Origin of the sequence: Corallococcus interemptor, from assembly GCF_003668875.1 — a bacterium.
GTDB classification, from domain to species: Bacteria; Myxococcota; Myxococcia; order Myxococcales; family Myxococcaceae; genus Corallococcus; species Corallococcus interemptor.
On record NZ_RAWM01000004.1, the window covers coordinates 1 to 57,671 of the forward strand.

Consider the following 57,671-nt stretch of genomic DNA (forward strand, 5'->3'; position numbering starts at 1 on the left):
CAAGCCCACGGTGACGGAAGAGGTTGTAGAGCTGCACCGGCCGGACCTGGAGGCGCTGCGCGCGGGAGGCGACCGCTCCTTCACGGAGGTGCTGGAGGCCCGCCGGAGCCTGCGCGGCCGGGGCGCCTCACCGCTCACCGTGCAGCAGCTGGGCGAACTGCTCTACCGCTCCGCGCGCGTGCGCGACGTGCGCACCACGCAGGACGGCGAAATCACCGACCGGCCCTACCCCGGCGCGGGCGCGGTGTACGCGCTGGAGCTCTACCCCATGGTGGGCGAGTGCCAGGGCCTGGCCCCGGGCGCCTACCACTACGACCCGCTGGGCCACCGGCTGGAGAAGCTGAGCGGCCCGACGCCGGAGTTCCACGCGCTGCTGGACGAAGCGCGCGCGCCGGTGGAGCCTTTCGAGCGGCCGGAGGTGCTGATGGTGGTGGCCGCGCGCGTGCCCCGGCTCGCGTGGAAGTACGAGACGCTGGCGTACTCGCTGGTGCTGCAGGACACGGGAGCGCTGGTGCAGACGCTCTACCTGGTGTCCACCGCGATGGGCCTGAGGCCCTACGCGCTGGGCCGGAGCGACCCGGACTTCTTCCAGCGCGTGGCGGGCGTGGACGGCTTCGGCGAGGCCAGCGTGGGCGCCTTCGCGGTGTCCGGGGGAGACGCGCCCCTCGCGTCTCCCTGATTACTCCGGCGGACTGCTCCGGAGCCCCGTCAGCAGCAGGGGCTGCCGCAGCAGTGCGAACGGCCGTGCGTGTCGGTGAGGCTGGAGAGCGCCACGGCGTGATCCGCCACGTCGGCCGGCTTCTTCGGCAGGTGCAGCTCCACCTCCGCGCTGTTCACCTTCCACGTCCCGTCCGACGCCGCGTTCGCCACGGTGGAGGGGACGACCTTCAGGTGGATGCTGGCGGGCAGGTCGAAGTCGAAGCGCTTCTTGAGGGCCTCGCGCGGGTTCTTCTGCAGGGCCGCCTCGAACTCCGGCTCCTTCCACGCGAGCGCGACGGCGCGCATCCACACGGCCTGCCAGTCATTCACCGAGGCCTGGCCCCCCGGGCTCCGCGTGGGCTTGCGCGCCACCGGGCGGGCCCGGGCGGGCGCGGCCTTCGACTCCGGCTTCTTCTTGCTCATGTCAGCCTTCTCCTCCCAGCGCATCCAACAGGGCGCGGGCCTCCGAGACGGGCGGGGTTCCCCAGCCTTCGGAGAAGGTACTGTAGACCGATTGCAGCCGTTGCCGGGCTTCTTCCTGTCGTCCCGATGCCTGGAGCACCCGCGCCAGCCACGTGACGGCCTGCAGCTCCCGCATCCGGGCCCCCTGCGCGTGCGCCACCTCCGCCGCCTGACGGAAGCACGACTCCGCGGAGGGTGCAGTGTTCCCGTCCCGCTGCAGCAGCACCTGCCCCTTGACGCGAAGCAGCTTGGACTCGTGGTACGCCTCGCCCAGGACCTGGGCGCGCTGCCGTCCGTGCTCCACGGTGGCGAGCGCCGCCTCCAGGTGGCCCAGCTCCAGCTCCAGCTCCGCGAGCATGGCGTAGTACGCGGGCTGGTCCATCTCCGTGCCGAACGCCTCGCGCATCACCACGCCGCGCCGCACGGCCTCCACGTCCTTCATCGCCCACCCGCGCAGGATGCCCACGTAGGCGGACTGCTCCAGCAGGCCGTAGCGGTGGGACAGCTCCGCGTGCTGGGAGATGAGCTGGAGCGCCTCCGTCCGGTCGCCGTGCTCCTGCGCCAGCAGCAGCAGGTAGATGAAGGACAGGCCAATGCTGGTGCCATGGTTCAGCTCGCGGCCCCACGCCACCGCGGCCTCGCCGTGCGCCTTCGCCTGGTCCGGGAAGCCCAGCAGCCACATCCCCCGGCACAGCACGGACTCGCCGCCCACGCGCGTGTCCTGTCCGTAGAGGATGCGGTGCATCCGGTGATCGACGGGGTCGAAGAGGGACAGGCACCGGTCCGCCTTCGCCTTCGCCTCGCCCAGGCGGCCTTCCAGCAGCTCGATGTTGGAGAGGATGGTGAGCGCCACCGCCTCCTGGCCCGCGTCCCCGTTTCGCTGCGCCAGCGCCACCAGCCGATCCATCAGCCCGCGCACCCGGCGCTGGTCTCCTCCCAGGTGGTAGAAGATGGAGAGGACCCACAGGGTCGGGGCCGCGTAGGGGCTCTCCCCCACGGTGAAGAGCAGCTCCAGTGAGCGCTCGGCCACGGTGCGCAGGTCCTGCGAGCGCCAGCCCTGCGTGGACATCAGCGCCGGGGCGAGCACGCCGTTGAGGCTCAGCTCCAGCTGCGCGCGCTCCACCGGGTCATCGATGGCGTCCAGCCATGACAGGCCCAGCCGGGCGAAGAGGATGGCCTCCAGGTACGCGGAGCGCACCAGCGCGGCGAACGCGGCCTTCTGCGCGTAGAGGATGGCCTTGCGCTTCAGGTTCGCGGCGGCCCAGTGGTGCGCGAGGAGGTCCGGCCGCGACTCCACCTGCTCCGGGAAGTGCGCCTCCAGCGCCTCCGCCGCCTTCGCGTGCATCTGCTGGCGGTAGCGCTTGAGCATGGAGTCGTAGGCCGCGTCCCGCACCAGCGCGTGCTTGAAGAGGTACACGGGCCCCTTCGGCCGGCGCTTGCGGTGCAGGAGCCCGGAGCCCACCAGCCGCTCCAGGTCCGTCTCCAGCGCCTCCGGCGTCAGGGGGCTCACGTGGCGCAGCAGCTCATGCGTCAGCTCACGGCCCAGCACGGAGGCGATCTGCGCGGTCTCCTTGGCGCGGCCCAGCCGGTCCAATCGCGCGACCAGCAGATCCCTCAGCGTGCCCGGCACCGTGGGGCCCGCGCGGCCCGCCTCCAGCGCGAAGCGGCCCTCGCGCTCCACCAGCGCGCCGGACTCGCGCAGCGTGCGCACCAGCTCCTCCACGAACAGCGGGATGCCGTCCGTGCGCGTGACGATCTCCTCCAGCGCTTCCGGAGACAGCGGCGCTCCCGCGGCGGCGGTGGCCAGCCGCTCCACCTCCGGGCGTCCCAGCGCGCCCAGCTGCACCTGCGTCACCGCCGACGCGGCCCAGGGCGGCTCGAACTCCGGGCGCGCGCTGAACAGCGTGAGCAGGCGCGACGAGGACACCTCCTCCACCAGCGCCTTGAGCAGCTCCAGCGAGGACGGGTCCGCCCAGTGCAGGTCCTCCAGCGCCAGCACCACGGGCTGGCGCTCCGCCATCGCCGCGAGCAGGGCCAGCAGCGCGTTGCGGGTGAGCTCCCGGTGCTTCATCGGCGACACGTCCAGCGGCGCCCAGCGCTCCGGCGGCAGCGGCAGGGACAACAGCGACGCGAACAGCGGCAGCGTCTCCGGCAGGTCGAAGCTGTAGCCGGACAGCAGCGCCTCCAGGCCCGTCAGCCGGCCTTCCGGAGGCAGGTCGCGGTTCGGATCCAGCATCCGCGTGAGCAGGTCCACCACGGGGGCATACGCCTGGCCGGAGCTGTCCTGCGTGCAGCGGGCCTCCAGCCACGTGTGCGGCTCCGCGCCCAGCCGGTCTCCCAGCTCGCGCATGAGGCGCGACTTGCCGATGCCCGGCTCACCGGAAATCAGCACCGCCTGTCCCTGCCCGGAGCGCACCTGCTCCCAGCGCGACAGCACCAGGTCCAGCTCGCGCGAGCGGCCCACCAGCGTGAGCGCGTCCTCGGCGCCGCTCCACGTCGCGTCCGCGCCCTGGAGCACGAACGTCTCCAGGCCCGGAGGCAACAGCTCGTTGGGGGACGCGGGCACGGCATCCAGCGGGAAGTGCTTGCGCACCAGCTGCTGCGTGTCGCCCGTGACGAGGATGGCGCCTGGAGGCGCGGAGGTGGACAGCCGGAAGGCGATCTTCGGCGTGGTGCCCACCACGAAGCCCAGGCCGGAGAGCGTCGGGTCCCGCTGCTCGCGAGACACCACCAGGCCCGTGTGCAGGCCCACGCGGATCTCCACCCGCGTGCCGCGCTCGGCCTCGATGGCCCGCCCGCGCCGCTTCACCTCCGCCACCATGTCCAGCGCCGCCTGCGCCGCGCGCCGGGCGTCGTCCTCCCGCGCCGCCGGATAGCCGAAGTAGAAGAGGACGATGTCGCCCAGCGCGCTGGCGATGTGGCCGTTGTAGCGCCGGGCGATCTCGATGCAGACCTCCTGCTGGGCGCCCAGCACGTGATCCAACTCCTCGATGTCCACCGGTCCCGGCGCCGTCTGCGTGGCGGACAGCGTGCAGCACACCACCGTGAGCTGGCGGCGCTCACCCTCCGCCCACCGGCGCGAGCGCGTGGACACGGCATTGGGCGTGCGGCTGGACAGCTCCACCGTCGCCGTCTCCGCGTTGGGGGCGGCGGGCTGGATGCGCACGGGCGAGGGCCGGCGCGGCAGGTTGGAGACGTCCACCGCCTCCAGCTGGCGCAGCAGCACCTCCGCGGACACGGTGCGCTGGGACGCGTCCTTCGCCGTCGCGCGCTGGAGCAGCTTGCCCAGCGGGTGCGCGGCGATGGCCGGGGGAATGGGCACCGGCTCCGTGGACAGCTGCTGGAAGATGACCTCCGCGACGGTGGCGCCCTCGAAGACGCGCCGGCCGGTGAGGCACTCCAGGAACACGAGCCCCCACGCGTACAAATCCGAGCGCGGCGTGGGCGCCTGCCCGCGCAGCTGCTCCGGCGCCGCGTACGACGGCGTGCCCAGCGATTCGTTGGTGGACGTGATGCGCGGCTGCGGCTCCGCGCGCGTCAGCTCATCCGTGACGGACCCGATGCCGAAGTCCAGCACCAGCGCGTTGCGCCGGGCGCCGGTGGGCACGACCATGATGTTCGCGGGCTTCAGGTCGCGGTGCACCACGTTCTGCGCGTGCGCGCACGCCAGCGCGTCCAGGAGCTGGAGCATCAGGTGGCGCGCCTCCACCGGATCCAGCACGCCCTCCTCCGCGAGCACCTGCGCCAGGTTCTTGCCCGGCACGAACTCGAAGATGGAGTAGACGGCGCCGCCCTGCGCGCGGCCTGAATCGATGAGCCGCACGATGTTCGGGTGGTGCATCTGCGCGCACAGCTTCATCTCGCGCTCGAAGCGCGCGCTGCGGCGCTCCACCGACTCCGGCGTCGCGCCCTCCGTCAGGCGCAGGAGCTTCACCGCCACGTTCTGGCCGGTGGTCACCTGGCGGGCCTTGTAGACGCGGCCGAAGCCGCCCTCGCCCAGCTCGGACAGGAGCTCGTACCGGCCCTGGAAGGCCTCCAGCAACGCAGGATCCATTGGGTTCTTCATCGCGTTCCCGAGCCTCGATCCATTGATGACCGTTCCCCCCGCCTGGGCAGGGTGATGACGAACTCCGTGAACTCACCCGGCGCCGTCTCCATGCGGAACGTGCCCTGGTGGCCCTGCACGATGATGTCATGGCTGAGCGACAGCCCCAGCCCCGTCCCCTGCCCCGGCGGCTTCGTCGTGAAGAACGGGTCGAAGATTCTGCCCGCGCTCTCCGCGGGGATGCCCGGCCCGTTGTCGCGCAGGCGTATCTCCACCTGCTCCTGACGCGCGAGGGTGCGAACCTTGAGCACCGGCACGTACGTGGCGCCCTGCGCCTGGCGCTTCTGACGCATGGCGTAGAGCGCGTTGTCCACGACGTTGATGATGACGCGGCCCACGTCCGCGCGGCTGAGCTCCAGCGGGCCCACGGCCGGGTCGTACTCGGCCTCCAGGCGGACGGACAGGGGCTCGCCCCGCATGCCGCCCTGCCCCAGCGCGACGCTCTCCGCGACCAGCGCGTTCAGGTCCACCGGCTCGCGAGGCCCGGCGGAGCGGCGCGCGTGCAGGAGCATGCCCTGGATGACCGAGTCCGCGCGGCGGCCGTGCTCGTTGATCTTCTGGACGTTGGTGCGCAGGCACGCGAGCGCTTCGTCCACGTCGCGCACGGATCCGGCCGTCAGCCGTTCGCGCTGCGGCGCCAGCACGTCCGCCAGGTCCTCGGTGAGGCCCACGGAGAGGCCCGCGAAGTTGCTGATGAAGTTGAGCGGGTTGCGCAGCTCGTGCGCCATGCCGCCCACCAGCGCCGCGAGCGAGGCCAGCTTCGCGTCCATGATGAGCTGCATGCGCTGCACCGTCTCCTGCTCGATGCGGCGGTAGAGCCGGGCGTTCTCCAGCGCGAGCGCCGCCTGCCCCGCGAACGCGACGAGGAAGTCCAGGTCGTCCTCGGAGAAGGACTTGGGCGTGGAGACGTTGTCCACGTACAGCACGCCCAGCACCTCATCACGGGGCTTGAGCGGCACGCACATGGAGGCGCGGATGGAGCTGAAGATGACGGACTCCGCGGCGCCCAGGCGCGGGTCGTTCACCGCGTCGGAGAAGAGCGCCGCCACGCTCCGGCGCAGCACGTAGTCCACGATGTTCTGGCTGTAGATGGGCCCGCGCATGGCGGTGCCCTCCGCCGTCTTCGTCACCCGGGGCTCCAGCTTCCCGGTGGCCTCGTCCACCAGCAGGATGACGCCCCGGTCCACGTGGAGGATCTGGAAGGCCAGGTCCAGCACCTTGCCGGGCAGCGCCTCCAGGTCGTCCGTGACGGAGAGCAGCTTCGCCACCTCCTGGAGGATGCGCATCCGCTCGCGGGAGCGCGTGGCCGTGCCGGCGGCCTCCACCGCGGACTTCTCCGGGCCGGACACCGCCTGCACCAGCGTCTTCAGCGGCACGCGGGTGAGCGCGCGCGTGAGCTGGGGGCGGGGTTCTCCGGACGGGCCCGAGGGCACGGCCGGTGGCGCTTCATGGGTGAGCAGGAAGACGAGCTCCCCCAGCGTCAGCGTGTCGCCGGGGCGCAGCTCCTTGCGGCGGATCTGCACGCCGTTGACGAAGGTGCCGTTCTTGCTCTGGAGGTCGGTGACGAAGAAGCGCCCGTCGGCGGATTCAATCCGGGCGTGCTGGCGCGACAGGCTGCGGTGGGGAATGCAGATGCCCTGGTCGTCCGCGCGCCCGATGGTGATGGGCGCGTCCCCCAGCGGGTAGGACAGCTCATCCGGCTGCCCTGGGTTGTAGACGAGCATCGGCACGGCTTGGAGACCCCCTCCCGGGTCCCAAGCCTAGCCGAAAAGCCTCTCAGGCGGCGCTGGCGGCGGGGGCCAGCAGCCCCCGGTCCCTCAGCGTGTCGAGGATGCGCTCCAACCCCGCCTCCACCGTCTCCGCGTCGGAGCGGACGGTGATTTCGGGGGACTCGGGCGGCTCGTACGGGTCCGACACGCCGGTGAAGTGCGGGATCTCCCCGGCCAGGGCCTTCTTGTAGAGCCCCTTCACGTCCCGGGCGATGAGCGCGTCCAGGCTGGCCTGGACGTAGCACTCCAGGAACGGGATGCCGGCCTGGGTGGCCAGGGCGCGCACCTCGTCCCGGGAGCTCTTGTACGGAGAGATGGCCGCGGTGATGACGCCCACCTCGTGCCTGGCCAGCACCCGCGCCACGTAGCCGATGCGCCGGACGTTCTCCTCGCGGTCCGCGCGGCTGAAGCCCAGGCCTCGGGAGAGGTACGTGCGCACCTCGTCCCCGTCGAGCAGCTCCACGCGCTGCACGGGCGCGAGCTGCCGCGCCACCGCGGTGGACAGCGTGCTCTTGCCCGCGCCGGACATGCCGGTGAACCAGAGGATGAAGCCCGGACGCTGTTGCATCGCCATTTACCTCTACCTGTCCACGGCGGGGCCGTTGATCATCCCCGCGCCCACGGTGGCGTTGGTGCCTTCGTCGATGAGGATGAAGCTGCCGGTGCTGCGGTTGCGCCGGTACTCGTCGAAGAACAGCGGCACCGTCGTGCGCAGCGTCACCCGGCCCACCTCGTTGAGCTTCAAGCCGGAGCTCTGCTCGTCGCGGTGCAGCGTGTTGACGTCCAGCCGGTAGTGCAGGTTCTTCACCATCGCGCGCGCCATGCGGGTGGTGTGCTTGATGGCCAGGCGCGAGCCGCTGTTGAGCTGCGTGGAGTCCGACAGCCAGCACACCATCGCGTCGATGTCCTGGCTCGCGGTGGGCGGGTTGCCCGGGCGGCACAGCATGTCGCCTCGGCTGATGTCCAGCTCCTCCTCCAGCGACACGTTCACCGACATGGGCGGGAACGCTTCCTTCAGCGGCTTGCCGGCCAGCTCCAGCGCCTTGATGCGCGTGGTGAAGCCGGACGGCATCACCATCACCTCGTCGCCCGGACGCATCACGCCGCCCAGGAGCTGCCCGGAGTACGCGCGGTAGTCGTGGAACTTCTTCGCGGAGGCGGGACGGATGACACCCTGCACGGGGAAGCGCAGGTGGATGAGGTCCCGGTCGGACGCGATGTGCACGTTCTCCAGGTGGTGCAGGAGCGTGGGGCCCTGGTACCAGGCCATCTTCTCCGAGCGCGTCACCACGTTGTCCCCGCCCAGCGCGGAGATGGGGATGAACGACAGGTCGGACACGTCCAGCTTCATGGAGAACTGGCGGAACTCCTCCCGGATGCGGTCGAAGACGCCCTGGTCGTAGTCCACCAGGTCCATCTTGTTCACGCACAGCACCAGGTGCGGCACGCGCAAGAGCGACGCGATGAACGCGTGGCGCCGCGTCTGCTCCAGCACGCCCTTGCGCGCGTCCACCAGGATGAGCGCCAGGTCCGCCGTGGACGCGCCCGTCACCATGTTGCGCGTGTACTGAAGGTGTCCGGGCGTGTCCGCGATGATGAACTTGCGCTTCGCCGTGGAGAAGTAGCGGTACGCCACGTCGATGGTGATGCCCTGCTCGCGCTCGGCCTTCAGGCCGTCCAGCAGCAGCGCCAGGTTGACGTACTCGTCACCCCGGGCCTGGCTCGTGCGCTCCACCGCGGCGAGCTGGTCCTCGAGGATGGACTTCGTGTCGTACAGCAGCCGCCCGATGAGGGTGCTCTTGCCGTCATCCACGGAGCCCGCGGTCGCGAATCTCAGCAGTTCCACTAGAAGTATCCCTCGCGCTTGCGGTCTTCCATCGCCGTCTCAGAGAACTTGTCGTCCGCGCGGCTGGCGCCACGCTCCGTCACGCGGGAGGCCGTCACCTCCGCGATGACCTGCTCCACCGTGGACGCGGTGGACGGCACGCACGCGGTGCACGTCATGTCGCCCACGGTGCGGAAGCGCACCGTCTCCGTCGTCACCGTCTCGCCGGGCATCATGGACATGAAGGGCGACCAGGCCATCAGCATGCCGTCCCGGCGGAACACCTCGCGCCGGTGCGTGTAGTAGATGGACGGCAGCGCCACGTTCTCCCGGCTGATGTACTGCCAGATGTCCAGCTCGGTCCAGTTGGACAGGGGGAACACGCGCAGGTGCTCACCCCGGCGGTGACGGCCGTTGTAGAGCGCCCACAACTCCGGCCGCTGGTTCTTCGGATCCCACTGGCCGAACTCGTCGCGGAAGGAATACACGCGCTCCTTCGCGCGGGCCTTCTCCTCGTCGCGCCGGGCGCCGCCGAAGACGGCGTTGAAGCCGTTCTTCTCGATGGCTTCCAAGAGCGGCTGCGTCTGCAGGCGGTTGCGGGACGCGCGAGGACCCTTCTCCTCCGTCACCTTGCCCGCGTCGATGGCCTCCTGCACGGACGCGACGATGAGCCGCGCGCCCAACTCCGCCACCCGTTCGTCGCGATACTGGATGACCTCCGGGAAGTTGTGCCCCGTGTCCACGTGCATCAGCGGAAACGGCAGCGGCGCGGGCCAGAAGGCCTTCACCGCCAGGTGCAACATCACCGCGGAGTCCTTGCCACCGGAGAAGAGCAGCACCGGCCGGTCCAGCTCCGCCGCCACTTCCCGGATGATGAAGATGGACTCGGCTTCCAGCGCCTCAAGATGTGAAAGCTCGTAGCTCACGGTCAAGCAAGCTACCACAACCCTCCCCGGCCCCAACCGTGCGCGTGGAAGTTTCCGCGTCTTCCGGGTGTGAGACACGGCGGATGTGACATGCCGGAGGGGACGCGTGAAACATGGCCGGACGACCTGCTGGGATGGATGTTTCACGCATCCACTCCCGGTGCGGATCCGCGGCTCTCACCCCGGGTGCGGGAGGGCGCTTTCGCGCGGGGGGGCCATGGTATAGACGGCCGCGCCATGGCAAGCGCCTCTCCTCCCGTCCTCGATCGCTGGTTCCCGTCCCGCAAGCCGCTTCCGGAGCCCCGGCTGCGCCTGTTCTGCCTGCCCTTCGCCGGCGGCAGCGCGGCCATCTACCAGTCCTGGAACCTGGCGCTGCCCACGGGCGTGGAGCTGTGCGCGGTGCAGCTGCCCGGGCGCGAGCGGCGCCTGATGGAGCCCGCGCTCAAGTCCATGCCGGAGCTGATGGACGTGCTGATGCCGGCGCTGACGCCGCTGATGGACCGGCCCTTCGCGCTGTTCGGCTACAGCATGGGGGCGCGCATCGGCCTGGAGGTGGCCCGGACGCTGAAGCGCCAGGGCGGCCCCAGGCCGGTGGGCTTCATCGCGGCGGCGGCGCCTCCGCCGTCGCACAACGACCGGGAGCCCATCCACACGCTGGATGACGCGGGCTTCATCGCGAAGCTGCGCGAGTACGACGGCACGCCGGAGGAGGTCCTCCAGCACAAGGAGCTGCTGGAGCTCATCCTCCCCACGCTGCGCGCGGACTTCGCGCTGGCCTGGTCGGAGAACGGCAAGGACGCGGGCCCGCTGGACATCCCGCTGTCCGTGTACGCGGGCAAGGGCGACAAGCACGTGGGCCTGGACGTGATGGAGCACTGGCGCGAGGAGTCCACCGCCGACGTGCGCCTGCGCCACTTCGAGGGAGGCCACTTCTTCATCCGCACGCACGGCCCGCCGGTGCTGGCCGCCGTGCGCGAGGACCTGACGCGCTGGATGACGGCGCAGCCTTAAGCCGTCTTGATGACCGGGGCCATGTCCCCGGCGAGCGGCACGGTGTGCTGCCAGCGCACCGTGAGCGCCCCACCCCGGGGCCTGCGGAAGGCCAGCGCCGCCTGGTGCCGGGTGGACGGCTTGTGCTGCATGAACTGCCACACGTCCGGCAGGTCGTTCATGCGCGGGTCGAAGGTGATGCCCGGCATCTGCCCGGGCACCAGGTCGAAGGCGAACTGATCCAACGGCAGGGACAGGCCCGCGCCGCGCGCCTTGATGTAGGCCTCCTTCAGGGTCCAGTACTCGAAGAACCGCTCGCGCTGGCGCTCCTTGGGCAGCGCGCGCAGGGCCTGCACCTCCGTCTTCGCGAAGTAGTGGTCGGCGATCTCCACCGTCTCACCCGGCCGCTCCGCGTCCTCGATGTCCGCGCCCAGGTCCACGTCCCGGCCCACCGCGACCAGGGCCATGCCGTCCGTGTGGCTCAGGTTGAAGCGCAGCCACTGCCCCACCGGACCCACGATGGCGGGCCGGCCGTACTCGTTGGGGACGAAGCGCCAGGCCTCCGGCGCGACGGGCGCGTAGCGCGACAGGGTCAGCCGCACCAGCGCGTGGGACACCAGGTACTGCCGCTGATGCCGCTCGAAGTGGAAGCGCCGCTGCCGCTCGCGCTCGCCGGTATCCAGGAGGGCCTTGTAGGCCTCCAGCAGGCGTGGGTCTTCGATGCGCTCGGGTTCGACGATCCACACGTGGACCTCGTCGGGGCGCAGGTCGAGGGGCGTGGAGGTGGGGGACGCCGTCATGTCGCGCAGGCAATCAGGAACCGCCGCGCCTGTCACGGGGGCTGGCCCGTCCTCCTGGCGGACGCATAGGCTGCCAGGAGGGAGACCACCCATGGACCTGTCCATTGCGACGACGAAGCTCCAGGCGCTCCGCCGGGACATGACGGGCCACACGGACCGGGAGGACGAGCGCCGCATCCTGGACCTGCTGGAGGGCGCCACCAGCGAGGAGCTGAACTTCCTCCTGTCCAACGTGGACCTGGTACGCCTCCTGTCGGACCTGGACGACCGGCTGGTGGGCCCGGCCCACCACACGGCGCTGCTGGACCTGTTGTGCACGCGCCGCGCGGCGGAGCTGTCCCTGCCGGTGCGCGCGTCGCTGGCCACCGCGCTCCAGAAGGGCGCCACGCGCTCGCAGGCGGAGCGACGGTTGCGCGACCTGTTCCTGGCATTGAAGGGCCGCGAGCTGACCGGCTTCAAGAACCTGCTGGAGGCGGGCGGCGAGTACCACGACCTGCACAAGCTGGTGTTCGACGACGTGGACGACGTGGCGCTGCGCGCGGAGCTGCTCGCCCACTTCCAGCGCGAGGCCCAGGCCTTCCCCAGCGGGGAGAACAAGGTCCTGAGCGACATCGACGACACGTTCTTCGTCAACTGGGTGGACAAGCGCTACCCGTCGAAGACGGTGTACCCGGGCGTGCTCGCGTTCTACCAGGAGCTGGACCGGGGGCCGGGCATCATCCCGGGCCGCGCGGGCGACCTCGTGTTCGTGAGCGCGCGGCCGCAGGATCCGCTGGGCCTCATCGAGAACGCGACGCTGGACTCGCTGAGCAAGCGCGGCGTGCCGCTGGCGGTGATGCTCTCCGGCAGCTTCTTCTACCTGCTGGGCAACACCCGCATCGCGCAGAAGAAGTTCGAGAACTTCGAACAGTACGCGCGCCTCTTCCCCGAGTACGGCTTCGTCTTCGTGGGCGACAGCGGCCAGGGCGACGTGGAGTTCGGCGCGAGGATGCGCGAGGCCCTGCCCCATGCCGTGCGCGCCGTGTTCATCCACGACGTGGTGGCGACGCCGCAGGAGCAGCGCGACGCCTGGCGCGCGAAGCACGTCTTCTTCTTCGACACGTACGTGGGCGCGGCGGTGGACGCGTTCCACGAGGGCGTCATCTCCCGGGACGGCGTGGACCGCATCGCCGCCGCGGCGACGGAGTCCCTGGCGGCCATCGCGTTCCCCTCCCCGGCCCAGCGTCAGACGCGCGAGGCGGAGCTCACGCGGGACCTGGCGCTGGCGTCCGCACTGCCCCGGGTGCCGGTCCGCTGAAGCCTCGCTGACAGCCCGCTGCCCACCGGTCCCGGACAGTTGGCGGGACGTACGAAGCACCCCCACCTTGCGTGCGCTTCACAGGGGTGGAGCGGCCGTCTTGGGGACGGAAGGAAGGGCTCCGGGAGGTTCCGGGGCCCTTCCGGGGCGTGAGGGGGCGTGCGGGGCCGATGGAACTGTTTCCCATCCATTTGCTGTTCATCGTCGTCTTGATGAACCGCTACATCCTCGGCCCCTTCCTGCGGCGGCTGAAGGGGCGGCGGTTCGAACGGGTGGATGACACCTACCGCCCCAGGGTCGCCATCGTCGTTCCGCTGTTCAACGAAGGCCAGGGCATCTACCACACGGTCAAGGCGCTGCTGGATCAGGACTATCCCAGCGAGCTGCTGGAGATCATCGTCGTGGATGACTGCTCGCGCGACGACAGCTTCGCGTGGGCCAGCAAGGCCGCGGAGGGCCACGCCAACGTCCGGGTGATGCGCAACCCGGAGAACATGGGCAAGCGCAAGGGCATCAACCGGGGCGTCCGCGCCGCGGAGGACGCGGAGATCATCGTCTCCGTGGACTCCGACGTGGTGGTGGAGAAGAGCGCCGTGCGCCAGCTCATCCGCCGCTTCGTGCACCCCAACGTCGCCGCGGTGGGCGGACGCACCTTCGTCAGCAACCGTCACCAGAACTGGCTGACGCGGATGATTGAGATCAAGTTCCACTTCGCCCAGAAGTGGCTGAAGGACCTGGAGCGCTCCTTCCGCCAGGTGATGTGCCTGTCCGGCTGTCTGACGGCGTATCGCCGGTCCGTGCTGCTGGAGCTGGAGCCCATCCTGGAGGCGCGCGCCATCGCCGGCATCCCCATCAAGTACGGCGAGGACCGCTTCCTCACGCGGCAGATCGTCAAGCACGACTACGAAACGGTCTACACGCTGGACGCGTACTGCTTCACCGCCGCGCCCTCCACGCTCGCGGGCTACTTCAGCCAGCAGCTGCGCTGGCGGCGCTCCAACCTGGTGGACCTCATCTGCGGCCTGTCGCACGCGTGGCGGCTGCACCCGGTCATCACCGTGCACTACGTGTCCCAGCTGGCGCTCCTGCTGTCGTACCCCGTGGTCATCGTCCACAACCTGCTCAACGGCGAGTTCTGGGACATCCTCGCGTTCCACTTCCTGGTGATTGGCCTGTTGGGCTTCATCTACCGGCTGGAGACGCGCTATCTGCCAGAGGACCGGCGCGTGCACCCGGTGAGCTTCCTGCCCATGGCGCTGCTCATGCCGGTGACGTACGCGCTCTTCACGCCGCTGGCCCTGCTGACGCTCGACTCCGGCAGCTGGGAGACGCGCGGCAGCCCCACGGTGGCCCCCGTCCCGGAGCCGGTCCCCGCCCCCGCGAAGCTCACGTCCAACTCCGCAGGCGAGGGAACCCCGTCATGAATCAACAGGTCGCCAACCGGCTCAACTCCGTCGCGGTGTCCGCGTACAAGTTCATGGGCTCGGTGCTCCTGGCGCTGATCCTCCTGGGGCTGATGTCGTTCCTCGCGGTGCAGGGCTTCTTCCTGTCGAACAGCAGCTGGGCCACGCCCACCATCCTGTCGCCCACCGACCCCAACGTGCTGTCGCTCAACGCGCAGGCGGCGCAGCAGGAATCGGAGCGGGACGGGCTGATGGCCCGGCGGCGCGAGGCGGCGGACAAGCTCCTGGAGGCCGAGCGGACCGTGGCCACGGAGCGCTCCTTCCAGCAGCGCTTCGTCGTGGCGCTCAAGGGGGAGAAGCGCGCGCGGGACAGGCTGGCGAAGCGGCTGTCCGCGCTGCGCCAGGAGTACCTGCGCACGGGCACGGAGATCGCCGAGTCCAACCGCGCGTACAGCGGCCTCGCGCGCACGCGCACGAACGCGCTCTACGGCGCGAAGCTGATGGAGCGCGAGGACGTGCTCACCACCAACCACCACCTGGCGCAGATGGCGCAGAGCAACCTGTCCCTGGCGCAGGAGACGGTGGACCTGGACATGCGCCTGGACACGCTGAGGCGCGAGAGCGAGGGCCTCACCGCCGCGGAGAACGGCCTGGGCCGCGACGACGTCTCCGAGGGCCTGACGACGGACACGCTGCTGCTGGAGCGGGAGTACACGCAGTCCGTGCTGGCGCTGGCCCGCGCGGAGGCGCAGCGCAAGAGCCTGGAGGCGGACGTGCGCGCGTTGGATGAGCGCATCCGCCGCTTCGATCACCTGCTCCAGGTGGTGCACGACTCGCCGTACCTCAAGGCGCTGGAGCAGAACCTCACCGTGGCCTTCGTGCCCTACGAGAACCTGCCCAACGCCCGGGCGGGCACGCCGCTCTACACCTGCGCGCTCAAGATTGTCTGGTGCCGCGAGGTGGGCGTGGTGGGCCCGGTGCTGGAGGGCGAGGTCACCCAGCAGCACCCCATCCGCCAGTACCACTTGCGAGGCGTGATGGTGGAGCTCCAGCTTCGCGACGCGCCGAGCGCGCGCGAGCCGCTGCTTCATCTGGGCCGGCCCCCGTTGATGCTGTGAGCCCCATCTTGGACAACGAAAGGAAGCGGCGGATGCGGACGAGCCTCGCGAGGGGAGCCCTGCTGGGGCTCGGGTTGTGGGCGGGCATGGCCCCGGCGCAGGAAGCGGGGACGGTGCGGGCCCGGGGCGACCTCGCGAAGGGCTACTGCGAGCGCGTGCGCGGCACCGCGAGCGCGCAGGCCGCGCTGGAGTGGGCGCCGGAGGTCTTCGGCAGCGTGGGCGCGGTGAACGCGGGCGACGCGGCGGGAGGCGCGGACGACTCGCCCCTGGGCTCGCCCAAGCTGCGCGTCACCGCGGGGCTGGGCTACGACTTCGTGGGCCTCTACCGGGGCCACACGCTGCGCACGCGCGCGGAGGCCGAGTGCCGGCGCTACCAGGCGCTCGCCGCGCTCCAGAGCGCCGTGGAGCAGGGCCCACGGCTGGGCGAGGCGGCGGCGCTGGAGGCTCGCGCGAAGGCGCTGGCCACGTCCCTGCCCCGCGCGGAACAGCTGGTGGCCCAGGTGCGCGACGACCTGCGCGACGGCGGCGCGACGCTGGAGGAGCTCAACGCCGTACAGGTGCGGTTGGATCACCTGCGCTCGCTGGCGCGCGACACGGCCCGGGCCCGTGAGCAGCTGGCGTTGGAGCCCGCGGTGCCGGAGGGGCAGAACCTGAGCGTGCTGCTCAGCGCCTTCGAGGCCGCGGATGATCAGGTCGAGGTCCTGACCGGCGGCCTGCGCACGGCGGACGCGTGGCGCCTGAGCGTGCGCGGCGGCTACGACGAGGTCTTCGACGTGGACCAGAGCACGCCCCTCTTCGGCCAGCTCACACTGGGCTACAACCTGGGCCAGCTGTGGCAGGGCCGGGCCAACGCCCAGGCCCGCGAGGGCCGCCGCCAGGAGACGCGCGACGCGGTGGACGGCGCGCCCCGGCGGGTGCGTCAGCTGCTGGGCGAGCTGCGCATCACCGAGCAGAGCGAGCGACAGCGACTGGGCGAGCTGTCCGCGCTGGTGTCGGACCTCCAGGGGCAGCTGCGCGAGGTGGAGCAACTGCAGACGCGGCAGGTGCGCCGCTTCCGCGACTACCTGCTGCTGGAGCTGGCGCGGCTCCAGGCCGAACAGGCCTATTTGAGCGCGCACCTGGAGACGCTCCGGTCGCTCCTGGGAGGCACGGGCCCATGAGCGATGCGAGACAGCAGCGGTGGGTGGCGCTCGGAACGTCGGGAGTGCTGATGCTGTGGGCGGGCGCCCTGTTCCTGAGCCACGGCGGCTGCAACAGATCGAGGAAGCCCATGTCCTCCCCCGTGTCCTCCAACACGCGCGCGGATCCAACCGAGCCGAGGGAACTCGCCCCCGTCACACGGCGGCAGCTGCACGTCACGGAAGGCCAGATCGAAGACCTCCAGGAGGACGGGACCCGGTTCGCCATCGAGGGCCCACGTCAGCGCGCGGTCGTCCCGGAGACGACGGGCGACGAGGCGGAGCTGCGCTTCACCTGGCTGGGCACCACCGGGGACGTGGTTCCACTGGCGTCGGGCCAGAAGCGCGAACAGGTGGGGCTCAAGCTGCGCGCCCGGGATGGCTGCAACGTCATCTACGCCATGTGGCGCATCGCCCCGCCCGCGGGCATCGTGGTCAACTTCAAGCGCAACCCGGACGACCACGAGAGCGCCGAGTGCGGCAACGCCGGCTACACCACCGTGAGGCCGCGCTTCATGGAGCCCCTGGAGCGGCTGTCCCCCGGTGAGACGCACGTGCTGCGCGCGCGCATCCACGCGAGCGTGCTGACGGTGTACGCGGACGGCCAGCGCGTCTGGGAGGGACAGCTGCCCGCGGATGCGCTGAGTCTGGAAGGCCCCGCCGGCATGCGCACGGACAACGCCCGCGTGCGCTTCGAGCTGCGCGTGCCCCAGGCGGCCGGCCCCACCTCGCACCGCTGACGCGGCCGTCCGGAACCGGCCCCTGCCGGAGGGGGCCCCCTTGCATGGAAGATCCGGGCGTGGGTTGCTTGAGGCTGATGCCCGACCGCGACCCGCTGGCTTCGACGTTCCGTCCACCGCAGGGACTGGAGGCGTTGGAAGACGCCCTCCGCCGCGACCTGGACATCCTGTCCTACCCCGCGCGCGGCTGGGTGCCGCCCCGCTCGACGCCGGACGGACGTCCCATCCTGGACGTGCTGATCATCGGCGGAGGCCAGAGCGGACTGGGCGCCGCGTTCGGGCTGATGCGCGAGCGGGTGACGAACCTCTTGGTCCTGGATGACGGCAGGGACGGCTTCCACGGGCCCTGGAAGACGTTCGCGCGGATGATCACCCTGCGCACGCCCAAGTACCTCACCGGTCCGGACTACAACATCCCCAACCTCTCCTTCCGCGCCTGGTACGAAGCGCAGCACGGCGTGGAGGGCTTCCAGCAGGTGGCCCTCATCCCGAAGGAGCTGTGGGCGGACTACCTCCTCTGGTACCGCCGCGTGCTGGGCATCCCCGTGAAGTGCGGCACCAAGGCGGGCGCGCTGCACTGGCGCCAGGACCTGGACTGCTTCGAGGTGCCCGCAGCGCACAACGGCGAGACGGAGTTCCTCCTCGCGCGCAAGGTGGTGCTGGCCACCGGCATCGACGGCTCCGGCCGCTGGGACGCGCCTCCGGAGGTGCAGCCGCTGCCGCGCGCGCTGTGGGCGCACACGCATGACCCCATCGACTTCGAAGCGCTGAGGGGCAAGCGCATCGGCGTGCTGGGCGCGGGGGCCTCCGCGTTCGACAACGCCTCCGTGGCGCTGGAGACGGGCGCGGGCCAGGTGGACCTGTTCTACCGCCGCAAGAAGCTGCCCAACGTGAACCCCTACCGCTGGGCCGAGTTCGCGGGCTTCCTGCGCCACCATGGCGACCTGCCGGACGCGCAGCGCTGGCGCTTCATCCGGCAGATCATCGACATGGGCCAGCTGCCGCCGCGCGACACCTTCGAGCGTGCCCGCCGCCACCCGCACTTCCAGCTGCACGCGGAGAGCCCCTGGGTGGAGGTGAAGGCCCAGGACGGCCAGGCCGTGGTGCGCACGCCGCACGCGACGCACACGTTCGACTTCCTCATCATCGCGTCCGGCTTCACCACGGACCTGTCACTGCGGCCGGAGCTGGCGGAGCTGCACCCGCACATCGCGCTGTGGAAGGACCGCTTCACGCCGCCGGAGAACGAACGGCACGCGGACCTCCTGCGCCACCCGTACCTGGGCCCCTCCTTCGAGTTCCAGGAGAAGCAGCCCGGCGGCGCGCCGTGGCTGAGCGGCGTGTTCAACTACACCTTCGGGTGCCTGCTCTCCCTGGGCTTCGGCGGTGCCAGCATCTCCGGCATGAAGTACAGCCTGCCCCGCCTGGTGGGCGGCATCACCAGGCAGCTCTACCTGGATGACAGCGAGCGCCACTTCCGCGCGCTCGCCGATTACGCGACGACGGAGTTCGAGACGTGAGTGCATCTGTAACCGTGTTGCGCAGCGAGCGCGTGGTGACGCCCGAGGGCACGCGCGCCGCGGCGGTGGTGGTGCGCGACGGGCGCATCGAGGGCATCCACGCGACGGTGGACGTGCCCAGGGACGCGCAGGTGGTGGACCTGGGCCGCGACGCGCTGTTGCCCGGCATCGTGGACAGCCACGCGCACATCAACGAGCCCGGCCGCACGGACTGGGAGGGCTTCGCCACGGCGACGGCCGCGGCGGCCGCGGGCGGCATCACCACCGTGGTGGACATGCCGCTCAACTCCATCCCCGCCACCACGTCCCTGGCCGCGCTGCGCACCAAGGCGGAGGCCGCGTCCGGCCAGTGCGCCATCGACTACGGCCTGTGGGGCGGCGTCATCCCCGGCAACGCGAACGAGCTCCAGGCGATGGTCGACGCCGGTGCGCCGGGCTTCAAGTGCTTCCTCGTGCACTCGGGCGTGGACGAGTTCCCCGCCGCCACGCGCGAGGTGCTGGACGCGGCCATGCCCATCCTCGCGAAGGCCGGTGTGCCGCTGCTGGTCCACGCGGAGCTGACGGACCACGAGCCGCCCTTCGCGGGCGACGTGCGCGCGTACGCCAGCTACCTCGCGTCCCGCCCGGCCGCGTGGGAGGTGGCCGCCATCCGGATGATGATCGACCTGTGCCGCAAGCACCGGGGCCCCGTGCACATCGTCCACCTGTCCGCCGCGGACGCGCTGGACGACATCGCGAAGGCCAAGGCGGAAGGGCTGCCCTTCACGGTGGAGACCTGCCCGCACTACCTGACCTTCACCGCGGAGGAGATTGAAGCCGGCGCGACCCACTTCAAGTGCGCCCCGCCCATCCGCGAGGCGGCGAATCGAGAACGGCTGTGGGACGCGGTGAAGAGCGGCCTCATCGACCTGGTGGTGTCGGACCACTCGCCCTGCACGCCCGCGCTCAAGAAGCTGGAGGCCGGGGACTTCTCCGGCGCGTGGGGCGGCATCGCCGGATTGCAGCTCAGCGTGTCCGCGGTGTGGACGGGCATGCGCGCGCACGGCCTGGGCCTGGACGCGCTGGTGGACCGCATGGCGCACCGCACCGCGAAGCTGGCCGGACTGTCGGGGCGCAAAGGCGCCATCCGGCCCGGGCTGGACGCGGACTTCGTCGTCTTCGCCCCGGAGGCGCGCTTCAAGGTGGCGCCGGAGGACATCCGCCACCGGCACCGGCTGACGCCCTACGCCGGCCGCGAACTGGAAGGCCGGGTGATGAGGACATACCTGCGCGGTCAGCGTATCTTCGACGCCACCGAGGGACTGACGGGCCCGCGCATCGGGCAGTGGCTGCCGCGCGGATGAGCCCCGGCGGTCCGGGAGAGGAATACCGATGCAAGCCGAAGCACCCGGAGCGATGCACGTCGCCTTCGCCGACCTGATTGACCTCGCCGCACGCAAGGTGGGAGGCAAGGCCCTGCTGGCCAACGACGAGTTCTTCGCGCCCAAGGAGGCCATGCTGGAGCCCGGGCGCGGTGTCTTCATCGCGGACAAGTACACGGAGCGCGGCAAGTGGATGGACGGCTGGGAGACGCGCCGCAAGCGCGTGCCCGGCCATGACTGGTGCATCGTGAAGCTGGGCCTGCCCGGCGCCATCCACGGCATCGACGTGGACACCAACCACTTCATCGGCAACTTCCCCGAGTACGCCTCCCTGGACGCGTGCGAGGTGGAAGGAGATCCGTCGCCGGAGTCGCTGGCGGCGGACGTGTCGCGCTGGACGGAGCTGGTCCCCAAGCAGCGCCTGCGCGGCGGTTCGCGCAACCTCTTCGCCGTGGCGAACGAGCGGCGCTTCACGCACGTGCGCCTCAACATCTACCCGGACGGCGGCGTCGCGCGCCTGCGCGTGCACGGGCAGGTGCTGCCGGACTGGCACGCCCTGAAGAAGGCCGGCCTGGTGGACCTGGCGGCGGCGGCCAACGGCGGCTCCGTCGTCACCTGCAACGATCAGTTCTTCGGCACGAAGGACAACCTCATCTTCCCGGGCCGCGCGGCGAACATGGGCGAGGGCTGGGAGACGCGCCGCAAGCGCGTGCCGGGCTTCGACTGGATCGTCGTGAAGCTGGCCACCGCGGGCACGCTGCGCCGCGCGGAGGTGGACACCCACTTCTTCAAGGGCAACTTCCCGGACCGCTGCTCGCTGGAGGGCATCCACCTGGAGGAGCCGCTGCTGGACTTCGCCAACGCGACGCACCTCCAGTGGAAGGAGCTCCTGCCCCAGTCGAAGCTCCAGGCGGACCACTGCCACGTCTTCGAGAAGGAGCTGAAGGACGTGGGCCCCATCACCCACGTGCGCCTCAACATCTTCCCGGACGGCGGCGTCAGCCGGCTGCGCCTCTTCGGAGAGCCGGCGTGACCACGCCCCTGGAGCGCCTGAACACCGTGACGACGGAGGAGGCCACCCAGGCCCTCACCCGCTGCTGCGGCAGCACGAAGTGGGTGCAGCGGATGCTGGCCGTCCGCCCGTTCCGCGACGCGGAGCACCTGTACGCGGAGGCCGTGGACGCCTGGGCGCGCACGGGGCCGGAGGACTGGAAGGAGGCCTTCACGCACCACCCGCGCATCGGCGACGTGTCCAAGCTGCGGGAGAAGTTCGCCTCCACCGCGCAGTGGTCGTCGCAGGAGCAGAAGGGCGTGGCCGGCGCGGACGAAGGCGTGTTGCAGGCGCTGGCCCAGGGCAACCGCGACTACGAGTCCCGCTACGGCTTCATCTTCCTCGTCTGCGCCACGGGCAAGAGCGCCCGGGAGATGCTGGAGCTGCTCCAGGACCGCATGCACCACACCCCGGACGAGGAGCTGAAGATCGCGGCCGGGGAGCAGGCGAAGATCACCCGCATCCGACTGGAGAAGCTCCTCGCGTCATGAGCACCCTCAGCACGCATGTCCTGGACACGAGCACGGGCCGCCCCGCGGAAGGGCTCTCCCTCACGCTGGAGGCCCGCGCGGGTGAGGACTTCCGGGAGCTGTCCCGGGGCGTCACCAACGCGGATGGACGGGTGAAGGACCTGTCGGGCGCGAACACGAAGCTTGCGCCCGGCGTGTACCGCCTCACGTTCGACACCGGGGCCTGGTTCCAGGCCCGGGGGCAGCGGGGCTTCTACCCGTACGTTCAGGTCGTGTTCGAGGTCACGGCCACCGACGAGCACTACCACGTCCCGCTGCTCTTGAGCCCCTTCGGCTTCTCCACCTACCGGGGCAGCTGAAGGCCGTCAGACGCGCGGCGGTTCGACGGGCGCCTTGTCCACGGCGGGGAGCTTCTCCGCCGGGGCCTTGTCGCCGCCGCGCTCCACCCGCTCCACCGGCTTGTCCGCGACGGGCTCCGCGCAGAGCGTGGAGTTGTTCGTCTTGCACCCGCCGCCGTTCTGCAGGTCGAACTGCCAGCGGTGGCGCGGGCACACCACGTAGCGGCCCTCCTCCACCCACCCTTCGGCCAGGTCCGCGCCCTGGTGCGGGCAGAAGCGCAGGATGGAGAAGCGCTTGCCGCCAGCCTCCACCACGGTGCGCTCCTTCTGGCTCTCCGTGGCGCGGATGCCGTCGCAGAACTCGCGGATGTCCTCCACCTCCACGCCCAGGAAGCCGTGCAGCACGGGCTCGTAGACGTCCGGGTTGCGGGACAGGCGCAGGCGGAAGGACAAGAGGAAGTCCTCCCAGTTCAGCTTCCGGTCCAGCACGCGCACGATGTCGCTCGCGTTCACCTTCATCGCGTAGCGGCTCTTGTCGCGCATCTCCGTCACTTCATCCACGCGGCGGTTCTTGAAGTCCACGCGCAACAGCCGCGTGGGCGCCTCCGTCAGCTCCACGTAGAGCGGCATGCCCACCCGGTCATGCAGATCCAGCAGGTCCAGCTTGCGCTGCAGCTCCGTGCGCAGGCGGCCGTGGATTTCGTCCACCTCCTCGCGCATCAGGTTGCGGCGGCGCTCGCGGAAGACGTAGGCCATGTCCTTCGCGTACGTGTGCAGGTAGTCCTGGAAGTTCTCCGTCGTCACGCGCTCCGGCACCTGGGACACGAACTCCAGCGAGCCCGCGTCCAGCACGTCCCCGGGCATGGGCTCCAGGTAGCGCGTGGGCAGCGTGGGCATGCGCTTCTCCAGGTAGGAGAAGAGCACCGGCGCGCGCGGGAAGATGTTCACGTCCTGGAAGTTCAGGTCGAAGAGCGCCGGATCCAGGAAGGCCGCCGGGCCCGCCGCCGCGATGTACGCGCGGGGCTGCACGACCTCCAGCGCGCGCGCGACCGCCTCGAACTTGCTGTCGCGCTTCTTCAGGCTGATGGCCGAGTACGTCTCCTTCGGGTACTCGTAGCAGGTGGGGTGCCAGATGGCGCCGGAGAACTGGGCGGAGAAGACGTCGATGGGCCCCTCCTCCGCGATGACGCGCACCAGCCGGTCATGCATCTTGCAGTCGTTGATGTTGAGGAAGCACTGCCCGTCCCCGCGCACCATCACGCTGGAGTCGCGGTTGGTGCCCTGCTCGGACACGAAGAGCTTGATGTAGCCGCCCTTGATGGGAATTTCGCGCGAGTCCTCGCACGCGATGACGCGCTTGCAGCCGTACTTCTCGAAGATGTCGCGCAGCTCAGAGCGGCGGAACTTCGGCACCAGCACCGTGAAGTCCCGCTTCGCGATGGTGGCCAGGAACTCCGGGTCGAAGTGATCCTTGTGCTCGTGGCTGATGTAGAGGAAGCGCTCCTTGCCCGGCGTCTCCAGCAGCTCCTTCACGCGCGGCGCCAGGTGGTGGTTGCGCGGCAGCTGCATCCACGCGGAGTCGAAGGCCCCCTGGGGCGTCAGCCACGGATCCATGACGACGAGCGCTCCGGCGGTCTCCACCGCGAAGCCCGCATGACCCAGGAAGGTGATCCGCATGAACGTCGTCCCTCGTGTGGAGGGGGCGGCCGGGAGGACCGCGCCCTGGCGTGAAAGTGCGCGGGCGGCCCATGGCCCCGGCGTCAGCTAGGCTGCGAAGCTAGGGCGTCTCTTTCCAGCGGCACCCCAGCGTGCCCCTCCTGTCGGAAAAGCCACGCACGTCACGTCGGGCGGCGAACAAAAAAGAGGGAGGCCCCTCTCGAGGCCTCCCTTACGTTTTCCACTTCAAAACACCGAGGCGTGCGGCCCGCCTAGGGCTGGATCTCCCGCACGCTCAGCCACTTGAAGTCCACGTCCGAGGCGTTGTCCCAGCGGAACGTGGCGATGGGGCCACCCCAGGTAATCGGCATGGCGCCCACGGAGCCGCCGCAGTGCTGGGCGTCACCGCCCCACTTCCCGTCGTCGGTCAGGTCGTAGACCTTCTTCCAGGTGACCTTGTCGGCGTTGTCGTTGAGGTACAGCTCCAGCTTCACGGCCTCGCCGCCATTCGCGCCCGGCACGTTGTGCATCACGGCCTTGAAGCCCACCCAGCGGCCCTTCAGCGCGGAGGCGGCCGGCTTGTACGGCGCCTGGTCGTAGGACACGTGCCACGTCTCCTTCTCCCAGCGCACGCGGCCGTCGTAGTGCAGGCCGCCCTTGTAGCTGCTGCCCTCGCAGCCGGAGTGGTTGTCGTTGTGCTTCCCGCCGCGCGCGTACCAGGCGAAGTTGTCCTGGTTGTTGTTCACCGCGTTGACCTTCACGAAGCCGGTCATCTCGATGTTCTTCCAGTCGTTCGGCGCCTGCATGTAGCCGCGGCTCGCCAGCACGTCGCGGTCGTACGTGGGGATCTGCTTCGCGTCGTAGCCGGAGGCCGGGAAGGCGCTCATGCGCACCTTCGTGCTCTTCATCTTCCAGGAGCCGTCCGCGTTGCGCGTGATGGTGCCCTGCGGATCAAACCGCTTGTCCGCGGCCGCGTTCTCCGCGAGCTCCCAGGCCTCACCGCCCGGCTTGGTCGGGTACAGCATCGTCACGCCAAAGCCATCCACGCCCGAGGGCGCGGGGGCCGGGGTGTCCTCCGGGGGCGCGGTGGGCGCGGGCGCGGAGGGCTCCTGCGGAGCCTCCGTCTGCGAGGGGACGGGCTCTGGCGTGCCCTCCGGCTCCGGCTCGGCGACCGGCGTGGGCACGCCCGGAGCGGGGCTGGGCGCGGGGGTGCTCACCTCGCCGCTCGGGTTCGTCGTGTCGCCTTCGGGGCTCGCGCCGCAGCCAAAGGCATGGAGCGCCAGCAGCAGCGCGCTGGACGTGAAGACAAATCGGTTCCGCATCGGGCAGGGGGTTTCCGTGCTCGGGGGCCTTCAAGACGGGCAGCGGCCGCGACGCCTTCGCCGGCGGCCCTCGTCACCCACGCTCCAAGCCTCCGGGCTCACGGGCCACGGGAGGTTCGAGCGCTCGGCTGTTCTCGATGGCCCGGTGAAAGCGTTCTTCAGCCGGGGTCTTTGCAAACCGCGGCGGAAGTGAACACTTCCCCTGGCGACAAGGGCCTCCAGAGCCCCCGGCCGGCCGTCTCCCCCATGCTTCCGTTTTCCCGAAGCATCGCGTCCGGATTCTCTATTTGCCGAAGAGTGCCCGCGCTCCTATTTGAGAGGGGTTGGCTCCCCGTGCCTTCCCCAGGTGAACGTCTTGGAATCCTTCCAAACCATCGGCAGCCCCCTCTTGTGGGGCGGCTTCATCGCGTTTGTCTTCGCGATGCTCGCGCTGGACCTCGGTGTGTTCCACCGCAAGGCCCACACCGTGAGCTTCAAGGAGGCCGGCGCCTGGAGCGCGGTGTGGGTGAGCCTGGCGCTGACGTTCAACGGCTTCCTGTGGTGGCGCTATGGCTCCGGGCCGGGGATGGAGTTCCTCACCGGCTACCTCATCGAGAAGTCGCTCTCCGTCGACAACATCTTCGTCTTCGTCGTCATCTTCTCCACGATGAAGGTGCCGGCGCTGTACCAGCACCGGGTCCTCTTCTGGGGCATCCTGAGCGCGCTGGTGCTGCGCGCGGCGATGATCTTCGCGGGCGTGGCGATGCTGGAGCGCTTCCACTGGCTCATCTACGTCTTCGGCGCCTTCCTCATCCTCACGGGCGTGAAGCTCTTCATCCAGCGCAACCACGAGGAGCACCCGGAGGACGGCTGGCTGATGCGCACCGCCCGCCGCGTGATTCCCTCCACGCCGAACTTCCACGGGCAGCACTTCTTCACGGTGGAGAACGGCCGCAGGCTGGCGACGCCGCTGCTCATGGCGCTGATGCTGGTGGAGGCGTCCGACGTGCTCTTCGCGCTGGACTCCATCCCCGCCATCTTCGCGGTGACGCGCGACCCGTTCATCGTCTTCACGTCGAACATCTTCGCCATCCTGGGCCTGCGCTCGCTCTTCTTCCTGATGGCCGGCGCGATGGAGAAGTTCACCTACCTGAAGGTCGGCCTGTCCGGAGTCCTCGTGTTCGTGGGCGCGAAGATGGCGCTGGTGGACGTGGTGCACCTGTCGCCGGCGGTGTCCCTGGGCGTCATCGCGCTGGTGCTGGGCGCCAGCATCGTGGCCTCGCTGGTGAAGGCCAAGAACACGCCGCCGCACGCGCCCAACGGTGAGAACGCGCCGAACACGCCGGCGCCCGCGAAGAGCTGACGCTCCAGCGGAACAGACTTTACGGCTGTGGGTCCCATGGGGTGTGGGGCTCCGGGCCCGGGCCCTCGAAGTGCATGGGGGTCCGGGCCTCTTTTTTTCAGTGGGCCCGGGACAGCTCCATGAACTCCAGCCAGGAGCGGATGGCGTCCTCGAACTCCTCCAGGGGCAGGTCCTGGGAGCGGCCGGGGATGGCCACCTCGCTGTGGATGGAGGCCCGCGCCCGGTTGAGCTCCAGGCTCCAGGTGTCGCCGGTGACGTCCCAGCGCTCCCTGCGTCCCTGCCGCAGTGACGCCAGCACGTTCAGCATCCCCTGCGCCCGGTTCGCGTCCGGCCGCAGCTCCTGGGCAAGGTAGTCCGCCAGCACGTCGTCGGGCGGCAGGCCACTCACGACCGCCCGTCCCTGCTGATCCCACGTGAATCGCAATGTCCTGGGCACGGACGTGAAGGTCGCACAGACGGTGGATCGCAGGCCACGACCCGCCCCCGTCGATTGCGCCGGAACCCGACACTGCGGCGCCGCCGCGTGCGGCAGCCAACGGGCGTCTCCGCCTCGCGAGCAGGCCCGTGTCGGACGCTGGAAAAGCGAAAGGCCGTGAGCCCCTGGGGACTCACGGCCTTTCTTGAGTGGGCGCGGCAGGTTTCGAACCTGCGACCCCTGCCGTGTGAAGGCAGTGCTCTACCGCTGAGCTACGCGCCCTGCTGTCTGCCGTCCGCCGCGCGACCCGTGCGCAACGAACGCGGCGGTAAATGCCATTCGCCTGCGCGAGTGTCAACGCCTTTTCTAGGAGGATTCTTCCGCGAGCTCCTCCAGCTTCGCGTCCAGCTCACGCAGCCGGCGCTTGAGGCCCGCGAGCTGCTTCCCCACGGCCTTGAAGTCCCCCTTCGGCGCGAAGTGCAGGGCCTTCATGACCTCTTCCTGTCCGCGGTCCAGGGCCTGCTTGCCGCGCTGGACGCGGCCAATGGCCTGGGCCAGGGCCAGGGCGCGCTTCTCGTCGGCCATGAGCTTCTCCATGGCCATGCTGGAGAGCCCCAGCGCCTGCTTCTTCAAGTCGTCCCGGATGCCCATGGTGGCGGTGTCTTTCAGGGACCGTCAGCGAACTCGGTCTTCAGCGCGGCGAAGACGCGGTCCGCGATGCCCTTGTAGCGCATGCGTTCGATGAGCGGCTGCAGGTCCCCCCGCATGGAGATGCGGCGCTTGAGCACCGCCTCCACGGGGTCCAGCGTGCCCAGGAGCAGCTGCTTCCAGACGGAATACGGCGCGCGGGCCAGGTACACCGGCTCCAGCTCGTCCAGGTCGTCCGGATCCGACAGCACGCGGGCCCGCTTGATGTCGCAGTCCCCGGGCTCCACGTGGATGACGAAGGGCTTGTCCAGCTTGCCCTTCTCCGCGTCGATGACGGCCCCGAAGTCGCCCTTCCAGCCCTTGCCGGCGATGGCGCACTCCGGATCTGCATTGGTCAGCCGGACGGCCTCGTCCAGCCACTCCTTCGACGGAAACTTCGGCATCGCGCCTCCCTACCCCCTGCGGAAGATGCTCTTGATGCTGGAGAAGAGCCCCCGGTCGTCGTTGCTCGCCCCGCTGCTGCTCGACGGGGCGGCCTGCGCGTTGCGCGAGGCGACTTCCTGCAGGGCCTTCTTCAACTGCTCGGGCGTGTCGCGGGTGGCCAGATCCACCTTGCGCGACATCCCGCTCGCGTCCTCCACCTGCACCTGGAGCAGACACTCCTCGGTGAGGCGGAAGTCGATCTTCCGGCCCGCGGCGGCGGCCGGCACCCGGACGGTGCCCAGGTATTCGTTGTCCACCATCAGGTCGCTGTCGCCCTGGTAGATGTCCAGCTCGATGAAGGACGAGCCCGGCTGCTGCGGCGGCGGCAGGCGGAAGCTCTTCACCATCGGGATCAGCGAGTTCTTCTCGATGATGCGCTTCACGCGGCCGTTGGGCATCGCGTAGCCAATGGGCATGGACAGCGCGTCCAGCAGCGTCACCGCGTCGATGCTGCCCAGCGAGTCGCCCAGGAGCGCCGCGCCCAGGGCCACGCACTCGTCCGGGTGCACGCCCTTGCGCGGGGCCTTGCCGAAGTGGGCCTGGATCTTCTGCTGGACCAGCGGCATGCGGCTCTGGCCGCCCACCAGGATGATCTCGTCGATCTCCGAGCGGCTGATGCCCTTCTCCGCGAGCACGCGGTCGCAGATGTCGAAGGTGCGGTCCACCAGGTCGCCGGTGAGGTTGTTGAGGTAGTCGCGGGTCAGCGGGATGCGCAGATCCAGCGGCTTGCCCTTGCGCTCTTCGATGTAGGGCAGGTCGATGACGACGTTGGGGATCAGCGTCAGGTCGATCTTCGCGGCCTCGGCGGCGTTCTTGATGCGCTGGAGGGCGATGGGGCTTTCGGTCAGGTCGACCTTGGTCTCGTCGCGGAAGCGCTCCAGCACGTACTCCATGATGCGGTTGTCGAAGTCCGCGCCGCCCAGGAACGAGTCGCCGCCCGTGGCCAGCACCTCGAAGACGTTGCCGGCCAGGTGCAGCACGCTGACGTCGAAGGTGCCGCCGCCCAGGTCATAGACGAGGACCTTCTGGTCCAGGCCCCGGTTGAAGCCGTAGGCCAGCGCCGCGGCGGTGGGCTCGTTGACGATGCGCTTGACGTCGAAGCCGGCCAGCCGCCCCGCTTCCTTCACGGCGTTGCGCTGGTTGTCGTTGTAGTAGGCCGGGACGGAGATGACGGCCGCGTCGATGGGGCCGCCCAGGAACTGCTCCGCGATCGTCTTCAGCTGCGACAGCACGAAGCTGGAGACCTGCGGCAGCGTGTAGAGCTTGCCGCCCAGGGTGACGGCGGTGTCCCCGTTGGCGTCCTCGACGATGTCGTAGGGGAAGTACCCCTTGAGGTCCTCGACGGCCTTCGAGTGGTACTTGCGGCCGATCAGGCGCTTGGTGCCCCAAAGGGTGTTCTTGGGGTTGGTCACCATCTGGTCCTTGGCGACGCCGCCGACCAGCAGGTCGTTCTTGGCGGACAGCGCGACCACGGAGGGCAGGATGAGGTTGCCGCGGTCCGTGGGGACGATCTTCGGGATGCGGTTGCGCACGGACGCCACCAGGGTGTTGGTGGTGCCCAGGTCAATCCCGACGATGCGAGGTCTGTCCGCCATGAAGGTCAACGTGCACGGCTCAGGGGGAGGCCGCGCCCGTCCTCACTCTCTAGCACGTCGAGCCGGCGCGTGCGCGTTTCTAGGCGGATGCTTCCTCCCTGACTGTAGTTCTGGCCAGCCCGCCCACCAGGGGGGCTGATGGCTGGGAGGGGCCTACAGGTCCCGGTCCGGATCCGGCCCCAGGTCGCGCAGGCGGATGGGCCCGTCGGGCTCCGGGGGCGGGAGGGCGTCACACACCGCGTCAGGCCCCACGGGCAGCTCGGACAGGAAGCGCGACGGGGTGAGCAGGAGCCGCCCGTCCTCCCGGGGCAGCGAGGTGTGGGGGTACACGAGCCACAGCGCCTCCCGGGCCCGGGTGACCGCGACATAGAAGAGCCGCCGCTCCTCTTCCTCGTTTTCCGGGTCGCGGGTGGCGAGCGACAGGGGGAAGCGCCCATCCGTGAGGCCCAGCACGAAGACGGTCCGCCACTCCAGCCCCTTGGCCTGATGGACGGTGGTGAGGGTGAGCACGTCGTCGGGGGCCTCACCGTCCAGGGCCGCCCGGGCGGAGAACTCGGCCACCAGGGCGATGGCGGACAGGAAGCGGGGCACGTCCTCGAAGCGGCCGGCGAACTCCTGGAGCTGGCGCAGGTCCTCCGCGTGGGAGTCCTCCGGACCCGAAGGCTCGCGCGCCGCCAGCACGTCCGCGAGCAGCGCGCCGGGGCTCCGGACGCCCTGGCCGGACAGGGTGGTCATCAGGGCCTGGAAGCGCTGGAACCCGGCCTGGGCCTTGCGCGGCACGTGGCCCTGGACGTCCGGGTGGGCCAGCGCGTCCGGGAGGGACAGCTCCAGGGGCAGCGCGGCCAGGGCGGTCCACAGGTGCTCCGTGCTGGCGGTGCCCACGCCCGGGAGCTTCCGCGCGAGCCGCTTGAAGGCCAGCTCGTCGTTCCGGTTGTGCGCCCAGCGCAGGTGGGCGAGCGCGTCCTTGACGTGGGCCTGTTCGAAGAAGCGCACCCCGGAGCGCACTCGGAACGGCACCCCGTGGCGCGTCAGCTCCAACTGGAGCTCCAGGGAGTGCAGGTGGGCGCGGTACAGCACCGCCATGGACTCCAGCCGGTGCCCCCGGGCGCGCAGCTCCAGGACGCGCTCGGCGATGAAGGCGGCCTGGGCCTTCACGTCGCGGGTGGGCACCACCTGGGGCACGGGGCCGGGCGCGGCGTCGGACACGAGTTCCTTGGGGAACTGGCGCGTGTTGCGCGCGATGACGGCGTTGGCCAGCCGCAGCACCTGGGGCGTGGAGCGGTAGTTGCGCGTGAGCGGGTAGATGCCGCAGCCGGGGTAGCGCTGGGGGAAGTCGATGATGTTGGTGAACGCCGCGCCCCGGAAGCTGTAGATGGACTGGCAGTCGTCGCCCACGACGGTGAGGTTCTTGCGCTCGCCCACGAGCAGGTCCACGAGATCGCCCTGGAGGCGGTTCGTGTCCTGGAACTCGTCCACGAGCACGCCCTGGAAGCGCCCGGTGAGCTCCGCGCGGACGGACGGGTGGTCCTCCAGCAGCCGCTTCAGGTGCGCGAGCAGGTCGTCGTAGTCCATCAGGTGCAGCTGGGCCTTGCGCTGCTGGAAGCGGCGCGCGGTGGCGAACACCTCCGGGGCCACGGGCAGCATCTCCCGGCGCCGGTCCACCAGCACCTGGGACACGGGCTGCTGGAGGTTCGTGGCCAGCGACACCAGGTCCAGCAGCGCGTCCGGGCGCGGGAAGCGCTTGTCGCTTCTGAGCTTCCGCTCCGCCAGGCACGTGGCCATCAGGTCGCGCGCGTCCTCGCGGTCCAGCACCGTGAAGCCGGTGGAGAAGCCCAGCGCGCCCGCGTGCTGGCGCAGCAGCACGTGCGCCGCGTGGTGGAAGGTGCCGCCCAGCAGGCTGCCCACGTCCGCGAAGCCGCCGGCCAGCTCCTCCACGCGGCGGATCATCTCGCGCGCGGCCTTGTTGGTGAAGGTGAGCAGCAGCAGCGAGGACGGCGGCACGCCCCGCTCCAGCATGCGCGCCACGCGGTACGTGAGCGTGCGCGTCTTGCCGGAGCCCGCCCCGGCGATGACGAGCACGGGCCCCTCCCCTGCTTCCACGGCCGCGCGCTGCTCGTCGTTGAGCGCGCCGTCCAGGTCCAGACGGCGCGCGGGCGCTCCGGAGGGGACGGCGTGGTTCAGCGGCAGGGGGGCGGCCATGGGGGGCTGGGACTCTAACCGCCGTCGCCGGGTCCGCCAGTCCGTCTCAGGGAGGGGTGGATCCAGCCAACCGGGAGGCCGCCGCGGCGCGGACCTCCGGGGACGGATCTCGCTCGCGGGCCAGCTCCAGCAGCAGCGTGCCCACGGGCTTGGGCAGCTTCGCGCTGGAGGCCTGCTGGAGCGCCTGGGTGCGCTCCTTCACGCCCTGCGACAGGCGCTCGGCGACCTGTTGATCCGCGCAGGTGCGCACGCCGGGGTGCTGCTGGCGCAGCAGCAGCTCCGCGTCCGCGAGCTTCGCCTCGGCGAGCCGGATGGCGTCCTGGGCGGTGCGCTCGAAGTCGGCCAGGTCCTCGGGGAACTCCGTCTTCTGGCCGCGGACCCGGGCGATGGCCTGGGCCGCGAAGCGCGCGTCCACCACCGCCGCGCAGAGCTGACGGGCGGACGCCAGGGGCACCCCACCCTCCGCGGACACGTTCTCCTCGCGCGCCGTGGTCTGCGCCCACACCGCGAGCTGCCGGGCCGCCACCGCCGAGGAGAACGCCTGCTGGCGCTGCTCGCGCAGCTGCACCCAGCGCCAGAGCACCAGCGGATCCGTGCCGCCGGATTCATAAACGCGCTGGTACTGGCTGGCGGCCTGCTCCACCTGGCCGCTCAGGTCCAGCAGCGCCGCCACGGTGATGTAGAGCTCCGGGCTGCTGGCGCGCTCGCGCAGGGACTCCAGGCGCGAGGCGACCTCATAGGCGGCCACCGGAGCGGGCAGCGCGGAGAGCACCGAGCGCAGCGACGACAGCGCGTTCTGACGGATCAGCGGGTTGCGAGCGGTGCGCAGCGCCTCCAGCAGCGGATCCACCGCGCGCACGGAGACATGCTGGCCCAGCTCCTCCGCCGCCTGCCAGCGGTCCAGCGGATCCGGCGCCACGAGCGCGCGCTTCAGGTCCTCCAGGTCGCGCAGGTAGTGGCCCGCCTGCATCGCGCGGGCGGCGGGCTCGGTGCGGGCCAGGGCGCCCTGCTCCGCGCGGGCCCGGGCCAGGCGCGCGGGGAAGCCCGTCAGCTTGGGCCCCAGCGGGTGGGTCTTCACCTTCGCCTCGGCCTCGTCCACCAGCCCGGAGACGAGCAGCCCCTCCACCTCCAGCTCCAGCAGCTTGACGCGGACCTCCTCGCGGTGCGCGCCCGCGGGGAAGTCGCGCAGGTACGCGAAGAGCTTCCCGGCGTCCGTGGCCTGGGCGAAGGAGGTGTCGTCCAGCTTGCGCTCCAGCTCCTCGCGGCGCGCGCCGGCGGCCTCGCCCTGGAGCAGCCGAGACACGCGCTGCGGGTCGGTGGTCGTCTGGAGCTCGCGCTCCTGGGCCGCCTGGAGCTTCGCGCGCGCCTCGTCGCGGTGGGCGCCGTCGGGGTGCTCGGCGAGGAACTGCCGCCACCCGGCCTCCGAGTCCGCCTCCTTCGCGACGTTGAAGCGCAGGCCCTCCAGCAGCGTCTGCGCCCGCTGCCGCTGCGGCGCGTCCGGGTACGTCTCCAGGAAGCGCTTGTAGGCGATGACCGAGTGCAGCCGCTTCGCCTCGTCGAACTCCAGGCCCTCGATGCGCCCCTGGGCCGTCGTCGCCTCCGGATCCTCCGGGTGCTCGCGCAGGAACTCCTGGTAGGCCTGGACGGTGTCCAGCTCGCTGGCGCGCTCGAAGGACGTGTGCGAGCAACCGGTGGCCAGGAGCACGAAGGCGAGGGCGCGGCGGAAGGTGGGCATCCCCTCCAGCAATACCCCACCCGTCCCCTGTCGGAAACCCGAGCCGTCCCGCCCGGTTGCCTGGGTGGTTTTCTTGCCTACACGCACCAGCGGAGGGAGCCTCTATCCCAGGACGCTACAGGACGAGGTGGCCATGAAGCTGGGCGCATGGATGGCGGCGATGCTGGTGATGACGACGGGCTGCGCGACCGGATCCCCCACGGGGGCCTGGGTGGCGTCGGATGCCGTGCGCTACCGCTCCGCGTCCCCTCCGGCCTTCCCGCGCGCCTCGCTGTCCGAGGAGGTGGCGGTCCGCAAGAGCGCCCCTGCGCCGAGCAAGGCCCCGGCTCCGCGCAAGGCGCCGGCGGTGGCGAAGGCTCCGAAGGCCAAGGCTCCGGCGAAGCCGCGCGTCACGCCCGCGAAGCAGACCGTCGCGGCCCCGGCGCCCCCGGCGAACCCTCGTGAGCGGGTGCTGGCCACGGCGCGCGGCCTCGTGGGCCAGTCCTCGGTGCAGGTGAACGGCAAGCGCTACCCCGCGGACTGCACGGCGCTCATCGAGGCCACCTACTCCCAGGCGGGCGTGAAGTTCCGGGGAACGATCAAGCCCGGGGACAACGGCGTCACCGCGATGTACCGCTACGCCCAGGCGAACGGCCGCGTGTACACGAGCGGGCGTCCCCTTCCGGGCGACCTGGTGTTCTTTCGCGAGACGTATGATCAGAACCGCGACGGCCGGCGCAACGACGGCCTCACCCACGTGGGGCTGGTGGACGGCGTGGACGCGGACGGCACCGTCACCGTCATCCACCGCGTGAAACGCGGCGTGGTGCGCTACCGGATGAACCTGGCGCGCCCCCACATGGCCCGCGATCCGAAGACGGGCGAGATCCTCAACGACATGCTGCGAAGCCCCGCCCCCGGCCAGCCGCACGTGCTCACCGGCCAGCTCTTCGCGGCGTTCGGCAGCGTGCTGCCCTCCGGCCCGGCGAAGCCCGTGGCGGTGGCGGCCCGCTGAAAAAGGAAAGCCCGCCGATTCCAGCCGTGCGCTTCCGGAACCAGCCGGAGCGCCGCGCGGGAACCGGCGGGCCTGGACTGCAAAGGCGTTGAAGCTCAGGTCGACGTGGACGTGGGCACGCGAGCGGTGCGGTCCCACGCGGCGCGCTGCGAGTTGCGCAGGAAGCGCCAGAAGCCCACGGCGATGGCCGCGTTCATGGTCACGAAGTAGTACGCGATGGACGTGGCCTTCTTCGCCGCGCCGCTCTTGAAGACGCCGGAGCGGCCCATGTAGGCCAGGGCGTAGAAGCCCAGCTGCGCGCCCAGCGTGAACCGGTAGAACATGCTGTCGAGCAGGAACAGGTTGGCCAGCAGCGCCAGCGCCATCAGCGCGGGAGCGCACCAGCGCAGCAGCTTGTGCGACCAGAAGGCGAACGCGGCGAAGCCGGCGGTGGGCAGCAGCAGCCCGGGCACGAGGCGCAGGCTCTGGAAGTTGCCCGCGGCGATGCGCGCGCGCCGGCCGAACTCCTTGCCGTAGTCCTCCGTCGTCTCCTCGTGGGCGACGGCGCCCTCCTCGTAGACGACCTTGTAGCCGCTCTCCAGGATGCGCAGCGGAATCACGAAGTCATCCACGATGGTGGACGGCGGCAGCTGCGTGAAGAGCGAGCGGCGGATGGCGTAGAGGCCGCCGTTGGCGCCCACCACCGCGCCGCGCCGGCCCTCGTACATCTTGATGAGGGACTCGTAGCTCCAGTACGCGCTCTCCTCGTAGTCCTGCTTCGTGGGGTTGTAGAGGCGCAGCTTGCCGCAGACGGCGCCAACCTCCGGGTCCTCGAAGTGACGGACGATCTTCTGGACCGCGTCCGGGTCGATCATCGTGTTCGCGTCCGAGAGCAGCACGATGTCGCCGTGCGCGGACGGGATGCAGCGGTTGAGCACCGTCGTCTTGCCGGCGCGCGCCGCGGGCGACAGGCGCACGCGCGGATCCGTGCACTTCTGCACGATGCCGTCCGTGCCGTCCGTGGAGCCGTCCGAGCCGATGACGACCTCGAAGCGGTCCGCCGGATAGTCCAGCGCCAGGCTGTTCTTCAGCTTCGACTCGATGCAGTCCGCCTCGTTGTAGGCGGCCACCACCAGACTCACCGAGGGAAGCGGACCGGCCTTGACGCCCGTGCCGGAGGCCGCACCCGAGCGCATCTTGCGCGCGTTCCGGAAGACCTGGGCCGCGCCCTCCAGGGCGAACAGGCTCAAGGGATAGAGAAAATACGTGTGCACGAGCGCCAGCGCCGCGCACCAGAAGAAGACCTCCGCCATCGACCACCCTCCCAAACCCGAGTCCTCGACGCCCGTGGACAAAGCAAGGCGCGTGCCTGGACGTTCAGAGGGACTTCAGGGCGAGAGAGCCAGCGAGCCCCCGGGACGGACTGGAGTTTCTCCAGGGTGATACGGAGGTGATCCGGTCAACGTTTCAGGGCGAGGCCTCGGCGGCGGGCGTCTGGGCGAGCATCCGCTTCGCCAGGTCGTGCTTGGGGTTGAGCGCCACCACCTCGTCCAGCAGCGTCCGGGCCGTGTCCGGATCCCCCTGGCGGATGGCCAGCCGGGCGCCCAGGACGTAGGCGCGCAGCAGGAGCCGATCCTGTGAGCGCAGCGCACCCAGCTCCTCGGAGACGGCCTTGAGGGTGGCGGCGGGCGAGCCGGAGCTGAGGGCGTATTCGGCGCGGGCCAGCACGCTCCAGGCGGGAGTGGGCTCCACCTGGCGCAGGCGCTCCGCGAGGGCCAGCGCGTTGGAGGCACCGGTCACCGAGGCATGGAGGGCCTGGGCCTTGAGGCGCGAGGCGACGGTGGCGGCGGGCTCCACGTCCGGAGCGGCCCGCAGCGTCTCCACCAGCGCGTCGAACTCCTTGCGCCGCGCGGCGATGTCGGTGCGCAGCGGCTGCATTTCGCGCTCGAGCGCGCTCATCTCCAGGCGAAGCGCGCGCGCCTCACCCATCCACTGCGGCGACGCCTTCGCGGCGGTGACGTCGTCCGCCTGGCGCTTGAGGGCATCCGCCTGGATGCGCAGCCGGTCGAACTCCGCGTGCAGGTCGGACAGCTGGAGGGCGTGGGCCACGGCCAGCTCGGCCTGGACCTCGGCGTACTTCGGGTGCGCGGTGGCCAGGGCCTTGAGGCTCTGGATGGCCAGTTCGCGCGAGGCCGCATCGTCGAGGCGCAGGCTCCGCACGGCCGCCTCCTTCTTCGACACGGCCTCCACGGGCATGGCGGAGTTGCGGTCGCGGAACGCGGGATAGGCCAGGTACCCGGCCAGGACGATGCCCGCGAGCACCGCGAGCACGAGGAGCACCCGGCTCAGCGTGGAAGCGCGCCGCGCGCCGTCCTCGATGACCATGGGCGCCGGGCGGGAGGAGGCGCCGAGCAGTTCTGGAGGAAGGTCGCCGGAGGGCCTGCGGGGAGGAATCGGCCGGTCCAGCCCGCCTCCGAGCAGCGACGCATTGGGATCCGGCGCCGCGCTCTTGGAGGGCTCGGTGCGGGCAAAGGGCGCGTCGTCATCGGGCAGGGAGACGGTCGAGGTCGGAGAGGAGGTCGCCCAGGGACTGGCGTCATGGCCTTCCGGAACGAGCCTGGCTCGCGAGCCGCTGGCCGCCGACCACGGCGGATCCGCGGGGTCGCCCGAAGGAGAGATGTTCTCGAAGGACCGGGAGGGAGCACTGGGCTCCGAAGCCGCACCAAACGCACGCGTCGAACCCGTGCCCGCATCGGCGGCAGGGTCCGGCACCGCGCCGAACGCACGCGTCGCTCCCCCACCCTCCGCCACGGGCCCACGCGCTGAAGCACCGGGCTCCGCGATCCGGAACGAACCCGAGGACGACGCGGAGACCGCGCCGAACGCGCGCGTCGTCGCGCCAGGAGCCGCGCCCGGCGCAGGCGGCTGGACCGGAGGCGCCCCGGCAGGAGCAGGAGCCCCCACCGCCCCGAAGGCCCGCGTCGAGCCCATCGCCGCCGGAGGCTGCGCACCGGGAGAGACTGGCGCGATGGACGGAGGCGGAGGAATCACGCCGGACGAAGCCAGCGCCCCCGACGGGGGCGTGGGCTGCGGAACGAACGACCCGGACGCCGTCGTCGATCCCGCGAACAGGTTCGTGGACTTCAGGCTGGAAGCGCCTTCACCGCCGAAGATCTGCGTGGACGATTGGCCGCCGGTCCGTTCTCCCCCACCCGCCGGAGGAATCTTCGGAGCGGGAGCCATGACGCCGTTGGGCGAAGCCATGAACACGTGGCCACACCGCGTGCACTGCACCGAAGCGCCGCTGGGCGGCAGGAGTCGGGCATCCAACGCGTACTGCATCGAGCAATTCGGGCAGGAGAGCTGCACCGGCCGTGCTTACCACACGCTCCCAGGAGGCGCCGCCGCGTCCAGCACGGTGGCTGCCCGAAGGGTCTCCAACTTGGCAGCACCCACGCCGGGCACCGCGTCCACGTCCTCCCAGGAGGAGAACCGGCCCTGCTCCTCGCGAGCGGCGACCAGCCGTTTGGCCAGGTCACGGCCTACACCGGGCAGCAGGGCCAGCTCGGACTCGGAGGCCGCGTTGAGGTCCAGCTTGAGCCCCAGCGCGAGCGCCCGAGCCCCCGTGGGCACCGTCCCCGGCCCACAGGTGGCAAGCCCCGCGGAATCCAGCCGCACGGACTCCGGAGGGCAGTCGAGCGCCGGCCGCGAATCCGGCCACCGCGCCCGGGCCGTGAAGCCCAGGGCGAGCAGCCCCAAGGACAGCGCCGCGAGCGCGGACGTGCGCCCGAACCGCCTCAGGCCTTCTGCCCCTGGAGCGCGTCCACTTCCGACACGGTGGGGTTGGCCTGCACGGGGGCCGGCGCGTCCAGCCCGAAGGCCGTGTGCAGCGCGCGCACCGCCAGCTCCGTGTACTTCGTGTGGATCACGCAGGAGGTCTTGATCTCCGACGTGGAGATGAGCTGGATGTTGATGCCCTCCTGGGAGAGCGTCTGGAACATCTTCGCCGCCACGCCCGAGTGGTTGCGCATGCCCACGCCGACGATGGACACCTTGGCGATGGCGTCATCCACCTCGAGGCCCGTGGCGCCCACGTCCTGCGCGGCCTGCTTCACGACCTCGTGGGCCTTGGCGAAGTCCGACTTGGCGACGGTGAAGGTGACGTCGGTGCGCCCGTCGCGGGACGGGTTCTGCACGATGAGGTCCACCACGATGTGCTTCGCGTCGAGCGCCCCGAAGAGCTTCGCCGCGGTGCCCGGCTGATCCGGCACACCGACCACGGTGATCTTCGCCTCGTTCCGGTCGTAGGCGACCCCTCGAACCAGCACGTCCTCCATGGATGCGTCCTCCTCGCAGACGAGCGTGCCCGGATCCTCGGTGAAGGAAGACTTCACCCACAGGGGCACCTTGTACTTCATGGCGAATTCGACCGAGCGGATCTGCAGCACCTTGGCGCCCAGGCTGGCCAGCTCCAGCATCTCCTCGTAGGTGATGCGGTCCAGCTTCTTCGCGGCCGGGCACACGTTGGGGTCGGTGGTGTAGACGCCGTCGACGTCCGTATAGATTTCACACGCGTCGGCCTTGAGCGCCGCCGCCAGCGCGACGCCCGTCGTGTCGGAACCACCGCGGCCGAGCGTGGTGACGCTGCCCGTCTCGTCCACGCCCTGGAAGCCGGCGACGACGACGATCTTCCCCTGCTTCAGCGCGGCGCGGATGGGCTCCGCGTCGATGCTCTTGATGCGCGCCTTGGAGAAGGTGCTGTCGGTGACGATGCGCACCTGGTGGCCGAGGAAGCTCACGGCCTTGCCGCCCTGCGCCTGGATGGCCATGGCGACGAGCCCGATGGACACCTGCTCACCGGTGGCGACGACGACGTCCTGTTCGCGCTCGTCGGGCCGGTCGGTGATCTGCGCGACCAGTTTGAGCAGGCGGTTCGTCTCACCGGACATGGCGGAGACGACGACGACAACGTCATGGCCGGCTTTCTGGGCGGCGAGGCAGCGGCGCGCGACGTTCTTCATGCGCTCGGTGTCTCCCACCGAGGTACCGCCGTACTTCTGGACGATGAGGGCCACGAGGTTTGCGACCTCCCTGCACGGACGGGCGCAGGCTATATGGGCGCCGGGGCCTGGGTGTAAAGGGCCCTCAACCTGCCTGCCGCGAATCCGCTAGCCTTCGTGGCCCAACGATTCCAAGCCGCATTCCCGGAGTAGCCAGAACATGTCCCGCCCCCGCCTCCTCATCGATGGTGACACCCTGAAGCTGGAGGAGATCCTCCAGGTCTCCCGCCACGAAGTCACGGTGGAGCTCGCCCCCGAAGCCGCGCAGCGGGTGCAGGCCTCCCGTGCGCTGGTGGACCGGGTGGCGGCCGGAGACACGCCCTCCTACGGCATCAACACGGGCTTCGGCACGCTGGCGGAGGTGCGAATCGACCGGAAGGACCTGCGCGACCTGCAGCGGAACCTCATCCTGTCGCACGCCTGTGGCGTGGGAAATCCCCTGCCCCTGCCGGAAGCGCGCGTGCTCCTGCTGCTCAGGGCCAACGTGCTGGCGAAGGGCTTCAGCGGCATCCGGATGGAGACGCTGCAGCTGGCCATCGCCATGTTGAACAAGGACGTGGTGCCGGTGGTCCCCGAGCGCGGAAGCGTGGGCGCGTCCGGAGACCTGGCCCCGCTGGCGCACCTGGCGCTGGTGCTGATTGGCGAGGGCGAGGCGTTCTTCGAGGGCGTGCGGATGCCGTCGAAGCAGGCGCTGGAGAAGGCGGGCCTGAAGCCGGTGGTGCTGGAGGCGAAGGAGGGCCTGACGCTGATCAACGGCACGCAGGCGATGTGCGCGGTGGGCACGCTGACGCAGCTGCGGGCGGAGCTGCTGGCGGACGTGGCGGACATCGCGGGAGCGATGACGGTGGAGGGCCTGCTGGGCAGCCACAAGCCGTTCCTGCCGGAGATCCACGCGGTGCGTCCGCACGCGGGCCAGAAGGCGGTGGCGGAGCACCTGCGCCGGATTCTCAAGGGCAGCGAGCTGGTGGAGACGCACGTCAACTGCAGCAAGGTGCAGGACCCGTACAGCCTCCGGTGCATCCCGCAGGTGCACGGCTCGGCGCGAGAGGGCCTGGCGTTCGCGCGTCGCATCCTGGAGGTGGAGGTGAACAGCGGGACGGACAACCCGCTGGTGTTCCCGGACACGGGGAACATCATCTCCGGAGGCAACTTCCACGGTCAGCCCATCTCGCTGGCCATGGACGTGGTGGCCATGTCCCTGACGCAGCTGTCTTCAATCAGTGAGCGGCGAGTGGAGCAGATGGTGAACCCGAGCCTCTCGGGTCTGCCCGCGTTCCTGGCGAAGAACAGCGGGTTGAACAGCGGGTTCATGATCGCCCAGGTGACCGCGGCGGCCCTGGTAGCCGAGTCGCGAATCCTGAGCCACCCGGCATCGGTGGACAGCATCCCCTCCTCCGCAGGCCGCGAGGACCACGTGTCCATGGGCATGACGGCGGCGCTGAAGGGCCGTCAGGTGTCGGAATTCGCGCGTTCGTGTCTGGCCATTGAGCTGCTGGTCGCGGCGCAGGCGCTGGACTTCCGTCAGCCGGTGAAGCCCGGCAAGGGCGTCCTGGCGGCGTACGAGCTGATCCGCGCCAAGGTTCCGCACATGGACCGCGACCGCGAACTGCATCACGACATCACTGCGGTCACGGCACTGGTGGAGTCCGGGGCGATCCGTGAGGCGGTGCAAAATGCCTCTCAATAATCTCTATCTGCCACTTTTGAAAACCACCCAACAAAACACCACTCACTCAGGCCCCTGGAATGAAACACCAATCCACATCAATCTGCATCGGGTGCGCAAAGCACCCGATCCTCAAGGAATTCATTAAGTCCCACGGGAGAAGAGGCCCACGCTGCGCAGTCTGTGGGCAAAGGGACTCAACCACATCCTCCCCCAAAAACACAAAACACCTATCAATGCTCATTCGAGCACTGGTGCGCACCCACTATTCAGAATGGGAATACAATCCCCACTGGGGCGGCGACGATATCACCACTCTCCTCCAAAAAGAAAACCCAATCATAAAAACCAAAACAGCAAAGAAAAACACTCGCGATCCTCTTGAAGTCGAATCATTTCTGGTCGATTCAATCTTCTCAAATCCCTACCCGGCCGCAGATCAGGGCATCTCCATCTATGCAGGGTACGACAAAGAGGGAAACCAATTAAGACTACTCCAGTCACTAGCAACCCACGACTCCCCGCTGCTTAAGAAAATAGAAATCAAGCTTGAAAGCGAAAACTATTTCCAACCGGAAATAGAGCTAAAAAAGCATCTACGAGCGCTTGAAGGCTCCATCGAAACCTTTGTTCAGCCAAAGACCATTTTCTATCGCGCTCGAATCGGTATTGCCGGCGAATACTTTCGGCCAGCGCTCTCCGAGTGGACCCCTTCGATCCGCTACAGGCCACACCAAAGCAAAGAAATCAAAAACCCTCCACCACCCCAAGCCTCGGCAGGCAGAGCAAATAGAACAGGCGTGTCGTTCTTCTACGTAGCCTCAGACGAAACCACTGCGGCATCAGAGGTTCGACCGCATCCAGGCCACCGCGTTTCAATTGGCAGTTTCGAGGCAACCAAAGCCCTTCGCATTGCGGACTTCGGCCGAACAAACATCATTGATTCGTGTCTTAGCGAAAGGACTTTGGCCCTTTATCATTTGGCCCACTCAATAGATCGAGCACTAAGCATGCCGATCCCTCCGGAAGACCAAAAAAGGTACACCTCGACACAATTGATTGCCGACATTATTCGGCGACAGAGCTTTGATGGAATCAGATACAAAAGCTCCCTGAGCTCCGGAACGAACATCTGTTTTTTCTCATCCGAACATCTTCGCGAGCTTGAGAACCGAGGAAAAGTGCTTCAGGTCAAAGCTCTCCATTATGAGCTCCAGCCAGCCAATACTTTGATCACGCCCGGCGATGACGACGTAAAGCTACAATAGCCTTACACCCATTCAGCAAGCATCACAGCAGGAGATAGCCTTCAGAGAGCGGCGGCGCTGCCGTGGGGGGAGAATAAGGCCACGCGCGCTTGGGGACGCCGATCCCTGGGCTCTACTGAGGGATCGGTGCATAGCAGGTTATTGAAAAGTAACCATCCGGCCAGTGACGTGTCGGGACGCTTGAAGGCAGGCCCTGGCCGCGGGCCGCTACGCCGGCAATCCCTCACGGCACGTCGTTGGCCGGACGGTTACGAGCCCGGAGCTCCACCACCAGTTCCTTCAGGCGCTCAAGCTGCGCGACGAACTTCCCCGAATGGGGGGAAGTTCCTACCTCTGCTAGGGCGGGCAGAACGTACCCGGTTTTCCGGTAGCGCCCGCCGCAAGACTCGGTTGACCCTGGCCATTCCAATGCCCAGCAAGTGAGCAATCTGTCCGTACGTCATTCCCTCTTCCTGGAAGGCCCGAACGATGGCCCGCTGCAGCTTCTCTGTAGTGGGGTGTCCTTCGCTCATCCTCCAGCAAGATCATCCCGGCGGGATCGCGTCAGGTGCACCTTGCGTCAGGCCCCATCAACGTGGGTTGCACCTCGGCTACGCAAGGCCACTCGCCCCTGAAGTTTGCGGCCTGATTCCGTCACTACCTCCAACGCTTTCAGCCATGCTGAACTTTGTGCCGGCAACCGACGTTTTCCGCACTCGCCAGGTCATATATACTCGTTCGGGCAGTCCACGTAAAAAGACAAGAGGAACAATGATTGACCTGAAAAGCCTAAGGCGAGATCGCAAGGACCTTCCGGTAGAACCTCAGGCCCTTTTCGCCAGCCTCATCCGCGCGCCGCACTTGCAATATCTGCGAAGTGTCCAATCTCACATACTCGATATGTGGTTCGCAAATCGATCCGCTCGCGACACAATCGTAAAGATGAATACTGGAGCAGGGAAGACCTTGGTAGGCCTGCTCGCCCTGCAATCATCACTGAACGAAGGGACGGGGCCGGCACTCTATCTCTGCCCCAAAGACCAACTGGTTGAGCAGGTAATCGAAAGAGCAAAAGAATGCAGCATTCCAACAACGACATACGATGGCGACTATCTACCAACCGAATTCGTAAACTCCAAAGCAATCCTCGTTACCCATTTTCAGAATTTTTTCAACGGCCTGTCGAAATTCGGTGTAATCGGTGGTCGGCACCTGCCGGCAAAAGTTGGGACAATCCTTGTCGACGACGCCCACAGCTGCCTTGCTCTTGCCCGAGAGCAAGCCTCAATTAGCTTTGGAAAAACACACAATGCATTCCAGCAGCTCTTCGAACTATTCAGACCAACTCTTGAAGCGCAGTCTGCATCAAGAACCGTCGCCCTTGAGCAAGGCGTCGTCGGCACAACCATGGCAGTTCCATACTGGGCTTGGCTTAATTCCATACCGGCTGTCTCAAGAATCATAGTTGGCTGTCGCACCGAGCCAGCAGTAAAGTTCCCTTGGCCACTCCTAGAGGAAGACCTACCCCTTGCGCATTGTCTCTTTACCACACAGGAAGTCCTGATTACTCCATACGTCGTTCCCACTCATCGCCTTCCTTCGCTGCCGGATGCCAAAAGGCGCCTCTTTCTCTCGGCGACCCTCGTCGACGACTCCGTTCTGGTTCGCGACTTCGACGTCACACCTGATGCCGCCCTTCGGCCACTCCAACCCAAAGTCCTTGGCGACATTGGAGAGCGCCTTATACTTGCTCCAACACTTGTTCACCGAGAGCTTAAACGAGAGCAGTTGTTGCCCATCATAAAAGGCATCGCGGCTGACGGCTACAATGTAGTTGTTTTGGTGCCCTCAGCTAAGGCCTCCGAATTCTGGAAAGCCAACGGAGCGGATGTTCCACAGAAAGATGCAGGTGTTCAGCAGGCCGTCGAAAACCTCCACAAAACCAGAGGAAACATCGTCGCACTGGTCAACCGCTACGACGGAATCGATCTTCCTGACGATGCCTGCAGACTGCTGGTGATTGATGGATTGCCTATGGGCGGCCTCTCATTCGAGCAGCACCAGATGAGTGTTCGTCGCGGATCAACGCAACTCCTAGGCGCACAAGCACAACGTGTTGAGCAAGGACTCGGGAGAGGAGTTCGCTCGGGAAGCGATTATTGCGCAATTCTTCTGCTCGGGACAGACTTGGCTGAATTCGCTGCCTCACCTACTCGTCGCGATTTGTTCTCGGTCGAAACAGCCATGCAACTGGAGCTCGGCGCCGAACTAGCTGAAGCCTTGCGAAAGGATAAGGGCAACCCCCTTGCTGGCATCCGGGCGACTCTCGACTACTCTCTCAAGCAGAACGCAGATTGGAGGCAACTACATCGCGAAAGATTGAGTTCTGTAGCGCCAAAGCAAGCGGGCAATCCCGATGCGGTTGCGATTGTCTCGATTGAACGCCAAGCAACGAAAGATTTTCGAGCAAATGACATTTCAAGCGCAGCGGAGAAGCTGCGCACCTTCATCCCTGGCCCCCAAGGCCCCCAGCACGATATCGACAAGGGATGGTATCTGCAGTTGCTTGCATCCTTTGAGCACAGGCTCGATCCAAATAGAGCGCAGGAGACGCAAAAGAGGGCGCATTCCTTGAATTCGGAAGCGTTCAAACCAATAGGAGGAGTGGTTTATCCGAAACTTCAAGGGAGGACAGGAGTACAACCACAGAGATTTCTACAGGCTCTGCAGCGGCGATCTCGAGACTACCGATCAATTCCAGTAGAGATCGAAACCTTACTTTCGAATCTCACCTTTGGAACGAGAGCCCATACTTTCGAGCAGAGGTTACAAGATTTGGTCATTTGGCTGGGCGATCAAGCACAAAGGCCGGATTGGGAGTTTGGCGTCGGACCTGATGTTCTTTGGGAAATGGCGGGGGAGCACTTCCTCATCATTGAAGCGAAGAGTGAAGTGCAAACAACACGAGAGGCCATCTCGAAGACTGAAGCGGGACAACTAGGCCAACACATCGCTTGGTTTAAACAGCAATACGGAGAGCGGCCTTTGACGGCGGTCCTTGTTCACCCAGCCTCGCGCTTTGATACCGATGCATTCGCGCCAGAAGGCACAATGATCCTAAACACGGAACGACTAGCGGCGCTGCATGAAGCGGTTCGCAAGTTCTCCGTCGCCGTCACAGAAAAAGCCCCAGACATGTGGACTATTGAAGAGATTGGTAATCTGCTGGCGGCACACAACCTCTCATCGGGTCTCTTTCGGACAACATTCTTAAGAAGACCGGCCCCTCAGCAACCACGCACATGACTCGATGCGAGCACCAGATGTCAGTCTAAACCCGGACTTTACAGGAGACGTTCCTGGCGAAAAAGTCCGGGTTCATCATCGCTCAGGTGCCCGCAGCGGCCCTGGTGGCGAATCCCGCCTCCAGAGCCATCCTGTGTTCGTGGACGCTAGGCCATCCTCCGCTGGCCGCGAGGACCACGTGTCCATGGGCATGACGGCGGCGCTGAAGAGCCATCAGGTCTCGGAGTTCGCACGTTCGTGTCTGGTGATTAATCTGCTGGTCGCGGCCCAGGCGCTGGACTTCCGTCAGCCGGTGAAGCCCAGCAGGGGCCTCCTGGCGGCGTACGAGCTGATCCGCGCCAAGGTTCCGCACATGGACCGGAACCGCGAGTTACAGCACGACATCTCCGAGGTCACGGAGTTGGTGGAGTCCGGCGCAATCCGTGAGGCGGTCCGGTCCGCCACGGCATAACGACATTTGTAGGCACCCTCCGCAATGGAGGGCGCCCCCTCTACGTATCTGTGATGCCGGCCCACCATGGGCCGCGTCACTATGTCGAGGAGCCGCATGTTCGTGAGTCCCCTGAAGCGAATCTGGCCGGGGCTTTTGGCTAGCCTTTGCTGCGCGATCCCAGCTCACGCGGGCGAGCCAGGAACTCAGGAGCAGGTCCGGAAGTTCGCTGCGGATGCGCACTTCAACGGTGTCGTCCTGAGCGGCAAGGGCTCTCGCGCGGAGTACGTGGCGGCGTTCGGAGTCATGGACGCCGACGCGAAGAAGCCGCTCCAGCGTAACAGCCGCTTCTTCGTGGGCTCGGTGAGCAAGTGGCTCACGTCCATCGTCGTTCTGCGCTTGGTCGACGAGGGCAAGCTGGCGCTCGACGAGCCCATCCTGACTTATCTCCCGGAGTATCGCGCGGACACGGGGAACCAAATCACCCTGCGTCACCTGCTCAGCCATGGCAGCGGTCTGCCCAATGGGCTCATGGACGCGGCCAAGAAGGACCCCAGCATCGAGCGTGAAACACGGCCCACAACCGAAGCCATGACCCGGTACGCAAGCGGTGACCTGGTGTTCACGCCGGGCACCCGCTTCGATTACAACATCACCAACTGGATTCTCGTTCAGGCCATCCTGGAGCGTGTTTCCGGGCAGTCCTACGCACAGCTCGCCCAGCGGCTCGTGTTCAAGCCCCTGCGCATGGCGGACAGTGGCATCGCGGCGGGCGAAGCCGGAAACGTTCCGAACCTCGCGTTGGGATACCGCTCGCTGGAGCCAAAGGTGGAGCGTCGCGTGTACACGCTCCCGAACTACCTCGTGACCGGTGGAGGCTTCTACAGCACCGCCGAAGACATGCTGCGCCTGAACCACGGCGTGCTCTCCGGAAAGCTCCTGTCGCCCTCGTCCAAGAAGGCCCTACTGACCATTGAGCGCCCCGAATCCAACTACGCCCTGGGCGGTCGCGTCCGGACCTTCAAGGCCGCCAAGACCGTCGCGACGAACGATGGAACAAGCGGCGCCTACCGCACTGTCGCCTGGCGCGTCCTCGACGACGGTCGCACCGTCATCCTCCTGAGCAGCATGCGGCCGGATGACGAAAAGCTCTTCGCCTTCACCGATTCCATCCTGGGCCTTCAGGGCGGTGAGAACTGACCATGAACATTCAACGATGGGGCCTGCTGGTTCTACTGGGATGGGCGCAGTTGGCGTGGGCTGCGCCGGACAAAGTGGATGCGTTCCTGCGCGCGGAGATGGCTCGCAATCACATCCCTGGTGCCGCGGTCGCGGTCGTCCGTGCTGGCAAGGTCATCAAGTTGGCGGCTTACGGCACGGCGAACCTGGAATGGAACGCACCTGCCAGCACCCGCGCTGCGTTCCAGATTGCCTCCGGCACCAAGATGTTCACAGCCGTGCTCCTGATGGACTTCGTGGGCCAGGGCAAGCTCAAGCTGGAGGACCGCGTCTGTCAGTACATCGCCGATTGTCCTCCTGCGTGGAAGGACATCACCCTGCTCCACCTCGCCAGTCACACGTCCGGAATGAAGCCCGGGCCCGTGAACGCAGATGTCTCCAGCATCGCGGTGGCGGTGGATGCGGCGAAGAAGGTTCCGCTTGCCTCGGCTCCTGGCGAGAAGGCTGCTTACGGGTCTGACGACTTCGTCCTGCTGACCCAGGTGCTGGAGAAGGTCGGTGGCGCTCCCTATCAGCAGCTCCTTCGCGACCGCATCTTCAAGCCTCTGGGCATGACGAGCAGTGGCTTCGACCAGGCCACTCTTACCGAAGAACACATTGTCCTGACCAGCGACGTCATCCCCGAGCGCACGGCGACGTATCAGTGGAAGGCCGACCGGCAGCAGCAGTACTGGTTCGTGTATCCCCACTACACGCTCGCGGCGGGAGGACTCTTCTCCAGCATCACGGACATGTCGAAATTCACCGCCGCGCTGATGACGGACAAGTTACTGAACGCCGAGCTGCGCAAGGCCATGTGGACTCCGCCCACGATCAACAACGGTAAGACCAGCGGCTTCGCGGTGGTCTGGACCGTATCCCGGTACCGCGGACGTCCCGAGGTGGGCCACAGCGGCGGGCCGGCACTCTCCGACACGGCCTACTACCCGGACGACAATCTGGCCGTGGTCGTGCTGACGAACCAACGGAAGCTGGTCCCCAACCTCGCGCATGGTGTGGCGAACTTCTACCTACCCCCGCCATCGTTCCTGAACGAGCCCGGCATCTCCGACGCGGCGCCGGACCGGACGGAAGCGCTGAAGCAGGTTCTGCCCTCGCTGATTGCCGGCAACCCGGAGCCTCGCCACTTCACCGGTCCGGCGAAGGACGGGCTTGCGGACATCAAGGAGTGGTTCCCCATTCAGCTGGGCGGATTGCCCAAGCTGAGCTGGCTGGTCCTCGTGGAGGACTCGGCGGACCACCTGACCCGGACCTACCGCGCCGTGTACGGCAAGGACGTAACCCAGCGCTGGAAGGTTACGTTCGATGCAACAGGTCTGATCGCGGCCCTGGACGTGACGGACGAGTGATTCTCGGGGAGCCAACCGCCCGTCCGCCTGCCTCCCCTGCACTCAAATCACCAGGAAAGACGGGAAGTTGAGGGGCCGGGCGAGCGCGTGGTACGAACTCCCGTTCAGTCTCCCCCTCTCCATTTCAAAGTGCCTGGAGCCGGCTTCCATGAGCGAGCGCAATGACGTCACGCGGCCTTCGTCCCCCGCATCGGTGCCTCCCCCCGGGGCCCCCGAGGCTGGCGCGGTCCAGGCGCTTGCACAGAACGTGAGCACCCTCCCCGCCCCCCAGGCCAGCGCCGAGGACGATGCCCGCGAGCGCATCGCTTCCATGGAGCGCGAGGCCAAGGCGCTCGCCACCACCGAGCCTCAGACCGCCGCCCTCCTGTTCCATGAGGTCGGTCTGCTCTGGGAAGAGCCCCTCAAGAACCCTCGCAACGCCGCTGTCGCATTCCAGAACGCGTACAAGCTGGCGCCGCGCTTCCTCGCCAACATCCGCGCCGCTCGCCGCCTCTTCGCCGACGTCGGCAACTGGCAGATGGTCGTGCAGCTCATCGACGCGGAGCTCTCCGCCTCCGAGGATCCTCGCCAGCAGGCGTCGCTCCTCTTCGAGAAGGGGCAGATCCTCGAGGAGCGCCTGTCCCGTGACAACGACGCCGCGGATGCCCTTCGCCAGGCCCTGGACCGCAAGCCCACCGACGTCACCCTCCTCACCCAGCTGGAGTCCGTCTACGCGGCTCGCAACGACGCGGGCGCGCTGGTGGAGATCTACCGGCTGCTCGCCACCGCCGTCGTCCCGCCGTCCCTTCGCGCCCACTATCTCACGTCCGCGGGCATGATCCTGGAGGAGCGCCTCAAGCAGAAGGAGGCCGCCGCCGCGGCCTTCCGTGAGGCGTTCGCGCTCGACCGCTCCGACCCGCTGCTCCAGGCCGCCGTCAAGCGCGTCGCCGAGCGCGAGGGCCGCACCGACGAACTCCTCTCCGCCCTCCTCTCCGAGGCCGAAGGCCAGGGCTCCCAGGGCGCTCCCGCGTACCTGCACATCGCCAAGGTCCATGACCGCCTGGGCCGCAAGGACGACGCACTCTCCGCGCTGCTTGCTGCTCGCCGCGTGAGCCCTCATGAGCCGCTGGTCCTCAGCGCGCTCGCCGGCATCTACGAGACGCAAGGGCGCTTCGAGGAGCTGGCCGACGTGCTGCTCGCGTGGGTGGGCTCCATCAACGACGAGAGCGAGCTCGTCGCCATCAACCTGCGCCTCGCCGCGCTGTACGAGGACGACCTCAAGCGCGACCAGGAGGCCGCTGCCCGCTACCAGGCCATCCTCGCCCGCATCCCCAGCCATGCCGCCGCGCTCGCGGGCCTGGGCAAGCTGTCGTACCGGATGCAGAACTGGGAAGGCCTCGTCGCCGTCTTCGACGCGGAGGTCACCGCTGCCGAGGACGCCAAGGGCAAGGCCGCTCGCATGTACAAGGCGGCCGAGATCCTGGAGGAGCGCCTGGGCCGCCAGGAGGACGCCATCTCGCGCTACAACGCGTGCCTCCAGCTCCAGCCGGGCTACCTCCCCGCGCAGAAGGCCCTCACCCGCCTCTACGAGCGCCAGGGCCGCTTCGCGGAGCTCGTCGGGATGTTCGAGCAGGACCTGCTCCAGACGTCCGACCGCGACCAGGTCATCACCACGCTCAACAAGATGGCGGTCATCTACGAGGACCGCCTGGGTGACCTGGACCACGCCATCGAGTGCATGAAGCGCATCCTCGACCTGGCGTCGGATCACCTGCCCACGCTGCGCAACCTGGCCCGCCTCTACGAGCGCGCCGGGCGCTTCCGTGAGCTGCTGGAGACCAACGACCTGGAGGCGTCGTTCGCCGGCGACACCAAGCAGGTGCTGTCGCTGCTCCACCGCAACGCGGAGATCCTCGACGAGAACCTGAAGGACCGCGTGGGCGCCATCACCGCGTATGAGCGCGTGCTCGCGCTGTCGCCGTCGTACCTGCCCGCGCTCAAGGCCCTGGGCCGGCTGTACGCGCAGGACGGCCGGTGGGAGAAGCTCATCGACATGTACCGCGCGGAGTCCGAGATCTCGGCCTCCACCGACGCGGCCGCCGCGCTCATCTACAAGATTGGCGAGCTGTACGAGCACCGCCTCAAGCAGGAGAACGAGGCGCTGGCTTCGTACCAGGAGGCGCTGATGCTGGCGCCCAGCTACTTCCCGGCGCTGCGCGCGCTGGCCCGCATCCACCGGGCCCACGGTGCTTGGGAGAGCCTGGTCGAAGTCCTTCGCGCGGACGCCGCCAACCGCACGGATCCGCTGGAGCGCGCCAACGCGCTCTACCAGGCCGCCGCCATCTGGGAGGACCAGCTGGGCCGCCCGGAGCTGGCCATCGACGGCTACCAGGAAGTGCTGCGCCTCACGCCGGGCCACGCCGCCACGCTGCGCGCGCTGGAGCGCCTGTACGTCGCGCAGGACAACGTGAAGGAGCTGGTCTCCATCCTCGACCGCGAGACGCAGGTGGGCCAGACGCCCGCGGCCAAGGTGACCGCGTACCTCAAGCTCGCGCGGCTGTACCTGGACCGCTTCCAGGAGCCGTCCCGCGCCGCGCAGTGCTGCGAGTCCGTGCTGGGCCTGGAGCCCGGCAACCTCACCGCCCTCATGCTGCTGGAGCGCATCCGCGTGTCGGACCGCGTCCGCCGCGCGGAGCTGCGCGCCCGCATCGCCGAGCGCGTCACCGACACGCGCCTGTCCAGCGCGCTGCGCCTGCTGGCCGCCGCGGATCAGGAGAAGGGCCCGCCCTCCGAGCGCACCCTGGAGGTCTACCAGCGCGCCTTCGACGCGGATCCGTCCGACGCGCGCCTCGCCTTCGGCCTGGAGCGCGTGCTGCGCCAGACCGGTGACACCGCCGCCCTGTCGCGCATGTACGGCATGCGGCTGGCCGTCACCACCGACGCCACGGAGGCGCTGGAGTTGCTGCTGCGCGCCGCCGAGCTGGCCGAGAAGAACCCCGACCTGGAGCCGGCCGCCGCGCTGTACCGGCAGGCGCTGGAGCTCCAGTCGCAGTGCCTCCCCGCGCTCCAGGGCGCCCGCCGCGTGGCCCTGCGCCGGGGCGACTTCGCCACCGCTCGCGCCATGATGGAGACCGAGGCCCGCGCGAGCCGCGACACCAAGAGCGCCATCGAGGGCTTCGTCGCCGCCGCGAAGCTCGCGGCCCAGAAGCTCAACGACCCCGACGGCGCCTCGGCCCTCTACCGCCTGGCGCTGGAGCGCGACCCGCTGCACCCGGGCGCGGCCACCGGCCTGGAGGAGCTGCTCGCGCAGCGCGGCGGTTCCTCCGACCTCGCGGCCCTGCACGAGCGGCGCGCCGAGGCCCGGCTCGCGCAGCGTGACGTGGAAGCGGCGGCTGCTGCGTACGTCACCGCGGCCCGCCTCCACAACGTGGCCCTGGGTGACCGGGCCCGTGCGCTCGCGGTGCTGGAGAAGGCCCTGGCCGCCCGGCCCGGCTTCCCCGATGCGCTGGAGACGCGCGGCCTGCTCCTCCTGGAGGCGCAGCAGTACGCGGAGGCCGCGCAGATGCTGGGGCAGCGCGTGCAGCAGGGCGGCGATCCTCGCGTGCTCGCGCAGCATCACCTGACGCTGGGCGCGCTCTACCAGCAGCACCTGAACGACCCGGGCCGCGCGGCCGCGCACCTCCAGACGGCGCTGGCCACCCTGCCCCGCCACCCGGAGGCGCTGGAGCGTCTGGCCACGGTGTACGCGCAGGGCCGCAACTTCGGCGGCGCGGTGGACTGCCTGCGTCGGCTGTTGGATCAGGACCTGCCCAACGACGCCCGCGCTCGCTTCACCGTGGAGCTGGCGCGCATCCACGACGAGGGCCTGGGCGACGTCGCCTCCGCCACGGCGCTCTACAAGAAGGCGCTGGAGCTGACGCCGGGCGAGCCCGCGCTGGTGGACCGGCTGGTGGTCCTCTATGAGCGCCAGCGCAACCTGCCGGAGCTGGCGCAGATGCTGGAGGCCCAGGCGGCCGCCACCGCGTCCACGGACGTCAAGCGCGCGGTGTCCCTGCGCATGCGCGTGGCGAGCTTCTACGCGGGCCCGCTGGCGGAGCCGGCTCGCGCCACGGTCATCTACCGGCAGCTGGTGGAGCAGGATCCGCAGAACCTCCAGGCGCGCGCCGCGCTGGCGGACCTGTATGGCCGCGACATGGCCAGCTACCCGCTCGCCATCGAGGAGCACCGGCAGATCCTGCGCCAGGACCCCGCTCGCGTGGACAGCCTGCATGCGCTGTTCAAGCTGTGGGAGTCCCAGAAGCAGCAGGACAAGGCGTTCGCTGTCTCCGCGGTGCTGACGTTCATGCGCGCCACCAACGAGGTGGAGCAGGCCTTCTACTCGGAGGCCCGCGCCCGCCAGCCGCAGGAGCCTCGGGAAGCGCTGCCCGCCACGGACGTGGACACCGTGCTCATGCACCCGGCCGCGCGCGGCCCGCTGACGGAGCTTTTGCGCGCCATGGGCGAGCACCTGGGCAAGGTGTACCCGCCGCAGTTCGAGATGCTCGGCGTCAACCCGAAGCAAGACAAGCTCAAGCCGGACTCGGCCGTGTTCAAGGCCGTGCGGGCGGTGGCGCAGACGTTCGGCGTGGAGGAGTTCGAGGTCTACCTCGCCCGGCGCGGCATGCTGCAGCTGGAGACGACGGAGCCCCTGTCCCTGTGCGTGGGCCAGGACGTGGTGCGCCGCTTCAACGCCCGCGAGCAGAAGTTCCTCATCGGCAAGGCGGTGCTGGGCCTGCTCAACAAGACGGCCGTCCTCTCCAAGACGTCCCAGGGGGAGACGGTGGACCTGTTCGGCAACGCCATCCGCGTCCACGTGCCGCAGTTCAACGGCCTGGGCCGGCGCAACGACGAGACGACGAAGCTGCTCAAGAAGGCCTTCAACCGCAAGGCGATGAAGGCCTCGGAGGGCCCCGCGCAGACGCTGTCCACGCAGCCGAAGATCGACGTGGCGGCGGTGGTGGACGCGCTCGGCTTCTCCGCGGACCGCGCGGGCCTGCTCGTCTGCGGCGACCCGTCCGTGGGCCTCACCATGGTGCTGCGCGAGGATCCGAACATCGTGGCCAACCGCCAGGACGGCAGCACCGACGCCATCCTCCAGGCGGTGCGCGAGCGCGCCGACCTCAAGGCCCTGCTGTCGTGGCTGCTGACGGACGACTTCTTCCGCCTGCGCCAGCGCATCGGCCTGGCGCTGTAGGCGTCCTTTCGAGCCTCGGGCTACTCCCGGCGGACCAGCGCGTCCGCCGGGACTCCCCCGAGCAGACGGCCCACGGCGTCGTCCACGTAGGCCCGCTCCGGGGCCTCCACCGTCACCTTCACGCGGTAGTCCATGGCCGCGTCGAAGACGGGATACGAGCCGATGGCCACGTGGGGCATGTCCAGCGCCACGCGATCCAACACGGACGCCAGGGCGCTCTCGCCCAGGTTGAAGTACAGGTTGACCAGGTGCACCGGCGTGCCGCTCAGCCGTGCGAGCACCGTCTCCAGCTGCAGCCGGAAGAGCTGCGGCACCCCCGGCAACAGGAACATGTCGCCCACCGTCAGCACGGGGAACCACATGCCCGGCTGGGCCAGGAGCACCGCGCCTTCGGGGGCGTCCGCCAGCCGCAGGGACTCCGGCGTCACCGGGGACGTGCCCGCGCGGGCCTGGATGGCCGACACCATCTCCGGCAGGCGCACCACGGGCCGGCCCAGCGCGAGCGCCACCGCGCGCACCGTGACGTCGTCGTGGGTGGGGCCGATGCCTCCGCTGGTGAAGACGTAGCGGGCCTTGCGCCGGGCGCGGGACACCGCGTCCACGATGGCGTCCACGTCGTCCAGGATGGTCTCCACCGAGACGAGCGGAATGCCCAGCTCCCGCAGCCGCTGGATGAGGTGGGGGCCGTTCTCGTCCTTCACCTTCGCGGTGAGGACTTCATTGCCAATGATGATCGCCGCCGCGCCGTTGCGCTCCATGGGGCCGCCGACTCTACCCCAACGGACCCCGGGGGTGGACCCGCGCGGTGTCGAGGCGCGGACCCGCCCTGTCCTGGAGTCAGCATGAGGGGACGGACATCCTTCGCGCATGGACTCCCATGAGACCCGGGACGCGATCCGCGCGTCCGTGCGTGCCCTGTGCGGGCGCTTCCCCCCGAAGTACTGGCGGACCCTCGACGCGGAGCGTGAATATCCTCACGACTTCGTCCAGGCCCTCACGGAAGCCGGCCTGCTGGCGGCCCTGATTCCCACCGAGTACGGCGGCGCCGGGCTGGGCCTGCGCGAGGCGGCCGTGGTGCTGGGGGAGATCAACCACTTCGGCGGGAACGCGTCCGCGTGTCATGCGCAGATGTATGTGATGAACGTGCTGCTGCGGCATGGCTCCGCGGAGCAGAAGCAGCGCTACCTCCCGGAGATTGCAGCCGGCCGGCTGCGGCTCCAGGCGTTCGCGGTGACGGAGCCGAACTCGGGTTCGGACACGACGGCCATCGAGACGACGGCGGTCCGGCAGGGCGACCGCTACGTCGTGAACGGGCAGAAGATCTTCATCTCCCGCGTGCTCCAGTCGGACCTGATGTTGCTGTTGGCCCGGACGACGCCTCGCGCGGAGGGGCGCAAGAAGACGGATGGGATGAGCGTGTTCCTGCTGGACCTGCGCAAGACACAGGGGCTGGAGGCGCGGCCCATCCGGACCATGCTCAACCACGCGACGAACGCGCTGTTCTTCGAGAACGTCGAAGTGCCCGTCGAGGGGCTGATTGGCGAAGAGGGCAAGGGCTTCTCGTACATCCTGGACGGCATGAACGCGGAGCGGGTGCTGGTGGCCTCGGAGGCGATTGGCGATGGCCGCTGGTTCATCGAGAAGGCCGTCACGTACGCGCAGGAGCGCGTCGTGTTCGGCAAGCCCATCGGGAGCAATCAGGGCGTGCAGTTCCCCATCGCGAAGGCGCACACGGCGCTGACGGCCGCGTCCCTGCTGACGGAGCAGGCCGCGACGCTCTTCGACAGCCACCAGCCCTGCGGAGCCGAGGCGAACATGGCGAAGTACCTGGCCGCCGAAGCCGCCTGGGAGGCCGCCAATGCCTGCATGGACACCTACGGCGGCTACGGCTTCGCGGAGGAGTACGACGTGGAGCGCAAGTTCCGCGAGGTGCGCCTGTTCATCAACGCGCCCGTGAGCCGGAACATGGCCCTGTCGTACATCAGCCAGCACGTGCTGGGACTGCCCCGGTCGTTCACGTAGCGCCTGACACGACTGGTGGTGGCAGTCCCAGGATAAATTCTCCCTCTGGCAGCCCTTCACGCCGTTCGTATCCTGAGCGCCATGAGAAGGCCGACCGGGGCGTCCGGTGGCCTGCGTTCAGGAGCATTTCGCATGCGCTATCGGCTGTTCGGCCGCACGGGCCTTTACGTCTCGGAACTCTGTTTCGGAGCGATGACCTTCGGCGGGAAGGGCTTCTACGAGCCCATTGGCAGGACGGCCCAGGCCGAGGCCGACGAACTCGTGTCAATCTCGCTCGAGAACGGCATCAATTTCTTCGACACCGCTGACGTCTACTCCGAGGGCGAGTCCGAGAAGATCCTCGGCAAGGCCCTCGGCGCGCGCCGCAAGGACGTCGTGCTCGCCACGAAGGTACGCGGCAAGGCCGGCCCGGGTCCGAACCAGCAGGGCCTCTCTCGCGCTCACATCATGAGCTCCATCGAGGGCAGCCTGAAGCGCCTCGGGACCGACTGGGTCGACCTCTACCAGATTCACGGCTTCGACCCGGTGACCCCCTTCGACGAGACCCTGCGCGCCCTCGACGACGTGGTCCGTTCCGGCAAGGTGCGTTACGTCGGCTGCTCGAATCTCGCGGCATGGCAGCTCGCCAAGGCCAACGGCATCGCGGCGCACCGGGGTTGGGCTCGCTTCGAGTCATTGCAAGCCCACTACACGATCGCCACCCGCGATCTCGAACGCGAGCTCGTGCCCCTCCTGAACGACTCGCAGATGGGGCTCATGGTCTGGAGCCCTCTCTCCGGGGGCCTCTTGTCCGGAAAGCAGGGGCGTGACGGCAAAGGCCCTGACGGCTCGCGCCGGGCCAGCTTCGACTTCCCTCCCGTCAACAAGGACCGCGCCTTCGACTGCATCGACGCGATGCGGAAGATTGGCGACGCCAAGGGCGCGAGCGTCGCATGCGTCGCGCTTGCGTGGCTGCTCGCGAAGCCCCACGTCTCCGCGATCATCGTCGGCGCGAAGAACGAGGCGCAGCTCAGGGACAACCTGAAGGCCAGCGACTTCGTGCTCGACCCCGCCGAGATCGCCGAGCTCGACAAGGTGAGCGCACTGCCCGCCGAATACCCGGGCTGGATGATCGAGTTCCTGGGCAACCTGGGCAGAGCGCCGAAGAACGCTCGCTAGCGAGGATGACAATGCAAAAGCGCAAGCTTGGACAGGGACTGGAAGTCTCGGCGCTCGGCCTCGGCTGTATGGGCATGAGCTTCTTCTACGGTCCGCCCAAGGACACCGCGGAGATGACGAAGCTGCTGCGCGCGTCGGTTGACCGCGGCGTCACGTTCTTCGACACCGCGGAAGTCTACGGGCCTTTTCTCAACGAGGAGTTGCTCGGTGCGGCACTCGCGCCCGTGCGCGACCAGGTGGTGATCGCCACCAAGTTCGGCATCAAGCATGGCGAGAACGGGCCGAGCCCGCTGTCGGGGGTCGATAGCCGGCCCGAGCAGATACGTCGAGTGACGGAGGCATCGCTGAAGCGCCTGCGGACCGACCGCATCGACCTGCTCTACCAGCACCGTGTCGACCCGGAGGTGCCCATCGAGGATGTCGCCGGCGCCGTGAAGGACCTCATCGCCGAAGGGAAGGTCAAGCACTTTGGCCTGTCGGAGGCTGGCGCGGCGACCATCCGCCGCGCGCACGCCGTGCAGCCCGTGACGGCGTTGCAGAGCGAATACTCGCTCTGGATGCG

At 68.7% G+C, this 57,671-nt stretch carries 44 protein-coding genes, 1 tRNA gene and 1 pseudogene (1 of these 46 running past the window's edge); 24 read left to right on the forward strand and 22 right to left on the reverse strand.

Annotation, left to right across the window (positions count from 1 at the left end; translation table 11 throughout):
• On the forward strand, positions 1 to 679 hold a 679-nt coding region (locus tag D7X96_RS02250), incomplete at its 5' end, for a SagB family peptide dehydrogenase (protein ID WP_121768854.1).
• 29 nt (positions 680 to 708) lie between these two features.
• Here the strand turns inward: D7X96_RS02250 and D7X96_RS02255 are convergent.
• From D7X96_RS02255 to cysD, 6 genes are read right to left on the reverse strand one after another with little or no spacing between them, the layout of a single operon-like run.
• Positions 709 to 1,122, reverse strand: a complete 414-nt coding sequence (locus D7X96_RS02255) for a BMA_0021/BMA_0022 family TOMM bacteriocin (RefSeq protein ID WP_158626473.1) — start codon at positions 1,120 to 1,122, stop codon at positions 709 to 711.
• A 1-nt stretch (position 1,123) separates the two neighbouring features.
• Positions 1,124 to 5,215 carry a TOMM system kinase/cyclase fusion protein gene (locus tag D7X96_RS02260; RefSeq protein ID WP_244219420.1) on the reverse strand — a complete coding sequence of 1,364 codons (4,092 nt, stop codon included), beginning with the start codon at positions 5,213 to 5,215 and terminating at the stop codon, positions 1,124 to 1,126.
• A gap of 8 nt (positions 5,216 to 5,223) precedes the next feature.
• The gene (locus tag D7X96_RS02265; protein ID WP_121768856.1) at positions 5,224 to 6,990 is read right to left on the reverse strand and encodes an ATP-binding protein; all 1,767 of its coding nucleotides are present in this window, start codon (positions 6,988 to 6,990) and stop codon (positions 5,224 to 5,226) included.
• A 52-nt stretch (positions 6,991 to 7,042) separates the two neighbouring features.
• Positions 7,043 to 7,603, reverse strand: a complete 561-nt coding sequence (gene cysC, locus D7X96_RS02270; protein WP_120551431.1) for an adenylyl-sulfate kinase — start codon at positions 7,601 to 7,603, stop codon at positions 7,043 to 7,045.
• 12 nt (positions 7,604 to 7,615) lie between these two features.
• Positions 7,616 to 8,881 carry a sulfate adenylyltransferase subunit 1 gene (locus D7X96_RS02275; RefSeq protein WP_120551432.1) on the reverse strand — a complete coding sequence of 422 codons (1,266 nt, stop codon included), beginning with the start codon at positions 8,879 to 8,881 and terminating at the stop codon, positions 7,616 to 7,618.
• Positions 8,881 to 9,786, reverse strand: a complete 906-nt coding sequence (gene cysD, locus D7X96_RS02280) for a sulfate adenylyltransferase subunit CysD (protein ID WP_120551446.1) — start codon at positions 9,784 to 9,786, stop codon at positions 8,881 to 8,883. Before cysD ends, D7X96_RS02275 begins: the two co-directional genes overlap by 1 nt.
• 237 nt (positions 9,787 to 10,023) lie before the next feature.
• Between cysD and D7X96_RS02285 the strand changes: the two genes are divergently transcribed.
• A complete protein-coding gene (locus D7X96_RS02285) occupies positions 10,024 to 10,797 on the forward strand; it encodes a thioesterase II family protein (protein ID WP_120551433.1) in 774 nt (257 codons plus the stop codon).
• Here D7X96_RS02285 and D7X96_RS02290 read toward each other — a convergent pair.
• Entirely contained in the window at positions 10,794 to 11,576 is a 783-nt protein-coding gene (locus D7X96_RS02290) for a 4'-phosphopantetheinyl transferase family protein (RefSeq protein WP_121768857.1), read from the reverse strand. The genes D7X96_RS02285 and D7X96_RS02290 overlap by 4 nt on opposite strands.
• Before the next feature lie 91 nt (positions 11,577 to 11,667).
• Between D7X96_RS02290 and D7X96_RS02295 the strand changes: the two genes are divergently transcribed.
• The 10 genes from D7X96_RS02295 (at position 11,668) to uraH (ending at position 22,073) form a co-directional block, all read left to right on the forward strand.
• Positions 11,668 to 12,873 (forward strand): phosphatase domain-containing protein, encoded by a 1,206-nt coding sequence (locus D7X96_RS02295; protein ID WP_121768858.1) that lies wholly within the window; start codon positions 11,668 to 11,670, stop codon positions 12,871 to 12,873.
• Between the two features lie 170 nt (positions 12,874 to 13,043).
• Positions 13,044 to 14,297, forward strand: coding sequence for a glycosyltransferase family 2 protein (locus D7X96_RS02300; RefSeq protein ID WP_120551436.1), 1,254 nt, complete (start codon positions 13,044 to 13,046; stop codon positions 14,295 to 14,297).
• Positions 14,294 to 15,394: a coiled-coil domain-containing protein gene (locus D7X96_RS02305; RefSeq protein WP_121724471.1), complete on the forward strand. Its 1,101-nt coding sequence runs from the start codon at positions 14,294 to 14,296 to the stop codon at positions 15,392 to 15,394. The genes D7X96_RS02300 and D7X96_RS02305 overlap by 4 nt, the downstream gene beginning before the upstream one ends.
• Positions 15,395 to 15,426: 32 nt before the next feature.
• On the forward strand, positions 15,427 to 16,554 hold the full coding sequence (locus tag D7X96_RS02310; protein WP_120551438.1) for a hypothetical protein: 1,128 nt from the start codon (positions 15,427 to 15,429) through the stop codon (positions 16,552 to 16,554).
• Complete coding sequence (locus tag D7X96_RS02315) at positions 16,551 to 17,312, forward strand: hypothetical protein (protein ID WP_147468204.1); 762 nt, start codon at positions 16,551 to 16,553, stop codon at positions 17,310 to 17,312. Before D7X96_RS02310 ends, D7X96_RS02315 begins: the two co-directional genes overlap by 4 nt.
• A 77-nt stretch (positions 17,313 to 17,389) precedes the next feature.
• Positions 17,390 to 18,832 (forward strand): NAD(P)-binding domain-containing protein, encoded by a 1,443-nt coding sequence (locus D7X96_RS02320; protein ID WP_120551440.1) that lies wholly within the window; start codon positions 17,390 to 17,392, stop codon positions 18,830 to 18,832.
• Positions 18,829 to 20,175, forward strand: a complete 1,347-nt coding sequence (allB, locus tag D7X96_RS02325; RefSeq protein WP_121768860.1) for an allantoinase AllB — start codon at positions 18,829 to 18,831, stop codon at positions 20,173 to 20,175. Before D7X96_RS02320 ends, allB begins: the two co-directional genes overlap by 4 nt.
• Before the next feature lie 28 nt (positions 20,176 to 20,203).
• Positions 20,204 to 21,226: an allantoicase gene (gene alc, locus D7X96_RS02330; protein WP_120551442.1), complete on the forward strand. Its 1,023-nt coding sequence runs from the start codon at positions 20,204 to 20,206 to the stop codon at positions 21,224 to 21,226.
• Positions 21,223 to 21,735: a 2-oxo-4-hydroxy-4-carboxy-5-ureidoimidazoline decarboxylase gene (uraD, locus tag D7X96_RS02335; protein ID WP_121768861.1), complete on the forward strand. Its 513-nt coding sequence runs from the start codon at positions 21,223 to 21,225 to the stop codon at positions 21,733 to 21,735. Before alc ends, uraD begins: the two co-directional genes overlap by 4 nt.
• Positions 21,732 to 22,073 (forward strand): hydroxyisourate hydrolase, encoded by a 342-nt coding sequence (gene uraH / locus D7X96_RS02340; protein WP_120551444.1) that lies wholly within the window; start codon positions 21,732 to 21,734, stop codon positions 22,071 to 22,073. The genes uraD and uraH overlap by 4 nt, the downstream gene beginning before the upstream one ends.
• 6 nt (positions 22,074 to 22,079) lie before the next feature.
• Here the strand turns inward: uraH and D7X96_RS02345 are convergent, their stop codons facing one another.
• Positions 22,080 to 23,729, reverse strand: coding sequence for a Rieske 2Fe-2S domain-containing protein (locus tag D7X96_RS02345; protein ID WP_120551445.1), 1,650 nt, complete (start codon positions 23,727 to 23,729; stop codon positions 22,080 to 22,082).
• A 251-nt stretch (positions 23,730 to 23,980) separates the two neighbouring features.
• Positions 23,981 to 25,030 carry a carbohydrate-binding protein gene (locus tag D7X96_RS02350; protein ID WP_121768862.1) on the reverse strand — a complete coding sequence of 350 codons (1,050 nt, stop codon included), beginning with the start codon at positions 25,028 to 25,030 and terminating at the stop codon, positions 23,981 to 23,983.
• Positions 25,031 to 25,385: 355 nt separating this feature from the next.
• Between D7X96_RS02350 and D7X96_RS02355 the strand changes: the two genes are divergently transcribed.
• Entirely contained in the window at positions 25,386 to 26,372 is a 987-nt protein-coding gene (locus tag D7X96_RS02355) for a TerC family protein (protein WP_120553113.1), read from the forward strand.
• A gap of 97 nt (positions 26,373 to 26,469) precedes the next feature.
• On the opposite strand, the gene D7X96_RS02360 is transcribed toward D7X96_RS02355, so the two are convergent.
• The 7 genes from D7X96_RS02360 to D7X96_RS02390 all read right to left on the reverse strand — a co-directional run bounded on the left by D7X96_RS02360 (position 26,470) and on the right by D7X96_RS02390 (position 33,447).
• Positions 26,470 to 26,760, reverse strand: a complete 291-nt coding sequence (locus D7X96_RS02360) for a YacL family protein (protein ID WP_199747270.1) — start codon at positions 26,758 to 26,760, stop codon at positions 26,470 to 26,472.
• A gap of 237 nt (positions 26,761 to 26,997) precedes the next feature.
• Positions 26,998 to 27,069: transfer RNA gene (locus D7X96_RS02365), tRNA-Val, on the reverse strand.
• A gap of 84 nt (positions 27,070 to 27,153) precedes the next feature.
• Positions 27,154 to 27,438 carry a hypothetical protein gene (locus tag D7X96_RS02370; RefSeq protein ID WP_120553111.1) on the reverse strand — a complete coding sequence of 95 codons (285 nt, stop codon included), beginning with the start codon at positions 27,436 to 27,438 and terminating at the stop codon, positions 27,154 to 27,156.
• A 14-nt stretch (positions 27,439 to 27,452) separates the two neighbouring features.
• The gene (locus D7X96_RS02375; protein ID WP_121768863.1) at positions 27,453 to 27,878 is read right to left on the reverse strand and encodes an SCP2 sterol-binding domain-containing protein; all 426 of its coding nucleotides are present in this window, start codon (positions 27,876 to 27,878) and stop codon (positions 27,453 to 27,455) included.
• A 9-nt stretch (positions 27,879 to 27,887) separates the two neighbouring features.
• Positions 27,888 to 29,513: an Hsp70 family protein gene (locus D7X96_RS02380; RefSeq protein WP_120553114.1), complete on the reverse strand. Its 1,626-nt coding sequence runs from the start codon at positions 29,511 to 29,513 to the stop codon at positions 27,888 to 27,890.
• A gap of 153 nt (positions 29,514 to 29,666) precedes the next feature.
• A complete protein-coding gene (locus D7X96_RS02385) occupies positions 29,667 to 31,712 on the reverse strand; it encodes an ATP-dependent helicase (RefSeq protein WP_121768864.1) in 2,046 nt (681 codons plus the stop codon).
• Between the two features lie 46 nt (positions 31,713 to 31,758).
• Positions 31,759 to 33,447 carry a HEAT repeat domain-containing protein gene (locus D7X96_RS02390; RefSeq protein ID WP_120552265.1) on the reverse strand — a complete coding sequence of 563 codons (1,689 nt, stop codon included), beginning with the start codon at positions 33,445 to 33,447 and terminating at the stop codon, positions 31,759 to 31,761.
• Positions 33,448 to 33,580: 133 nt separating this feature from the next.
• Here D7X96_RS02390 and D7X96_RS02395 point away from each other — a divergent pair, with 133 nt between their 5' ends.
• Entirely contained in the window at positions 33,581 to 34,441 is an 861-nt protein-coding gene (locus D7X96_RS02395; protein WP_121768865.1) for a C40 family peptidase, read from the forward strand.
• A gap of 95 nt (positions 34,442 to 34,536) precedes the next feature.
• Here the strand turns inward: D7X96_RS02395 and D7X96_RS02400 are convergent, their stop codons facing one another.
• From D7X96_RS02400 to D7X96_RS02415, 4 genes are all read right to left on the reverse strand, one after another.
• A complete protein-coding gene (locus D7X96_RS02400) occupies positions 34,537 to 35,733 on the reverse strand; it encodes a glycosyltransferase family 2 protein (RefSeq protein ID WP_121768866.1) in 1,197 nt (398 codons plus the stop codon).
• A 154-nt stretch (positions 35,734 to 35,887) separates the two neighbouring features.
• Positions 35,888 to 37,789 (reverse strand): zinc-ribbon domain-containing protein, encoded by a 1,902-nt coding sequence (locus D7X96_RS02405; RefSeq protein WP_279637347.1) that lies wholly within the window; start codon positions 37,787 to 37,789, stop codon positions 35,888 to 35,890.
• Between the two features lie 9 nt (positions 37,790 to 37,798).
• Positions 37,799 to 38,179, reverse strand: a complete 381-nt coding sequence (locus D7X96_RS02410) for a ComEA family DNA-binding protein (RefSeq protein ID WP_244219421.1) — start codon at positions 38,177 to 38,179, stop codon at positions 37,799 to 37,801.
• A 38-nt stretch (positions 38,180 to 38,217) separates the two neighbouring features.
• Positions 38,218 to 39,495 (reverse strand): aspartate kinase, encoded by a 1,278-nt coding sequence (locus tag D7X96_RS02415; protein ID WP_120552260.1) that lies wholly within the window; start codon positions 39,493 to 39,495, stop codon positions 38,218 to 38,220.
• A gap of 145 nt (positions 39,496 to 39,640) precedes the next feature.
• Here D7X96_RS02415 and hutH point away from each other — a divergent pair, with 145 nt between their 5' ends.
• Together hutH and D7X96_RS02425 are read left to right on the forward strand one after the other, a co-directional pair.
• Positions 39,641 to 41,167, forward strand: coding sequence for a histidine ammonia-lyase (gene hutH, locus D7X96_RS02420; RefSeq protein ID WP_121768869.1), 1,527 nt, complete (start codon positions 39,641 to 39,643; stop codon positions 41,165 to 41,167).
• A gap of 233 nt (positions 41,168 to 41,400) precedes the next feature.
• Positions 41,401 to 42,414, forward strand: coding sequence for an RES family NAD+ phosphorylase (locus tag D7X96_RS02425; RefSeq protein WP_158626531.1), 1,014 nt, complete (start codon positions 41,401 to 41,403; stop codon positions 42,412 to 42,414).
• A gap of 287 nt (positions 42,415 to 42,701) precedes the next feature.
• Here the strand turns inward: D7X96_RS02425 and D7X96_RS41700 are convergent, their stop codons facing one another.
• Positions 42,702 to 42,926, reverse strand: coding sequence for a sigma factor-like helix-turn-helix DNA-binding protein (locus D7X96_RS41700; protein WP_121768871.1), 225 nt, complete (start codon positions 42,924 to 42,926; stop codon positions 42,702 to 42,704).
• Positions 42,927 to 43,164: 238 nt separating this feature from the next.
• Between D7X96_RS41700 and D7X96_RS02440 the strand changes: the two genes are divergently transcribed.
• The 5 genes and pseudogenes from D7X96_RS02440 to D7X96_RS02460 all read left to right on the forward strand — a co-directional run bounded on the left by D7X96_RS02440 (position 43,165) and on the right by D7X96_RS02460 (position 53,929).
• Positions 43,165 to 45,699: a DEAD/DEAH box helicase gene (locus D7X96_RS02440; RefSeq protein ID WP_158626532.1), complete on the forward strand. Its 2,535-nt coding sequence runs from the start codon at positions 43,165 to 43,167 to the stop codon at positions 45,697 to 45,699.
• Positions 45,700 to 45,749: 50 nt separating this feature from the next.
• Positions 45,750 to 46,150: pseudogene (locus D7X96_RS02445) on the forward strand (aromatic amino acid lyase); the annotation flags it as partial.
• 102 nt (positions 46,151 to 46,252) lie between these two features.
• A complete protein-coding gene (locus tag D7X96_RS02450) occupies positions 46,253 to 47,329 on the forward strand; it encodes a serine hydrolase domain-containing protein (protein WP_158626533.1) in 1,077 nt (358 codons plus the stop codon).
• 2 nt (positions 47,330 to 47,331) lie between these two features.
• A complete protein-coding gene (locus D7X96_RS02455) occupies positions 47,332 to 48,717 on the forward strand; it encodes a serine hydrolase domain-containing protein (RefSeq protein WP_121768873.1) in 1,386 nt (461 codons plus the stop codon).
• A 148-nt stretch (positions 48,718 to 48,865) separates the two neighbouring features.
• Entirely contained in the window at positions 48,866 to 53,929 is a 5,064-nt protein-coding gene (locus tag D7X96_RS02460; protein ID WP_121768874.1) for a tetratricopeptide repeat protein, read from the forward strand.
• Between the two features lie 20 nt (positions 53,930 to 53,949).
• On the opposite strand, the gene D7X96_RS02465 is transcribed toward D7X96_RS02460, so the two are convergent.
• Positions 53,950 to 54,687, reverse strand: coding sequence for a competence/damage-inducible protein A (locus tag D7X96_RS02465; protein WP_121722064.1), 738 nt, complete (start codon positions 54,685 to 54,687; stop codon positions 53,950 to 53,952).
• Positions 54,688 to 54,796: 109 nt separating this feature from the next.
• Here D7X96_RS02465 and D7X96_RS02470 point away from each other — a divergent pair, with 109 nt between their 5' ends.
• The 3 genes from D7X96_RS02470 to D7X96_RS02480 form a co-directional block, all read left to right on the forward strand.
• Positions 54,797 to 55,951 (forward strand): acyl-CoA dehydrogenase family protein, encoded by a 1,155-nt coding sequence (locus tag D7X96_RS02470; RefSeq protein ID WP_121722063.1) that lies wholly within the window; start codon positions 54,797 to 54,799, stop codon positions 55,949 to 55,951.
• A gap of 132 nt (positions 55,952 to 56,083) precedes the next feature.
• Positions 56,084 to 57,109, forward strand: coding sequence for an aldo/keto reductase (locus D7X96_RS02475; protein ID WP_121768875.1), 1,026 nt, complete (start codon positions 56,084 to 56,086; stop codon positions 57,107 to 57,109).
• A gap of 11 nt (positions 57,110 to 57,120) precedes the next feature.
• Positions 57,121 to 57,671 carry the 5' portion of an aldo/keto reductase gene (locus D7X96_RS02480; RefSeq protein WP_121768876.1) on the forward strand. Its footprint extends 442 nt past the window's final position, so only the first 551 of its 993 coding nucleotides appear in the window; it begins with the start codon at positions 57,121 to 57,123; its stop codon lies beyond the right edge, outside the window.

Bases quoted from the DNA above. Each gene is read 5' to 3' on its own strand.
- D7X96_RS02255 (WP_158626473.1), bottom strand. From the start codon at position 1,122: ATGAGCAAGAAGAAGCCGGAGTCGAAGGCCGCGCCCGCCCGGGCCCGC.
- D7X96_RS02260 (WP_244219420.1), bottom strand. From the start codon at position 5,215: ATGGATCCTGCGTTGCTGGAGGCCTTCCAGGGCCGGTACGAGCTCCTG.
- D7X96_RS02265 (WP_121768856.1), bottom strand. From the start codon at position 6,990: ATGCTCGTCTACAACCCAGGGCAGCCGGATGAGCTGTCCTACCCGCTG.
- cysC (WP_120551431.1), bottom strand. From the start codon at position 7,603: ATGCAACAGCGTCCGGGCTTCATCCTCTGGTTCACCGGCATGTCCGGC.
- D7X96_RS02285 (WP_120551433.1), top strand. From the start codon at position 10,024: ATGGCAAGCGCCTCTCCTCCCGTCCTCGATCGCTGGTTCCCGTCCCGC.
- D7X96_RS02290 (WP_121768857.1), bottom strand. From the start codon at position 11,576: ATGACGGCGTCCCCCACCTCCACGCCCCTCGACCTGCGCCCCGACGAG.
- D7X96_RS02295 (WP_121768858.1), top strand. From the start codon at position 11,668: ATGGACCTGTCCATTGCGACGACGAAGCTCCAGGCGCTCCGCCGGGAC.
- D7X96_RS02300 (WP_120551436.1), top strand. From the start codon at position 13,044: ATGGAACTGTTTCCCATCCATTTGCTGTTCATCGTCGTCTTGATGAAC.
- D7X96_RS02305 (WP_121724471.1), top strand. From the start codon at position 14,294: ATGAATCAACAGGTCGCCAACCGGCTCAACTCCGTCGCGGTGTCCGCG.
- D7X96_RS02310 (WP_120551438.1), top strand. From the start codon at position 15,427: ATGCGGACGAGCCTCGCGAGGGGAGCCCTGCTGGGGCTCGGGTTGTGG.
- D7X96_RS02315 (WP_147468204.1), top strand. From the start codon at position 16,551: ATGAGCGATGCGAGACAGCAGCGGTGGGTGGCGCTCGGAACGTCGGGA.
- D7X96_RS02320 (WP_120551440.1), top strand. From the start codon at position 17,390: ATGCCCGACCGCGACCCGCTGGCTTCGACGTTCCGTCCACCGCAGGGA.
- alc (WP_120551442.1), top strand. From the start codon at position 20,204: ATGCAAGCCGAAGCACCCGGAGCGATGCACGTCGCCTTCGCCGACCTG.
- uraH (WP_120551444.1), top strand. From the start codon at position 21,732: ATGAGCACCCTCAGCACGCATGTCCTGGACACGAGCACGGGCCGCCCC.
- D7X96_RS02345 (WP_120551445.1), bottom strand. From the start codon at position 23,729: ATGCGGATCACCTTCCTGGGTCATGCGGGCTTCGCGGTGGAGACCGCC.
- D7X96_RS02350 (WP_121768862.1), bottom strand. From the start codon at position 25,030: ATGCGGAACCGATTTGTCTTCACGTCCAGCGCGCTGCTGCTGGCGCTC.
- D7X96_RS02370 (WP_120553111.1), bottom strand. From the start codon at position 27,438: ATGGGCATCCGGGACGACTTGAAGAAGCAGGCGCTGGGGCTCTCCAGC.
- D7X96_RS02375 (WP_121768863.1), bottom strand. From the start codon at position 27,878: ATGCCGAAGTTTCCGTCGAAGGAGTGGCTGGACGAGGCCGTCCGGCTG.
- D7X96_RS02380 (WP_120553114.1), bottom strand. From the start codon at position 29,513: ATGGCGGACAGACCTCGCATCGTCGGGATTGACCTGGGCACCACCAAC.
- D7X96_RS02385 (WP_121768864.1), bottom strand. From the start codon at position 31,712: ATGGCCGCCCCCCTGCCGCTGAACCACGCCGTCCCCTCCGGAGCGCCC.
- D7X96_RS02390 (WP_120552265.1), bottom strand. From the start codon at position 33,447: ATGCCCACCTTCCGCCGCGCCCTCGCCTTCGTGCTCCTGGCCACCGGT.
- D7X96_RS02395 (WP_121768865.1), top strand. From the start codon at position 33,581: ATGAAGCTGGGCGCATGGATGGCGGCGATGCTGGTGATGACGACGGGC.
- D7X96_RS02400 (WP_121768866.1), bottom strand. From the start codon at position 35,733: ATGGCGGAGGTCTTCTTCTGGTGCGCGGCGCTGGCGCTCGTGCACACG.
- hutH (WP_121768869.1), top strand. From the start codon at position 39,641: ATGTCCCGCCCCCGCCTCCTCATCGATGGTGACACCCTGAAGCTGGAG.
- D7X96_RS41700 (WP_121768871.1), bottom strand. From the start codon at position 42,926: ATGAGCGAAGGACACCCCACTACAGAGAAGCTGCAGCGGGCCATCGTT.
- D7X96_RS02440 (WP_158626532.1), top strand. From the start codon at position 43,165: ATGATTGACCTGAAAAGCCTAAGGCGAGATCGCAAGGACCTTCCGGTA.
- D7X96_RS02455 (WP_121768873.1), top strand. From the start codon at position 47,332: ATGAACATTCAACGATGGGGCCTGCTGGTTCTACTGGGATGGGCGCAG.
- D7X96_RS02460 (WP_121768874.1), top strand. From the start codon at position 48,866: ATGAGCGAGCGCAATGACGTCACGCGGCCTTCGTCCCCCGCATCGGTG.
- D7X96_RS02465 (WP_121722064.1), bottom strand. From the start codon at position 54,687: ATGGAGCGCAACGGCGCGGCGGCGATCATCATTGGCAATGAAGTCCTC.
- D7X96_RS02470 (WP_121722063.1), top strand. From the start codon at position 54,797: ATGGACTCCCATGAGACCCGGGACGCGATCCGCGCGTCCGTGCGTGCC.
- D7X96_RS02475 (WP_121768875.1), top strand. From the start codon at position 56,084: ATGCGCTATCGGCTGTTCGGCCGCACGGGCCTTTACGTCTCGGAACTC.